The organism is Bradyrhizobium sp. SPXBL-04, assembly GCF_051853035.1.
In the GTDB taxonomy this organism is placed as follows: Bacteria; Pseudomonadota; Alphaproteobacteria; order Rhizobiales; family Xanthobacteraceae; genus Bradyrhizobium; species Bradyrhizobium zhanjiangense.
In genome coordinates this window covers 848,610-903,902 of the sequence record NZ_CP182472.1, presented here as the reverse complement: position 1 = coordinate 903,902, position 55,293 = coordinate 848,610, and the positions used below count along the sequence as shown (strand labels likewise).

General features: G+C 64.9%; 56 protein-coding genes, 1 tRNA gene and 2 pseudogenes (2 of these 59 running past the window's edge). 24 read left to right on the top strand and 35 right to left on the bottom strand.

The features are described from left to right. The 5 genes from ACNJX8_RS04210 to ACNJX8_RS04190 all read right to left on the bottom strand — a co-directional run. Positions 1-82, bottom strand: partial view of an ABC transporter ATP-binding protein gene (locus ACNJX8_RS04210; RefSeq protein WP_439359709.1) — the start only. The gene continues 914 nt to the left of window position 1, outside the view; the window shows 82 of its 996 coding nt (coding positions 1-82); its start codon is at positions 80-82; its stop codon lies off the left edge, out of view. Further along, positions 82-999 carry an ABC transporter permease gene (locus ACNJX8_RS04205; RefSeq protein WP_128931188.1) on the bottom strand — a complete coding sequence of 306 codons (918 nt, stop codon included), beginning with the start codon at positions 997-999 and terminating at the stop codon, positions 82-84. The genes ACNJX8_RS04210 and ACNJX8_RS04205 overlap by 1 nt, the downstream gene beginning before the upstream one ends. After that, on the bottom strand, positions 965-1,924 hold the full coding sequence (locus ACNJX8_RS04200; protein ID WP_091891317.1) for an ABC transporter permease: 960 nt from the start codon (positions 1,922-1,924) through the stop codon (positions 965-967). The genes ACNJX8_RS04205 and ACNJX8_RS04200 overlap by 35 nt, the downstream gene beginning before the upstream one ends. Positions 1,925-1,954: 30 nt before the next feature. Then, complete coding sequence (locus ACNJX8_RS04195) at positions 1,955-3,745, bottom strand: peptide ABC transporter substrate-binding protein (protein WP_439359708.1); 1,791 nt, start codon at positions 3,743-3,745, stop codon at positions 1,955-1,957. A 261-nt stretch (positions 3,746-4,006) separates the two neighbouring features. Next, the gene (locus tag ACNJX8_RS04190; RefSeq protein WP_128947172.1) at positions 4,007-5,425 is read right to left on the bottom strand and encodes a M20 family metallopeptidase; all 1,419 of its coding nucleotides are present in this window, start codon (positions 5,423-5,425) and stop codon (positions 4,007-4,009) included. A 287-nt stretch (positions 5,426-5,712) separates the two neighbouring features. Here ACNJX8_RS04190 and ACNJX8_RS04185 point away from each other — a divergent pair, with 287 nt between their 5' ends. The 3 genes from ACNJX8_RS04185 to ACNJX8_RS04175 all read left to right on the top strand — a co-directional run bounded on the left by ACNJX8_RS04185 (position 5,713) and on the right by ACNJX8_RS04175 (position 8,067). Next, entirely contained in the window at positions 5,713-6,684 is a 972-nt protein-coding gene (locus tag ACNJX8_RS04185) for a S1C family serine protease (RefSeq protein WP_128931185.1), read from the top strand. 23 nt (positions 6,685-6,707) lie between these two features. Next, a complete protein-coding gene (locus ACNJX8_RS04180) occupies positions 6,708-7,778 on the top strand; it encodes a phospholipase (protein WP_439359707.1) in 1,071 nt (356 codons plus the stop codon). An 82-nt stretch (positions 7,779-7,860) separates the two neighbouring features. Beyond that, the gene (locus ACNJX8_RS04175; protein WP_018316294.1) at positions 7,861-8,067 is read left to right on the top strand and encodes a hypothetical protein; all 207 of its coding nucleotides are present in this window, start codon (positions 7,861-7,863) and stop codon (positions 8,065-8,067) included. A gap of 179 nt (positions 8,068-8,246) precedes the next feature. Here ACNJX8_RS04175 and ACNJX8_RS04170 read toward each other — a convergent pair whose 3' ends face one another. The 3 genes from ACNJX8_RS04170 to ACNJX8_RS04160 all read right to left on the bottom strand — a co-directional run bounded on the left by ACNJX8_RS04170 (position 8,247) and on the right by ACNJX8_RS04160 (position 9,910). Then, entirely contained in the window at positions 8,247-8,906 is a 660-nt protein-coding gene (locus ACNJX8_RS04170) for a DsbA family protein (protein WP_439359706.1), read from the bottom strand. A 98-nt stretch (positions 8,907-9,004) separates the two neighbouring features. Further along, complete coding sequence (locus ACNJX8_RS04165) at positions 9,005-9,481, bottom strand: PaaI family thioesterase (protein WP_439359705.1); 477 nt, start codon at positions 9,479-9,481, stop codon at positions 9,005-9,007. Positions 9,482-9,484: 3 nt separating this feature from the next. Beyond that, the gene (locus tag ACNJX8_RS04160) at positions 9,485-9,910 is read right to left on the bottom strand and encodes an acyl-CoA thioesterase (RefSeq protein WP_439359704.1); all 426 of its coding nucleotides are present in this window, start codon (positions 9,908-9,910) and stop codon (positions 9,485-9,487) included. 115 nt (positions 9,911-10,025) lie between these two features. Here ACNJX8_RS04160 and ACNJX8_RS04155 point away from each other — a divergent pair, with 115 nt between their 5' ends. Continuing rightward, entirely contained in the window at positions 10,026-10,574 is a 549-nt protein-coding gene (locus ACNJX8_RS04155) for a TetR/AcrR family transcriptional regulator (protein ID WP_439359703.1), read from the top strand. A 45-nt stretch (positions 10,575-10,619) separates the two neighbouring features. Here ACNJX8_RS04155 and ACNJX8_RS04150 read toward each other — a convergent pair whose 3' ends face one another. Beyond that, positions 10,620-11,111, bottom strand: coding sequence for a hypothetical protein (locus ACNJX8_RS04150; protein ID WP_439359702.1), 492 nt, complete (start codon positions 11,109-11,111; stop codon positions 10,620-10,622). A gap of 201 nt (positions 11,112-11,312) precedes the next feature. Between ACNJX8_RS04150 and ACNJX8_RS04145 the strand changes: the two genes are divergently transcribed. Further along, positions 11,313-11,594: a PsiF family protein gene (locus ACNJX8_RS04145; RefSeq protein WP_128942322.1), complete on the top strand. Its 282-nt coding sequence runs from the start codon at positions 11,313-11,315 to the stop codon at positions 11,592-11,594. A 98-nt stretch (positions 11,595-11,692) separates the two neighbouring features. Further along, positions 11,693-12,778 (top strand): AbrB family transcriptional regulator, encoded by a 1,086-nt coding sequence (locus ACNJX8_RS04140; RefSeq protein WP_128942323.1) that lies wholly within the window; start codon positions 11,693-11,695, stop codon positions 12,776-12,778. A gap of 112 nt (positions 12,779-12,890) precedes the next feature. On the opposite strand, the gene ACNJX8_RS04135 is transcribed toward ACNJX8_RS04140, so the two are convergent. Continuing rightward, a complete protein-coding gene (locus ACNJX8_RS04135) occupies positions 12,891-13,430 on the bottom strand; it encodes a disulfide bond formation protein B (protein WP_128931176.1) in 540 nt (179 codons plus the stop codon). A 153-nt stretch (positions 13,431-13,583) separates the two neighbouring features. Between ACNJX8_RS04135 and ACNJX8_RS04130 the strand changes: the two genes are divergently transcribed. The 4 genes from ACNJX8_RS04130 to ACNJX8_RS04115 all read left to right on the top strand — a co-directional run bounded on the left by ACNJX8_RS04130 (position 13,584) and on the right by ACNJX8_RS04115 (position 15,880). Beyond that, a tRNA-Leu gene (locus ACNJX8_RS04130) sits at positions 13,584-13,668 on the top strand. 187 nt (positions 13,669-13,855) lie between these two features. Further along, complete coding sequence (locus tag ACNJX8_RS04125; RefSeq protein ID WP_128947178.1) at positions 13,856-14,158, top strand: hypothetical protein; 303 nt, start codon at positions 13,856-13,858, stop codon at positions 14,156-14,158. Positions 14,159-15,035: 877 nt separating this feature from the next. After that, positions 15,036-15,269, top strand: a complete 234-nt coding sequence (locus tag ACNJX8_RS04120) for a hypothetical protein (protein WP_128931174.1) — start codon at positions 15,036-15,038, stop codon at positions 15,267-15,269. 206 nt (positions 15,270-15,475) lie between these two features. Further along, a complete protein-coding gene (locus ACNJX8_RS04115) occupies positions 15,476-15,880 on the top strand; it encodes an EF-hand domain-containing protein (protein ID WP_128942326.1) in 405 nt (134 codons plus the stop codon). A 59-nt stretch (positions 15,881-15,939) separates the two neighbouring features. Here ACNJX8_RS04115 and ACNJX8_RS04110 read toward each other — a convergent pair whose 3' ends face one another. Continuing rightward, positions 15,940-16,347 carry a hypothetical protein gene (locus tag ACNJX8_RS04110; protein WP_091892274.1) on the bottom strand — a complete coding sequence of 136 codons (408 nt, stop codon included), beginning with the start codon at positions 16,345-16,347 and terminating at the stop codon, positions 15,940-15,942. 506 nt (positions 16,348-16,853) lie between these two features. Here ACNJX8_RS04110 and ACNJX8_RS04105 point away from each other — a divergent pair. After that, positions 16,854-17,525 carry a response regulator gene (locus ACNJX8_RS04105; protein ID WP_439359701.1) on the top strand — a complete coding sequence of 224 codons (672 nt, stop codon included), beginning with the start codon at positions 16,854-16,856 and terminating at the stop codon, positions 17,523-17,525. Next, positions 17,522-19,438: a sensor histidine kinase gene (locus ACNJX8_RS04100; protein ID WP_439359700.1), complete on the top strand. Its 1,917-nt coding sequence runs from the start codon at positions 17,522-17,524 to the stop codon at positions 19,436-19,438. The genes ACNJX8_RS04105 and ACNJX8_RS04100 overlap by 4 nt, the downstream gene beginning before the upstream one ends. Positions 19,439-19,572: 134 nt before the next feature. Here ACNJX8_RS04100 and ACNJX8_RS04095 read toward each other — a convergent pair whose 3' ends face one another. Then, entirely contained in the window at positions 19,573-19,863 is a 291-nt protein-coding gene (locus ACNJX8_RS04095; protein WP_060737488.1) for a hypothetical protein, read from the bottom strand. A gap of 236 nt (positions 19,864-20,099) precedes the next feature. Between ACNJX8_RS04095 and ACNJX8_RS04090 the strand changes: the two genes are divergently transcribed. Beyond that, positions 20,100-20,324 carry a hypothetical protein gene (locus tag ACNJX8_RS04090; RefSeq protein WP_128931169.1) on the top strand — a complete coding sequence of 75 codons (225 nt, stop codon included), beginning with the start codon at positions 20,100-20,102 and terminating at the stop codon, positions 20,322-20,324. 65 nt (positions 20,325-20,389) lie between these two features. On the opposite strand, the gene ACNJX8_RS04085 is transcribed toward ACNJX8_RS04090, so the two are convergent. The 4 genes and pseudogenes from ACNJX8_RS04085 to ACNJX8_RS04070 form a co-directional block, all read right to left on the bottom strand. Then, positions 20,390-21,070 (bottom strand): hypothetical protein, encoded by a 681-nt coding sequence (locus ACNJX8_RS04085; protein ID WP_439359699.1) that lies wholly within the window; start codon positions 21,068-21,070, stop codon positions 20,390-20,392. A gap of 81 nt (positions 21,071-21,151) precedes the next feature. Then, positions 21,152-21,862, bottom strand: coding sequence for a hypothetical protein (locus tag ACNJX8_RS04080; RefSeq protein WP_164935137.1), 711 nt, complete (start codon positions 21,860-21,862; stop codon positions 21,152-21,154). Between the two features lie 133 nt (positions 21,863-21,995). Beyond that, positions 21,996-22,244, bottom strand: a complete 249-nt coding sequence (locus ACNJX8_RS04075) for a hypothetical protein (protein WP_128931167.1) — start codon at positions 22,242-22,244, stop codon at positions 21,996-21,998. 138 nt (positions 22,245-22,382) lie between these two features. Continuing rightward, a pseudogene (locus ACNJX8_RS04070) lies at positions 22,383-23,347 on the bottom strand (NAD(P)H-dependent flavin oxidoreductase). Positions 23,348-23,471: 124 nt separating this feature from the next. On the opposite strand from ACNJX8_RS04070, the gene ACNJX8_RS04065 reads away from it, so the two are divergent. Next, positions 23,472-25,034: an AMP-binding protein gene (locus tag ACNJX8_RS04065; protein ID WP_439359697.1), complete on the top strand. Its 1,563-nt coding sequence runs from the start codon at positions 23,472-23,474 to the stop codon at positions 25,032-25,034. 150 nt (positions 25,035-25,184) lie between these two features. Here the strand turns inward: ACNJX8_RS04065 and ACNJX8_RS04060 are convergent, their stop codons facing one another. The 7 genes from ACNJX8_RS04060 to ACNJX8_RS04030 form a co-directional block, all read right to left on the bottom strand. After that, entirely contained in the window at positions 25,185-25,958 is a 774-nt protein-coding gene (locus ACNJX8_RS04060) for a thioesterase family protein (RefSeq protein ID WP_439359696.1), read from the bottom strand. Positions 25,959-26,105: 147 nt separating this feature from the next. Beyond that, entirely contained in the window at positions 26,106-27,074 is a 969-nt protein-coding gene (locus ACNJX8_RS04055) for an NAD(P)H-dependent flavin oxidoreductase (RefSeq protein WP_128931163.1), read from the bottom strand. A gap of 295 nt (positions 27,075-27,369) precedes the next feature. Beyond that, complete coding sequence (locus ACNJX8_RS04050; RefSeq protein ID WP_128931162.1) at positions 27,370-28,770, bottom strand: aspartate ammonia-lyase; 1,401 nt, start codon at positions 28,768-28,770, stop codon at positions 27,370-27,372. Between the two features lie 35 nt (positions 28,771-28,805). Next, positions 28,806-29,342, bottom strand: coding sequence for a hypothetical protein (locus ACNJX8_RS04045; RefSeq protein ID WP_128942334.1), 537 nt, complete (start codon positions 29,340-29,342; stop codon positions 28,806-28,808). A 78-nt stretch (positions 29,343-29,420) separates the two neighbouring features. Then, on the bottom strand, positions 29,421-30,023 hold the full coding sequence (locus tag ACNJX8_RS04040) for a YqaA family protein (RefSeq protein WP_176945964.1): 603 nt from the start codon (positions 30,021-30,023) through the stop codon (positions 29,421-29,423). 45 nt (positions 30,024-30,068) lie between these two features. Then, complete coding sequence (hisE, locus tag ACNJX8_RS04035; RefSeq protein WP_091895100.1) at positions 30,069-30,473, bottom strand: phosphoribosyl-ATP diphosphatase; 405 nt, start codon at positions 30,471-30,473, stop codon at positions 30,069-30,071. A 118-nt stretch (positions 30,474-30,591) separates the two neighbouring features. Further along, the gene (locus ACNJX8_RS04030) at positions 30,592-30,960 is read right to left on the bottom strand and encodes a hypothetical protein (RefSeq protein WP_128931160.1); all 369 of its coding nucleotides are present in this window, start codon (positions 30,958-30,960) and stop codon (positions 30,592-30,594) included. Between the two features lie 224 nt (positions 30,961-31,184). Between ACNJX8_RS04030 and ACNJX8_RS04025 the strand changes: the two genes are divergently transcribed. The 6 genes from ACNJX8_RS04025 to ACNJX8_RS04000 all read left to right on the top strand — a co-directional run bounded on the left by ACNJX8_RS04025 (position 31,185) and on the right by ACNJX8_RS04000 (position 38,836). Then, complete coding sequence (locus tag ACNJX8_RS04025) at positions 31,185-32,234, top strand: ABC transporter substrate-binding protein (RefSeq protein ID WP_439359695.1); 1,050 nt, start codon at positions 31,185-31,187, stop codon at positions 32,232-32,234. An 83-nt stretch (positions 32,235-32,317) separates the two neighbouring features. Beyond that, complete coding sequence (locus ACNJX8_RS04020) at positions 32,318-34,114, top strand: glucan ABC transporter ATP-binding protein/ permease (protein WP_439359694.1); 1,797 nt, start codon at positions 32,318-32,320, stop codon at positions 34,112-34,114. A gap of 189 nt (positions 34,115-34,303) precedes the next feature. Beyond that, positions 34,304-35,797, top strand: a complete 1,494-nt coding sequence (locus ACNJX8_RS04015; RefSeq protein ID WP_439359693.1) for a D-alanyl-D-alanine carboxypeptidase family protein — start codon at positions 34,304-34,306, stop codon at positions 35,795-35,797. A 189-nt stretch (positions 35,798-35,986) separates the two neighbouring features. After that, positions 35,987-37,672: a long-chain fatty acid--CoA ligase gene (locus tag ACNJX8_RS04010; protein WP_439359692.1), complete on the top strand. Its 1,686-nt coding sequence runs from the start codon at positions 35,987-35,989 to the stop codon at positions 37,670-37,672. 15 nt (positions 37,673-37,687) lie between these two features. After that, positions 37,688-38,242, top strand: a complete 555-nt coding sequence (locus ACNJX8_RS04005; RefSeq protein WP_128947187.1) for a DUF924 family protein — start codon at positions 37,688-37,690, stop codon at positions 38,240-38,242. 108 nt (positions 38,243-38,350) lie between these two features. After that, on the top strand, positions 38,351-38,836 hold the full coding sequence (locus tag ACNJX8_RS04000; RefSeq protein WP_091895200.1) for a peroxiredoxin: 486 nt from the start codon (positions 38,351-38,353) through the stop codon (positions 38,834-38,836). Positions 38,837-39,007: 171 nt separating this feature from the next. On the opposite strand, the gene rnhA is transcribed toward ACNJX8_RS04000, so the two are convergent. From rnhA to ispH, 3 genes are read right to left on the bottom strand one after another with little or no spacing between them, the layout of a single operon-like run. Further along, positions 39,008-39,472: a ribonuclease HI gene (rnhA, locus tag ACNJX8_RS03995; protein ID WP_091895107.1), complete on the bottom strand. Its 465-nt coding sequence runs from the start codon at positions 39,470-39,472 to the stop codon at positions 39,008-39,010. Continuing rightward, positions 39,469-40,452: a homoserine kinase gene (locus tag ACNJX8_RS03990; RefSeq protein ID WP_439359691.1), complete on the bottom strand. Its 984-nt coding sequence runs from the start codon at positions 40,450-40,452 to the stop codon at positions 39,469-39,471. The genes rnhA and ACNJX8_RS03990 overlap by 4 nt, the downstream gene beginning before the upstream one ends. Positions 40,453-40,458: 6 nt before the next feature. Continuing rightward, a complete protein-coding gene (gene ispH, locus ACNJX8_RS03985; RefSeq protein WP_091895109.1) occupies positions 40,459-41,427 on the bottom strand; it encodes a 4-hydroxy-3-methylbut-2-enyl diphosphate reductase in 969 nt (322 codons plus the stop codon). Between the two features lie 263 nt (positions 41,428-41,690). Here ispH and ACNJX8_RS03980 point away from each other — a divergent pair, with 263 nt between their 5' ends. Further along, a complete protein-coding gene (locus tag ACNJX8_RS03980) occupies positions 41,691-42,386 on the top strand; it encodes a DUF1013 domain-containing protein (RefSeq protein ID WP_164935139.1) in 696 nt (231 codons plus the stop codon). A 140-nt stretch (positions 42,387-42,526) separates the two neighbouring features. After that, on the top strand, positions 42,527-42,709 hold the full coding sequence (locus tag ACNJX8_RS03975; RefSeq protein WP_091895111.1) for a hypothetical protein: 183 nt from the start codon (positions 42,527-42,529) through the stop codon (positions 42,707-42,709). 145 nt (positions 42,710-42,854) lie between these two features. Here the strand turns inward: ACNJX8_RS03975 and ACNJX8_RS03970 are convergent. The 5 genes and pseudogenes from ACNJX8_RS03970 to ACNJX8_RS03950 form a co-directional block, all read right to left on the bottom strand. Further along, positions 42,855-43,588, bottom strand: a pseudogene (locus ACNJX8_RS03970) (OmpW/AlkL family protein). 191 nt (positions 43,589-43,779) lie between these two features. Next, positions 43,780-44,049: a hypothetical protein gene (locus tag ACNJX8_RS03965; RefSeq protein ID WP_128931151.1), complete on the bottom strand. Its 270-nt coding sequence runs from the start codon at positions 44,047-44,049 to the stop codon at positions 43,780-43,782. Positions 44,050-44,337: 288 nt separating this feature from the next. Then, positions 44,338-46,248 carry a propionyl-CoA synthetase gene (locus tag ACNJX8_RS03960; RefSeq protein WP_439359690.1) on the bottom strand — a complete coding sequence of 637 codons (1,911 nt, stop codon included), beginning with the start codon at positions 46,246-46,248 and terminating at the stop codon, positions 44,338-44,340. Between the two features lie 290 nt (positions 46,249-46,538). Further along, the gene (locus tag ACNJX8_RS03955; protein ID WP_439359689.1) at positions 46,539-47,921 is read right to left on the bottom strand and encodes a tetratricopeptide repeat protein; all 1,383 of its coding nucleotides are present in this window, start codon (positions 47,919-47,921) and stop codon (positions 46,539-46,541) included. Between the two features lie 127 nt (positions 47,922-48,048). After that, positions 48,049-48,810, bottom strand: coding sequence for a tetratricopeptide repeat protein (locus ACNJX8_RS03950; RefSeq protein ID WP_439359688.1), 762 nt, complete (start codon positions 48,808-48,810; stop codon positions 48,049-48,051). A gap of 111 nt (positions 48,811-48,921) precedes the next feature. On the opposite strand from ACNJX8_RS03950, the gene ACNJX8_RS03945 reads away from it, so the two are divergent. Both ACNJX8_RS03945 and ACNJX8_RS03940 read left to right on the top strand, forming a co-directional pair. Next, complete coding sequence (locus tag ACNJX8_RS03945; protein WP_439359687.1) at positions 48,922-50,499, top strand: cation:proton antiporter; 1,578 nt, start codon at positions 48,922-48,924, stop codon at positions 50,497-50,499. 259 nt (positions 50,500-50,758) lie between these two features. Further along, positions 50,759-51,529, top strand: a complete 771-nt coding sequence (locus tag ACNJX8_RS03940; protein WP_439359686.1) for a hypothetical protein — start codon at positions 50,759-50,761, stop codon at positions 51,527-51,529. A gap of 79 nt (positions 51,530-51,608) precedes the next feature. On the opposite strand, the gene ACNJX8_RS03935 is transcribed toward ACNJX8_RS03940, so the two are convergent. From ACNJX8_RS03935 to ACNJX8_RS03920, 4 genes are all read right to left on the bottom strand, one after another. Then, positions 51,609-52,415, bottom strand: coding sequence for an SDR family NAD(P)-dependent oxidoreductase (locus ACNJX8_RS03935; protein ID WP_128931145.1), 807 nt, complete (start codon positions 52,413-52,415; stop codon positions 51,609-51,611). Positions 52,416-52,426: 11 nt separating this feature from the next. Continuing rightward, positions 52,427-52,810: a DUF1850 domain-containing protein gene (locus ACNJX8_RS03930; RefSeq protein WP_439359685.1), complete on the bottom strand. Its 384-nt coding sequence runs from the start codon at positions 52,808-52,810 to the stop codon at positions 52,427-52,429. After that, positions 52,807-54,921 carry a TRAP transporter permease gene (locus tag ACNJX8_RS03925; protein WP_439359684.1) on the bottom strand — a complete coding sequence of 705 codons (2,115 nt, stop codon included), beginning with the start codon at positions 54,919-54,921 and terminating at the stop codon, positions 52,807-52,809. The genes ACNJX8_RS03930 and ACNJX8_RS03925 overlap by 4 nt, the downstream gene beginning before the upstream one ends. Positions 54,922-55,124: 203 nt before the next feature. Further along, on the bottom strand, positions 55,125-55,293 hold the 3' portion of the coding sequence (locus ACNJX8_RS03920; protein WP_091895128.1) for a TAXI family TRAP transporter solute-binding subunit. The gene runs 779 nt beyond the window's last position; 169 of the gene's 948 nt are visible here — the last part of the coding sequence; its start codon lies off the right edge, out of view — the gene reads right to left on this strand; it ends in the stop codon at positions 55,125-55,127.

Below are 55,293 nucleotides of genomic sequence, written 5' to 3'. Positions count from 1 at the left end.
CGACGCCGTCGACGGCCTGGAGGATGCCGTCGTCGGTGGAGAAGTGGGTTTTCAGGCCCTTGATTTCGAGCAGCGGAGCCATCAGATCACCCGTCGCGCATCGAGCGCGTCACGCAGGCCGTCACCGATGAAGTTGATGGCGACCACCGCGATGAAGATCGCGCCGCCCGGAAACAGCGCCCAGTGCGGACCGATGTCGAGAAAGTCCTTGGCATCGAACAGCAGCCGGCCCCAGGTCGGGGTATCCGGCGGGAAGCCGAGGCCGAGGAAGGACAGCGTCGATTCCGCGATGATCGCAGCGGCGACGTCGATGGTACCGGCGATGATCACCGGGCCGACCGCATTGGGCAGGATGTGGCGCACCACCTGTCGCACCGGACTGGCGCCGAGCGCGCGCGCGGCTTCGACGAACTCCTTCTCACGGATCGACAGGAACTGCGCACGCACCAGGCGCGCCACCGGCATCCAGCGAAGGCCTCCGATCACGAGCACGATCAGGATGAAGATGCCGCCCTCGGGTCCGAACAACTGCTTCAGCCCGTCGCGGAAGAGATAGATGAGCAGCAGCAGCAGCGGCAGTTGCGGCAGCGACAGGAAGAGGTCGGTGAGCCACATCAGGCCGTGTCCGAGCGCGCCGCGCGACATGCCGGCGAGCGCGCCGATCAGCGTGCCGATGAACACCGAAACCAGCATGGCGGCGAGCCCGACCGCGAGCGAGATCCGCCCGCCATAGATCATGCGCGCCAGGATGTCCTGGCCGAGATCGTCGGTGCCGAAGGGATGGGCGAGCGATGGGCCCTGCATGCCTGCGATGATGTCGATGTCGTTGATCTTGATGCGCCAGATGAACGGGCCGATCACCACCGCCAGCACCAGGATCAGGAGCAGGAAGGCGCTGATCACCGCGAGCCGGTGGCGGCTGTAACGCCGCCACGTCTCGCGCCAGGGCGAGTAGACGCCCCGCTCAGCGGAGGGAGATGCGAGGGTCAAGCCAGCCATAGAGCACGTCCGCGATGAGATTGAACAGCACGACGAGGCACGCGAAGACGAAGGTGACGGCCATCACCACCGGCGTGTCGTTGGAAAGGATGGAGGAGATCAGCAGCGAGCCGATGCCGGGGATGCGGAAGATCTGCTCGGTGACGATGGCGCCGCCGAACACCGCGGGCATCTGCAATGCAATCAGCGTCACGACCGGGATCATGGCGTTGCGCATCACGTGCTTGATGATGACCTTGGCTTGGCCAAGGCCCTTGGCACGCGCCGTGGTGACGTAGTCGAGCCGGATCACGTCGAGCATCGCCGAGCGCACGAAACGCGTCATCGACGCCGCCTGGAACAGGCCGAGCACCGCCACCGGCATGATCGCCTGCCTGATCATCTCCAGCACCCAGCGGATGCCGGTCGCCTTGATGTCGGTCGTATAGACGAAAGGCAACCAGTCCAGCGTGACCGAAAAGATCAGGATGAACAGGATGCCGGTGAAGAAGGTCGGCAGCGAGAAGCCGACGAAGGCGAGCGTATTCGCGATCTGGTCGAACAACGAATACGGCTTGGTCGCGGCATAGACCCCGACGGGGATTGCGATCAGGAGCGCCAGGATCTGCGCCGAGCCTATCACGTAGAGGGTGGCCGGCAGGCGCTGGAGGATCAGCGTGTCGACGTTCATCCGGCTGACGAAGGAGAAGCCCCAGTCGCCGTGCAGCATGGCGTTGAGCCAGTGCAGGTAGCGGAGGTGAATCGGATCATCGAGGCCGAACTTGGCCCGAAGCGCCGCCTGAACTTCGGGCGGCACGTTCGGATTGGTCGCCAGCTCGGAGAACGGATCGCCGGGCGCGAGCGCGAGCACGACGAACAGCACGACCGAGATTCCGAGCAGGCTCGGAATCGCGATCAGCAGGCGACGCAGGACGTATTGGCTCATGAGGGAAAGGCCCCGTCTAGAGTTGGGGGATCATTCCTCGCGGTACCAGTCGAACAGATTGTCGGTTTCGTTGGCCCAGCCGGAGATCACCGGGCGCAGCGTGTTCGAGGCCGCCTCCACTTTGAGCCGGTGCTGCGCCGGAATGAACACGGTGTCCTGGAACAGGAGGTCGTTGGCCTTGATGTAGAGCGCCGCGCGCTTGACCGGATCCATCTCGCCGTCGGCGGCGTCGATGGTGGTGTCGTACTCCTTGTTGACATAGCGCGGGAAGTTGGTGCCCTGCCACTTATTCTCCTTCGTCGCCACGTTGGTCGAATGATAGCGGCGCATGTGCTGGGCCGGATCGGGCTGGCTCATCGGGATCTGGAACATCTCGATGTCGGCATAGAACTTCGCATAGGTGTCGGGATTGGCGACGTCCGACGAGAAGAACACCGAGGCCACGACCGACTTCAGCTCGACGTCGATGCCGGCCTTCTGACAGGCCTGTTTGACGATCGCCTGGGTCTTCTGGCGCGGGCCGTTGATCGAGGTCTGGTAGAGCAGCTTCAGCTTCTTGCCATCCTTCTCGCGGATGCCGTCGGCGCCCGGCTTCCAGCCGGCATCGTCCAGGATCTTCGAGGCTTTCTCGATGCTGAACTCCCATGAGGTGTTCTTGGAGACGAACTTTTCGGGGCCGTTGAGGAAGTTCGCGGTGGTGCGGCCAGCGCGGCCATAGATGGCCTTCTTGATGGACTCGCGATCGACCAGCAGCGACAGCGCCTTGCGCACGGCGGGGTCGGAGAACAACGGATGCTTGGTCTTCATCGAGGAGCGTTCGCCGTCGACCTCGGTGTTGGGATCGGTGAAATTGAGCGCGATGAACTCGGTGTCGCCACCCACGGCATAGATGGTCTTGCCCTTGCCGCCCTTCTCCAGGCGCAGGAGGACGTCGTCCTCGACCTGGATGTTCCAACCGAAATCATACTCGCCGGTCTGGATCACCGCGCGTGCGGCCGACACAGCGTCGCCACCGCCCTTCATCTCGAGCGTGTCGAAATAGGGCCGGTTCGGCATGTGATAGTCTTTGTTGATCTCGCCGCGGATCAGGTCGCCGGGCTTGAACTCGAGGAACTTGTAGGGGCCGGTACCGACGGGCGCGAGGTTGTTCGGCGCTTCGCGAGACTTGGAGCCCTTGTACTCGGCGAACAGGTGCTTGGGCAGAATCTGTCCGGTTGCACCGACAAAGGCGTCCGCCCAGAACGGCGTCGGCTTCTTGAAGGTGAGGCGGACCGTGAGGTCATCCACCTTCTCGACCGTGATGTCGCGGTAGGTCGCCACGGTGACGGCGGCGGTCGCCGGATCGATGATGTATTCCCAAGTGAAGACGACGTCGTCGGCCGAGAACGGCTTGCCGTCGTGCCATTTCACGCCGGGCTTCAGCTTCCACGTTACCGATTTGCCGTCGGCGGCCAGCAGGCCGTTCTGGGTCGAGGGAATTTCGGACGCCAGAACCAGCTTCATGTTGCCGTCCGGATCCCAGCAGGCGAGCGGCTCGTAGAACAGGCGCGAACCGTCCTGGTCCTTGGTGCCGGTGGCGAAATGCGGATTGAGCAAGGTCGGACCCTGCCACCACAACAGCTTCAATGCGCCGCCACCGCCGCGCTTGGTCGGCTTGTAGGTCGAGGCGCCCTCGGCCATGGCGACACCGCCGAGCGCGAGGATCTGGTTGGCCAGCGGTGCGGTCAGGCCCACGGCAGCCAGGCGCTGGATGAAGGCGCGGCGATCCATCCGCCCGTCCTTCACCTGCCCGATCATCGAACGCAGTTCTTTATCCAGCATGGTTGTCCCCCGTCTGGTTTCCATAGTGATGAGGCGGCCGTGAAGTGCGGCCGCCTATTTGGCTGGCAGTAGATGGCACACCGAATGGGGTGGACGTCAACTGGGACCGTGTGTGTGCAAACGGTCTTCTGGCTGCCTGTTGGGCAAAACGACGTTCCGTGAGCCCATCCGTTCGGCAATCCAGCATCAAAACATGCTGGATTGCGCGCTGCACTGCGGAAAATTTGTTCGCCGGATCAGACGAAGTATCGAGGCGAAATTCTACGCCACGGACATATCGAGCGGCGGCGCGACGTGGTCCGGCAACGGACAAACGTAAGGCGTCTTGGCCGTCCGCTTCTGAAGATCCGCCTTGGCAGACTTGATCAGCTCCGGTTCCGTCAGCGCCTTGATGCCGAGCCCGGCCATCGCCTTGGCCGCCTGCACCATGGCCTTGTGTGCATGCGGGCTCTTGCCTTGCGCGACCACCTGCCAGGTGTGGAAGGGCGTGCCAATTGCAACCGTCGGTGCGTGGACCTGCACGGTCGGGACCACCCAGCTCACGTCGCCCACATCGGTCGAGCCGACCAGCGGGTTGCGCTTGGCATCCAGCGGCACCAGGAAGTCGGCCAGCGGCCGATCGGTCGGCTCCATGCCGATCGCGTAGTAGACCGACGAGATGTCCTTGTCGCTCAGCGTTGCACGGATCTGGCCGGCAAAGCTCTTGTCCGCGTCGTCGAAATGCGGCGGTCCGAGCTCTTCCATCACCCGGTGCAGCGCCTGTTCCAGCGGCGTGTTCGGCAGGATGTTGGAGACCGCGGAGATGATCTTCATTTCCACCTTGGTCTCGGTCATCAGCGCCGCGCCTTGCGCGATCTTGGACACGCGCTCGACCAGCTCGTTCATGCCGGGAAGATCGCGGGCACGGATCGAATAGCGCACGCGCGCATGGGCCTGCACCACGTTGGGCGCGATGCCGCCGGTGTCGAGCAAGGCATAGTGCACGCGCGCGTCGCTCGGCATGTGCTCACGCATGTAGTTGACGCCGACGTTCATCAATTCCACCGCGTCGAGCGCAGAGCGGCCGAGATGCGGCGAGGCCGCCGCATGCGATGTGCGGCCGGTGAAGATGAAATCCGCGCGCGTGTTGGCGAGCGACGGCGTCACCGCCACCTCCCAGAAGCTGTGCGGATGCCAGGTGATGGCGATATCGGCATCTTCGAACGCACCGGAGCGCACCATGAAGGCCTTTGCCGCGCCACCCTCTTCCGCAGGGCACCCGTAATAACGCACGCGGCCCGGCACCTTGTTCTCGGCAAGCCAGTCCTTCACCGCGGTCGCGGCGAGCAGCGCGGCGGAACCGAGCAGATTGTGACCGCAGCCATGGCCATGGCCACCGGTCTCGATCGGACGGTGCTCGGCGACACCCGCCTCCTGACTCAATCCCGGCAGCGCGTCATATTCACCCATGAAGGCGATGACCGGACCGCCCTCGCCCCACTCGCCCATCAGCGCAGTCGGGATGCCGGCGACGTTCTCGGTGATGCGGAAACCCTGATGGCGCAGCTCGGCGAGATGCTCGGCGGCTGATCGCGCCTCGGTGTAGCACACCTCGGGCGTGCCCCAGACCTTGTCGCTGAGGTCGATGAAACGCGCCTTGATCGTGTCGACGCCACGCCAGATGTCGCTGCGGTTATCCATGCTTCGATCCGTGATCCCTGGTCAAACGAAGCGGCAATGGTTAGCAGCTTCGTTGCACGCCGCCTAGCATCTCGCCGGACACCAGCCATGCGGCGGCGGCCGGATCGAAGTGACGCCCGCCGTCTGTGCACGAACCGTCGCTAAGCCTTTTGAAGATTTCACGCGGCGTTCTCTGGAATAGTTGGGAACGAGGCTTTCAAGACGGCGTCCTCCGGCCTAAATTATGCGTGCTTCGCGCCTCGTTCCGCCGGCCACGGCGGAGCGATGCTCTCAGCCAGGAGAACTCCATGCCCACCCTGACCGAATGGAGAGTGCCGCCGGCCAATCAGCCGCGTGCGAGCGATTATGGTTTCGATCTCGACCGCGCGCTCGGCTCCGTCGTCGGCCTGCACGCCATCATCCCGCCGGACGCCTTCAGCGCCGAGACACTGGGCACCGAACGCGCCGGCAACGGCGTCGTGATCGACGACGGGCTGGTGCTCACCATCGGCTACCTCATCACCGAGGCGGAATCCGTATGGCTGCACCTCGCCGACGGGCGTGTGGTCGAAGGGCATGCGCTCGGCTTCGATTCCGTCACCGGCTTCGGCCTGGTACAGGCGCTCGGCCAGCTCGACGTCGAACCTCTGCCGCTCGGCACCTCGGCGGAAACGCGGATCGGCGACCGCGTCGTGGTCGGCGGCGCCGGCGGCCGCACGCGCTCGGTTGCGAGCCAGATCGTGGCCAAGCAGGAATTCGCCGGCTATTGGGAATATCTGCTGGATGAGGCCATCTTTACCTATCCCGCACATCCGAATTGGGGCGGCACCGCGCTTCTCAACGAACGCGGCGAGTTGATCGGCATCGGCTCGCTCCAACTCGAGCGCGAACGCGACGGCAAGGCCGAGCATGTCAACATGATCGTGCCGATCGACCTCTTGAAGCCGATCCTCGACGACCTGCGCAAGTTCGGCCGCGTCAACAAGCCGGCACGGCCCTGGCTCGGGCTCTACTCGACCGAGATCGACAACCGCGTGGTGGTGATCGGGATCTCCGCCAACGGTCCGGCCGCGCGCGCCGAGCTCAAGACCGGCGATGTCATCCTCGCCGTGGACGGCGACAAGGTCACGAGCCAGACCGGTTTCTACAAGAAGATGTGGGCGCTCGGCGCCGCCGGCGTCGACGTGCCGCTGACCGTGCATCACGAAGGCGTCACCTTCGACGTCACGGTGACCTCGACCGATCGCTTCAAGCTTTTGAAGGCGCCGAAGCTGCACTGACCCAAAAGCTTGAGGAAGCCGCGATGACCGAGGCCGTGGTGGACGACATCGTGGCCGTGCTGCCGCCGCTGCTCAACGCGCTGGAGGCGCTCGGCTTCTTCCAGCGGCATCTGCACCCGCCGGCCTTCGCGTCGGTGATGAACGCGATCGGCGCGCCTGACGTGGCGCTGCAAGCGGCGCAGGCAGCGATCGGCGACTGGCCGGAGCAGTTCGCCGGCCTACGCGATCGGCTCGATCGCGCCTGCGACGAGACGCTCGCCGCCTTTGCCGGCATTCGCGAGATCGAGCGCGGTAATGGCGACCTCGTCGCGGTGTTCCGCGCGCTGCGCCACCTGCCGCGCGCACAGGAGGCGCTCTATCCGCTGGCGCTGCAGTTTCCCCCGGTGAGCAGCTTCTTTCTCAACGCTGCCAATCGCGAAAATGCCGACCTGTTGTCGCGGCTCGAAGTCGGCGCGAGCGAAAATACCGGCATCTTCCATGATCACAACGAGCCCGGCAGCCGCGGCGGCTTCTCGGTCTATGTGCCCGAATATTACACGCCCGATCGCGCCATGCCGCTGGTGATGGCGCTGCATGGCGGCAGCGGCAACGGGCGCGGTTTCCTGTGGAGCTGGTTGCGCGATGCGCGCAGCCTTGGCTCAATCCTGGTGGCGCCGACGGCAACCGGCCCGACCTGGGCGCTGATGGGCGACGATGGCGACACGCCCAATCTCATGCGCATCCTCGAGACCGTGCGCGGCCGATGGACGGTCGATGCCTCGCGGATGCTGCTGACCGGCATGAGCGACGGCGGCACCTTCTGCTACGTCACCGGCCTCGACGGCGCCTCACCATTCACGCATCTTGCGCCGGTGTCAGCGACTTTCAATCCGCTGATGGCGGAGATGGCGGACGCCACGCGCCTCCAGCGCCTGCCGGTCTTCATCACCCACGGCAAGCTCGACTGGATGTTTCCGGTGCAGACCGCGCGGCAGACGCAGGCGGCGCTCTCTGCCGCTGGCGCCGACGTCACCTATCGGGAGATCGACGACCTCAGTCACACCTATCCGCGCGAAATCAACGCGGAGCTGCTGGAATGGCTGAATGGGACATGAACGATCCGTCCTTATCTGTGCCGTACTGCCGCGGGAACCATTGCTCCGGGCCGACGTTATCGCCGGTCACCGGAGGTTCGCTATGCAGACTTTTTTTGGAATGATCCTGGGCGCACTGCTGCTCGCGGGCGGCGTTTACGTCTATGATTCCATGCAGACGTCGTCGGTCGCCAATGGCGAGGTCGCGACCACCAATCGCACCATCGTGAACTGGGATGTCGCCAAGGCCGATTGGGACGCGCTGCGCGACCGAGCGCACAAGGACTGGGTCCGGATCTCGTCGAAGTAGCGACGCCGCATCATGAGCAAGGCGCCGTCGCGAACTCCGCGGCGGCGCCTTTGTGTTGCGTGATGACTAAAGCGCGATGAGATTAGGATGAATTGTCATCGCGCTCTAGGTTATTGTTTGAGCATGATCTTTTCGGAAAACCGCTGCGCACTTTTCCGGATCATGCTTTAGCGCTCGGCTCAGTTCATCTTGGCCTTGCGTGCGTCGGCAATGACCTGCTCGAACTGGTTCATGCTCAGCACGCCCGGTACGCGGTACTTGCCGACAATGAAGGACGGCGTGCCGCGGAAGCCAAAGGCTTCAGCTTGCTCATTGTTGCGCTTGAGAATCGCGTCGATGTCCTTGGCATGGCCGGCGAGATCGCGCTTCAGGCGGTCCATGTCGACGCCTGCGCCAGCGAGAAGCTCGTTGATGCGCGGCTCGGTCAGGCGCGAGCTGACGCCCATCATGGCGTCGTGGGCCTGATGGTACTTGCCCTGGAATTTCGCCGCGAGCGCGGTCCGCGCCGCCGTGACCGAGACCGGCCCGAGGATCGGCCAATCCTTCATCACCAGCCGCACCTTGCCGTCGTCCTGGACGACTTGGCGCAGCTCGGGCTCGAGCTTGCGGCAATAGGGACAATTGTAGTCGGACCATTCGACGATGGTGATGTTGCCGTCGGGATTGCCGGCAACCGGCGTGTCGGGATCGCGCAGCACCTTGGTTTCGGTCAGCACCTCGTCGTCATCGGCGGCGGCGCGCGCGAAAGTGATCCCGCCCGCCGCCAAGGCACCCGCCCCGATCAGCGTCAACGCCGCGCGCCGCGTCGCCACAAGGCGCTTATTCCCAGATCCAGCCATATCTCGTCCCGTTTCGGTCCCATCGCCGCAAATACGATTCGGGACCGGGAATTGTTACGGCTGATATAGAGCGTCGCGGGCGCGATGTCATCGCCATGCTATGCGCGGATCGCGGCCGGCGCTGGCGGAGCCGCAGCGCGCGGCAGCATCGCCATCAGCGTGCCGGTCATGGAAGCGATCAGCGTCGTCCTGCCCTCGTGCTCGGCAAAGGCCCTGGCCTCGCAGAAGGTCAGCATGCGGCCGGGTTTGACTACCTCGGCCCTGAAGACAAAGCGCGCACCGCGAGCAGGTGCGAGCAGCGTGGTCTTGAACTCGACGGTGAGGATGTCCGCTTCACGCGGCATCAGGGTGAAAGCGGCGACGCCGCAGGCATTGTCCAGGCCTGCGGTGATGATACCGGCATGGACAAACCCGTTCTGCTGCGTGAAGGCAGCCGAATGCAGCATCGCCAGCTCCACCTCGCCCGGGGCGAGATGGACAATCGAGATGCCGAGCGTGTGCATTGCCGGCTGGGCCGCGAACATCGCCATGGCCGCCGCGCGGTAATCGGGGTTTTTCGGCTCGAATGCGACCATGGTTCACGCCTCCGCCGGCACGGAACGGTGCTTCATGGCGATCTCTCGGATGGTATCGGTGAACGGTACGGACTTCCGTAATTGGCGATCCATGTGCACGCCGGTGATCTCGCAGGTCGCCGCGAATTCGCCGGTCTCCGCATTCATCATGTCATGCCGGAAGCGGATCGACTTGTCGCGAACTTCAAGCAGATGGCTGCGGATCTCAACGATGTCGCCGGCGAGCAGCTCTCGCTTGTAGGCTATGTTCTGCTGCACCGCGGCCATGCCGCGGCCCGAGCTGCGCAGATAGCTCGGCGTCAGTCCGAGCCGGGCGAACAGATTCCAGTTGGCCTCATCGAACTTGCCGACATACCACATGATGTTCATGTGGCCGACATGATCGCATTGCCACGGATAGACCGTGCCGCGATAGGTCGCCTCCTCCATCGCAATTCGCTCCCTGTCCTTTTCTTCCGCCTTTGCGGATTGATACGGTAGCGTATCAGAGCTTCGTCGCGCTAGCAATACGGTACCGTATCAAGAAACCGGCGAGGCTTCCTTCATGAGCGACGGCAAGGGCGATGTCTGGGTCGAGGCAGGGTTTACCGAACTCGCCCGCTCGGGGGTCGAGGGGGTGCGGGTGGAGGTGCTCGCCAAGAATCTCGGCGTCACCAAGGGCGGTTTCTATCGCCGTTTCGCCGACCGGGCCGCACTGCTCGAAGCCATTCTGGAACGCTGGCGCGAGGGACGTATCGCGGCGATCGCGCAGCAGACGAGTCTCGACGGACAACAGCCCCGCGAGCGGCTGAAGGCGGTGATCCAGCTCTATTCCGAGCGGCTCAATCCGGCAGCCATGGCGATCGAGCTCGCGATCCGGCAATGGGCCCGCTCCGATGAGGGCGCAGCGGCGGCGGTGGCGAGCGTGGATGCCGCGCGGCTCAAGCACGTCGCCGAGCTCTATCGCGCGACCGGCCTTGCGGCCGAGGAGGCCGAGGCGCAGGCCTTCCTATTCTATTGCTTCATCTTCGGCCAGAGCCTGTTGTTCGTCGAACGCGGCCCGCGTAAGCGGTCGCAGCTCGTGGCGAAATCGGCCGAGAAGCTGTTGGGCTAGACAAAACGGCCGGAGCGTTGCTCCGGCCGGTGCATGGTTCGAAGCTCAGGCGGCGCCCTTCAGCTTCTTGGTGCATTCGCTGTAATAGCCGCCGCCCTTCTGGATCCACTTCAAGCCGCCATTGCCGTTGGTGGCCTTGTTGGCATTGTATTGATCAACGCAGGTGTGGAGTCGCGCCTTGCCGGGGGTCTCCTTGGCGTATTTCGGATCGACCGCGTTCGGATAGATCGCAGGTCCAGTCGGCAGCGTCGGCGCGGCGGCGGGCGCGGCCTCCTTCTTCGCCTGCTTCGGCTCGGCAGGGGCGGCGGGCGCAGCCGGAGCAGCCGCCGTGGGCGCAGCGGCAGGCGTTGCATCTGCACCGCACTGGGCCTTGCGGAAGTCATTCCATTTCATGGTGCCGAGCGAGCCGTCCTTCTTGGCCGCCTGATATTTTGCGCTGCACTCCTGCGCGGTCAGTGCCTGCGCCGGCGCGCTCGCCACCAATGCCGCGACACCTGACGCTGCAATCGCACACAACAATTTTGTCTGAATGGTCATCCCTGGGTCTCCTCCTTGATCTTCCTCGAGGGAAGCGAAACGAGGATTGCTATCCTAGCGTGTCGATCGCTTGCGACAAGGATGCGATGAGTTGCGCCGGCAAAATATAGTGATCCCGTCGCTCAACTCATTCATGTCGCGTTCAGCATGGCGAGCCGACGTTCCCAAGCCTTCGCAATTCTCCCAAGAAGAGTGCAACACATGACCTTCACCTCCCGCCTCGCCGCCCTCGCTCTCGTCTCCCTGCTCGCCACCGGCACTGCCTTCGCACAGACCGCCGCGCCGGCCGCCAAAACCGACGCTGCTGCCACCGCCGACAAGAAGGCGCCGAAGGAGCGCTCGGCCGAATCGCTCGAATGCTCCAAGCAGGCGGACGCCAAGGGATTGAAGGGCAAGGAGCGCAAGAAATTTCGCCGCGAGTGCATGAAGGAAGCAAAGGCCGGCACCGCAGCGCCCGCCGCCCCTGCCGCCGACAAGAAGTAAGTCCGTCGCGACCTCCGCGAACATCAGTGAGAGGCATGCGCATTGCGGCATGACGAACCCGCAATTGTGCGCCTCTCGCTGATTTGCGATAAGGCGGCGTGAAACAAATCGTCGCCTCCCTGCCGTTCGAATGGCCGAGCCGTGCCAATGTCTTGAGCACGATGGAGACGCTTGTCATCGGCACCGCCGGTGGCCTCGTGTTTCTCGTCGCGGGCCTTCCCGGCGGGCTGATCTCGGGCGCGATGATCGCGGTCGGGATCGCCGCAATCGCCGGCCGCCAGCTGGCGCTGCCGCCGATCCTGACCCAGACCGTGCTGGTGCTGCTCGGCATTTCGCTGGGCTCGGTGGTCTCGCGCCATCTGATCCAGCAGGTCAGCGCCTATCCCGTCACCATCGGCCTGCTTGCGCTCGCGACCTTCTGCTCGACCTTCGGATCGAGCTATTACCTGCAGCGCGTCCATGGCTGGGACCGCACCTCGGCCTTCCTTGCCGGTAGTCCCGGCGCGCTGTCGCAGATCACGATCCTGGCGGTCGAGCGCGGCGCCGACCTGCCGGGCATCGCGGTGGTGCAGACCATGCGCGTCATCATCCTCACCGCGGCGCTGCCGATGGTGCTGGCGATCGCGGGCGTGGCGCCCTCAGCCGCACCGTCGCTGACGACGACGATCGCCTCGCCGCTCGGCCTCGTGGTGCTGGCCGCAGCTTCGCTGGCGGTGGCGCTCTTCTTGCGGCTGATCAAATTTCCGGCGAGCTGGATGTTCGGCGCGATGATCGCCTCCAGCGTGCTGCATGGCGCCGGTTGGGTCGAGGGCGGCCTGCCAAACTGGGTACGCGGCGTGGCCCTGGTCGGAATCGGCGCCCTGATCGGCAGCCGCTTCGCGCGGATGCGGATCAAGACGCTCGCGGGTCATATCAACGCGGCGCTGGGCTCGTTTACAGTGGCCATCGCCGTCTCCGCCCTCTTCGTCGGCATCGTCGCGCTCACCACGCCGGTGAAATTCTCCGATGTCGTCGTCGCCTTCGCACCGGGCGCGATGGACGCGATGCTGGCGCTGGCCCTGACGCTGCACATCGACCCGATCTTCGTCGGCGCCCATCACCTGTCGCGCTTCGTCTTCGTGACGATCGCGACACCCGGCATCGTGCACTTGTTCGGGCGCACGCAAGATGATGTGGATGATTGACGGGCTCTCGTAGGGTGGGCAAAGCGCAGCGTGCCCACCAGCGACTGGTGAGCGTCGATGAATGGTGGCACGGCGCGCGAAGAAGCGCCTTTGCTCACCCTACGGCAGCTACCTAACGCTTCGCCGTCCGCATAAATCCCCATGCGGCGATTGCGGCCATCAGCAGCGAGATCAGCACGTTGTAGCCGGCCAGCGAGAGGCCGAGGAAGCGCCACTGCACCTCGTCGCAGCGGACCACCTTCACGGTGTCGAGCCGCGAGAAAAGGTCGCCGGCGTTGCCGAGATTGACCACGGGACCGGAGCAGTCAGTCGGCCCCTGCCAAAACCCCCATTCGACGCCGGAGTGATAGGTGCCGAGACCGGCATTGGCGAGCGTCGCCAGCGCGAGGATCGCCAACGCAGCGAGCAGCAGCGGCCGCGGCGCGCCGCTCCTGGCCGCAAGCGCCGTGAGGGCACCGAGCGGGATCGCGAGATAATAGGCGTAGCGCTGCTCCAGGCAGAGCGGACAGGGCACAATCTCAAGCACGAGCTGGAAGAACCAGGCCCCCGCGATCGTGGCGGCGGCGATCAGCGTGACGAGCAGTGAGGCGGTCAGCGCGGGACCGGCGCTGGCCGGCTTGAACGCTGGTATGGCAGCACTCCGGGTCGTCACGGCAGCCTCTCTCCGATGGGTCGCGCGTCTAAGCCTCTAACTCCGGCCCATGCGGCTGTCGAGAACGGCGGGGATCACTTTGGCGCGGGTTGACCCCGTCCTGTCCATGGCTATAGTCCGCCGGCTTCGCGACGTCCCTTGGGCCGACCGAAGGCCCCTGTGGCGGAACTGGTAGACGCGCTCGACTCAAAATCGAGTTCCGCAAGGAGTGCTGGTTCGATTCCGGCCAGGGGCACCAGCCTTCGCTGCTTCGCAGCTACGGCTGGGCGAGCCAGGCGCAAGTCTGTCCAATGCGAAGGAGCGAAGGCTGTCCCGCCGGAGCCTTGGCGAAGGCGGACTGGCTCAACGTTGCTCCACCCCCCTAGCCATTCTCCCATCCCCACTGTATAAGCCCTCAGCTTCTTCACTGAACCGAAGGAGCTCACATGAACGATCTGCACGCGTGGCTTTCGCAGCAGCACCACGGTTTGCGGACCTTCCAAATCTTCCAGCAAAAGCTCGAGACGCTCGGCCGGGACGATCCCGCCCAGCGTGGCCTGTGCCGTCTGCTCAGCGGTGTCGTCGGCAGCTATGTCGAGGCCTTTGACGAAGCCCCGCTGCCGGTCGAGGTCGCCGACACCGCCTATCGTCGCCTGCTGACGCTGCTCGCCAGCCTCGATCTCCACGGAGACGCCACGAGGCGGCTCGCCGACATCAACCGCGTGGCGACCTGCGAATTGTGGCGGTGATCGGCAGCATGAGCGTGCACACTTCAATTTTCAAACAGCGAGACGCGCCTGTACAGCCTCGCGACGCATGACGCCCGAGTCTTGTGCTTCGCTTGACGCCCCTTCGTTGGAAAGGGCGCAGGGAAGACCGGGTGCTGGCTGGCACCCGCGGTCCGCTGTGCGCAAATTGCGCGAAGACAAATGCACAGCGGCATACAGGGCAGCCTGGACATCCCGGCCTTTCCCTGCGCAGTGGTTTGACGGCTTATGGCGCGCTCTCCCCGGGGAGCGATGCACTATTGCCCCCGTCGCCTTGCGGATGGCTGATGCGCGCGCCCGGTCGGGCAGCACGTACCACCGCAAGCCTTGACGCACAGACCCCGGGCGCCAGGACCACACGCTTTTGCCGTACGCGAACCGCACCTGTCGTTTGCGCGCCGCTCAACCGCTCACGGGCCAAACCCGCCCTGCGATTGCCCGGCGCACCGATGCGCTCCACGCCCACCGCCACCCGGCCCGCGTATCGTGACGATCGCGAAACGCCCCTTATCCATGGGCCGGGATGAACAACACATACGATATTTCCGAATTTCGGTCAATCGGAATCTTTCGGCTTCCGAAGGGGCGAGAGTTCTGACAGACCTTGTTCCGATAGGGAATCATCTTCTGCAGATCGATGGCCTCATTCTTGCCCCGGCTCTATCCACATCGTCATTGCGGGCGCAGCGAAGCAATCCAGGAATGCATCCGCGGAGATAGTCTGGATTGCTTCGTCGCAAGCGCTCCTCGCAATGACGAGGAGGAGAGATTACGCGTCCGGTACTGCCGGAGGCATTCGACTTCGCCGCGCAATTCCCTATATCCTGTGGCAACCGATCTGATGCAGCGGACAGCTCTGATGGCGAGAAGACGTGCGACGGAAGCGGACGCCGACGACCTCCCCCGCTTCTTCGTCTGGGTCCGGGGCCTCGAAGGGCCCGAACCTCAGAAATGGATGACGATGGATTTCGGCGTCGGAGACTGGAAGCGGCCGCTCGTGCTGGCCTATCTGGAGCTGCCCGAAGACGAACGGCATCTGTCCTTGTCGGTGCTGGCCCGGCGCTATCCACCGCCGCGGGATGATCTTTCGTGAGCCGGGCTAGGGTGTGTAACGTCGGCTCCGCAAGGCGAAGCGGAGGTCACCCCGCTTGAGCGGTGATCGGCGGCTTGTGACCCAAGGCTGCTCTTGCACGCGGTCGTATTGTGTGCGGGTTGCGTAGGCGAAGGCTGGGACCAGAGGATCAATATTACTCGTGCCGAATTAATGAGACAGGCTACACGTTTCGGAGGAGGTTCGAAATGTACACGCGCGTTCTGGGACTCACGATATCTGCTCTCATGCTGACGTACGGCCCGGTCGGTGCGATCGCACAAGACCGAATGATACCCCAGCCAGATCAGCAACAAATGCAATCCCATCCCACGGGCCAGGAAGGCGCGAGCACGATGGGGCAAGGCGGCATGATGGGGCACGGAATGATGGGAGGACGTATGATGGGGCGCGGCATGATGGGTGGGAGCGCGATGGGATCACCCTTTATGATGCGCATGATGTTCGCTCTGATGGACGCCGACGGCGATGGGACCATCTCACTGCAGGAGTTTCAGGCAGCTCACGAACGGATTTTCAAGGCAATGGACAGCAATAAAGATGGCAAGCTGACCCTGGAGGAGATGCAAGTGTTCATACACGGCACGAGGTGATCGTCTCCGGCGCGGATGGCGCGCGTCGCGTGCGCCATCCGCCCCTGAAGAAATGAGCCTTAAGCCTTCAGGTCCGTGATCCGCATAATCGCGACCACACTCCCATCGTTGTACGCCTGTTCTTTCGTGTCCTTGTTGCAGGTCCAGACAAAATTCTTCTTGCCCGTAAAGGTCTTTCCCTCCTGGTCAAGTCGAAGCTCCCCTTCGGTGATATGGCAGACCATGGCATTCATCATCGGGGGCCCCATGGTCTTCGACCCCGGCTGCATAATGATATCGCGCATTGAGACGGTCTTAAAACCTGGGATCAGGGATGGTGTCTCGCCTTCATATTCACGCACCACGACACCTGGCCAAGGCGTCGTATCCTTGTAGCCTGTGGTTTGCGCGGCGGCTGGCTTGATCATGGCAGCTGAAGCCGCTGCCAACCCGAATCCCAGTGCAGACCTTCGATCGACCTTGCTCATCGCTTTTCTCCCGACATTACCGAACGAGCCGTTGCATAAGCAGCGCGCAAAGTTCGTGGTGAACGGTGGAGCGAAACCGAAAAAAGGACGGTCTCTAAGAGAGCGTGCCTGCCGATAGCACCAGTGCTGCTCATTTACCCGGACGGAGATTTCGGCACGTCCCGCCTCAAGGGCCGTAATATTCTACGTCACCTGAGGCATCCGGGGAACAGGTGGCGACGCACGAAGACACTGCGGCCGAATGTCCGGAATTGGCCCAACTCGAACGTCTAGTGTGCTGCCGTAACGGGCCGGTATCGGAAGGCGGAGCGGACCTCATCCGCGCCCTGAGTGCAGCGCCGATCATGAGCACGCGCTCCAGCCTAGGCGCAAGCCACGATCGTCTGTCCGCGCCTGGCGCGGGACCGAGTTATCGTCGCCCCCATGATTATGGGTGTCACGGCATCCGTGCTGCGGTTAGACTTGCCTCGCGCCGCGGGGGACACGCGGGTCGCGGGACGATGAACATGAGCGAACAGGGCGAGACGGGTGAGGCCATCACCATCCTCCTCGTCGAGGACGATGCGCCGACCTGCTGGCGGCTCCAGGACGCGCTGGTCAAGGCCGGCTACGAGGTGCGTAGCGCCGGCACGCTCGGAGAAGCCCGGTCTGCGCTCGGCGAGGACACGCCTCGCGTGCTGCTCACCGATCTCAGGCTGCCCGACGGCCACGGCATCGAGCTGATTCGCGAAACCCGGCAGCGCTTTCCCGATACCGAGATCATGGTGATCTCGGCGCTCGGCGACGAGGAAAGCGTGATCTCGGCGATCACCGTGGGTGCGACCGGCTATCTCCTGAAGGATGCCTTCCCGACCGACATCGCCACCACCGTGCGCGATCTGGTCGCCGGTCATTCGCCGATCTCGGCCTCGATCGCCCGTTTCATCGTGCGGCGAACGCAGAGTTCGGCGGAGCCCTCGCCCGGCCCCGCGCTCAACACGGCCAAGCTGACCCCGCGGGAGATCGACATCCTCTGGGGCATCGCCAAAGGCTTCAGCTATGCCGAGATCGCGAGCCATCTCGGCCTGTCCAGGCAGACCGTGCCCGGCCACATCAAGAACATCTATCGCAAGCTCGAAGTGCACACCCGCAGCGAGGCCGTGTTCGAAGCCGTGCAGCAGGGCCTGATCAAGCTGTGAGCGAGATCGCAGCGAAGACAACAACGCGCCCGCGGCGCCGGCTGATTGTGTCGCGCCTCGTGCCTTATCTACTGCTCCAGGCCCTGATCGTCATCGTCACCGTGCTTGGGCTCCGGCTGCTGCAACCCGGCGATCCCGAAGACTTCGCGGTGAGCGATTTTTCGGCGCGCGAGGACGGCACGATGCGCGCGGTGAGGCTGCCGCACTTCACCGCATCGCGCTATTCGCTGGCCGACCCGCCGCTCTACACCGCCGCCTTCACATTCCGGCCGGGCGATGCGGGATCGGGATGGTCGGTGTATCTGCCGCGCTTCAGCAACGCGGTAGAGGTCGCCGTCAACGGCGTCGTGGTGCTGGATTCCCGGCGTGACGCCAATGCCAACCGGCCGGACCGCAACACGCCGCAGATCGCGGCGATTCCGTCCTCGCTGCTGCGCGACGGCGCCAACGATCTCACGGTGCGGCTGTTCGTCTGGGGGCCGCTGAAGGGCTTTCTCGACACCGTCTATGTCGGGCCGGACGCCGCCTTGCGTCCCGCCTATGAGACGCGCACGCTGCTGTTCGTCACGCTGCCCGTCGTGTTCTCCGCCTGGCAATCGATCCTCGCGGTCATCCTTGCGATCATGTGGCTGATGCGGCGTCACGAGCCGGTTTACGGCGTGCTGGCGGTGGCGATGGTGCTCGGCGTGGTGCAGGCGTTCGTGCCGCCGCCGGTGCCGCCGGCCACGACGTCGCGGCTCGCCGCCGTGCTGCTGGCATCCGCACCGATCGAGAGCGCGCTGATCGTCGTGTTCGGCATGCTGTTCTTCGGTTGGCGCTGGCCGCGGTATGGCACGCTGCTGTTCGTGCCAGGCCTCGTCGTGTTCGTGGTCGGGCTGATCGGGGGCCCGCCGCTGCCACGCATTCTCTTTCTGGTGCTCGGCATTCCCACGGTCGGGCTTTGCCTGTTCCTGATGGCGTGCGTGACCGCAGCCGCAGTGGTCCGGCGGCAGGACGCGGCAAGCTTCACGATCGGCTGCGCCGTGACCATCGTGTTGGTCTGCTGGGTCCAGGACATGCTCACGGTGTTGGAGATCGCGACCAACGATCGCATCTTCGTCTCGCGCCTGTCCTATTCGGCGATGCTGGTCGCGATCGGCGCCGGGCTGACCTGGCGCTTCGCGCGCGCGCTGAACCAGGTCGACAGCTTTGCCGGACAGCTCGTTGCACGGGTCGGCGAGGCCGAGGAACGGCTGAAGGCAAGCTTTGCCCGCGAGGAGGCGCGCGCCCGCGCCGCTGCGCTCGCCAATGAGCGCACGCGGCTGATGCGGGACCTGCATGACGGCCTCGGCGGCCAGCTCGTCAGCATCGTCGCGCTCTCCGAGCGCGGCCATGAGGGCGCGACCATCACGGAGGCCGCTCGCGCAGCACTGAAGGATCTGCGCCTCGTCATCGATTCCATGGACGACATCGGCGGCGACCTGATGCTCGCGCTCGGCTCCTGGCGCGAGCGCGCGACGGCGCAATTGCGGCCGCACGACATCGTGCTCGACTGGCGCGTGGCGACGCCGCAGGGCCTGCCGCTGCATCCCGAATTGCGGCCATGGCACGTCATCCAGATCGTGCGCATCCTCGACGAGGCCGTGACCAACGCCGTCAAGCACGCTGAGGCGCGCCACATCGCGGTCAGCATCGAGACGCTCGACGACGATCACGGGCCGTATGGCGTGATCAGCGTGGCGGACGACGGCAAGGGCTTTGCGCTCGCCGGCAATGGCGCGAGCGCCGGCCAGACCGCGCGGGGCTTGCGCAACATGAGGAGCCGCGCCGCCCGCTGCGGCGCGGTGCTCGATCTGAGCTCGGATGCCTCAGGCACGCGCGTGCGGCTGCAATTGCCGCAGCGTTTTCCCGACAGCGATGCGGCTGCGGGCTGAAAAGCCCCCTCCCCGAACGTGTGGGGCGCACGGAGAGAGGGGACGGGCCGGGTCCTCTGCGGAGGACGGGGGGTGTTCGTCCGCAGGGGCTCTGTTGGCCCGAAGCAATGCAATCAAATCAATCGAATGGAATATCAGCGCACGCCGACGCGATTGACCGGGCCGCCGCGATTCATCGGCGTACCTGCGCGCACGCCGACACCGGGCGCGCCGACGCCGGGTGTCGCGACCGCGGCCCGCGCAACCGGAGCTCCCGGCGCGACCACCACGGCCGCAGTCGGCCGCACCACGCAGCCCTTGGGCACGCCGACCGTCTTGCAATAGACCACGGCCTGCGCCGGGCTCGTGCCCAGCGACACCATCGCCGCACCCGCCAGCGCCATGATCGTCAGCCCGGCGCTCAGCGCTCCCGCTCTTTTCGACATCTTGCTCTCCTGCTTCCCGTCCGGCGTCCCGGTGCAATCACCGGGTTTCGCAGCCGAGGTGCAGCCTGAATGGCAAAAGACCGGGCGCGGATACATGCCATGAAGATGGGGGTGCCAAGCCTGAGAGGGCGCACCCGGTGCCATGAACATGGCATGGACCGGCGCCTGGACTTCGCGAGATCGTCCGCCCCGCTTGATCCCAGGCGGGACCAACGACAATCCCAAAGAGGTGCTTTATGAAGATTTCGGTTCTTGCCGCGCTGCTGCTCGCCGCCACCGCCGTGTCCGCCGCTGCGCAATCCGGTCCGACGCCGCAGGAGCAGATGGCCTGCCGCGGCGATGCCAGCAAATTCTGCGCCGAACATATCGGCAAGCCGCCGGAGATGAATGCCTGCCTGCGCCAGAACAAGACCAAGCTCTCCGACTCCTGCCGCAAGGTCGTGGAATCGCACGGCGGCTGAGCCGGCCCTCAAGTCTGGGAGCGCTTCAGCGGAGCGAACCCGGACTCTGTTTTGCCGATCATGCTTTAGTCGTCGTCGGGCCCGAACAGCCTGATCTGCGGGAAGCCGCTGCGTGGGCGGCTTGCGATATCGCGGGCATCGGAATCTTCGCGGATGTTGCGCGCGACGTCGTCCCAATCAGTGCGCTCGCGCGGGCCGCGCATCTCGCGGGACTCGTAATAGTGGCGGCGCTCGGCCCAGCGTTCGCGGCGCTCCATCCGGCGCCGTTCGGACGCGGCGCGCTTCACGTCGGAATCCCGCGCCTTGGCATAGGCGTTGTCCGGCGAAGCGGCCGGCTCTGTCGCTGCCTGCTGCTCCGCAGGCCTGGGCGCGGCTGATGCCGGCTTGGACTGTTCCTTGGACGGCTCGACCGCGGCTGCTTGCGACGGCCGCGGTACCGGCGGTTCAGCGGTCGCTTGAGTGGTCTGCGTATCGGTCTTGGCGGGTTCAGACTTTGCCTCGGCCTGCGCCGGTGCGGCAATGATCGCGCCAAAAGCCTGCGAACCGGTGAGATAATTCACGCGCTCGGACGGTGCGTTCATCGCCGCCGCTGTGGCAACGGCATCGGCGCGCTTGCTGGCGTCCGGTCCCTGCTTGGGCGCGATCGGATTCATGATGTTGCCGGCGACGATGCCGCCGCCGAGACCAATGGCGATGGCCGCGACAATGGTTCCGGCACCGACGAAATAGGCGGTCGAGGCGCGCATTGATCCACTCCCTCTTTGGGGCGAGCAACGCACGTTGATTGCCGGATGTTCCTGATGCCGCAGCAGTTCCCAAAGGAACTGTCAGATCTGCTGCGCGACCTTCTCCAGCCCGATGATGCGGGCGAGCTTGCGCACTTCCTCTTTCTGGTCGTCACGCAGCTGGAACAGCAGCGGCATCGCGGCCGACTTCAACTGCTGAACCTCGTCGCAATTCGGATCGATCGGCACGCCCGGCGCGTTCGGATTGGAGAGCTTGTTTGCCGAGATCTTGCGGACGACGTTGCGGAGCGCCGTCTCGACCGAGGGCCAATAATATTCCTGCGACGACGACAGTTTCAGGCGATCCCTGATACCCGCGATCTGTGCGTCGGACAGCAGCGCATAGGATTTCTGCGGCTGCGGCTTGGCCACGACCTTCGGCTTGGCCGGGACTTCGACGGCGGGGACCTCCGCTGCGGCGGGCGCCTCGTGCGAACTTGCCTTCGGCATCGGGAAATCGGAAGGCGTGGCGGCGGCAAAGGCCTGGCGCAGCGGCTCGGTCAGCACCGGCGTCTGGGCGAGCTTGTCGGCGGCGACCTGCACCGGCTCGATTGCGGCCGAGGCCAGCGCCAGCGTCGGAACCAGACGGTCGGCCTTGGCGGCGCGATTGGTGGCGAGCGGCTTGGCCGGAGGCGCCTGCGTGATCATCTCCGCGCTGACACTGGGCACGCTGTCACGGCCGAGAATGGCGGTCGTCGCAGCGCCGAGGACGAGGAAACAGGTCAGCGCGACGATGGTGATGGCTTTGGACAAACGTCTCTCCGCGCCCAACTTTCAAGTCCACGTGATCACTGCCCGGAAACTGGGCGATAATTAAGGCTTAACCGTGCAATTGCGGCGGCAATCGCGCGGACTGCGACGACATCGCCTGAAATGTTCAACGAAATCAGGCAGCTGCCGCAAGTTCGTAGGCATCCTGGATGTCGGCCACGATCTCGGAGGCCTCCCAGACCGCGCGCGGCTCGACCGATTGCAGCGTCACCGTCCAGTTGCCGCCGCGGCGGGTGCGGGCGACGCTGACGATGTCGAAGCGCACGTTGCGGCACAGCGGGTGTCGGGCCAGCGCGTGGGCCACGCGAACGCGGATTTCGTCCAACGTCGCGGCTGTCTTGCCGTTGAGATAGTTGAAGTCCATCGCCTGTCCCTCTCGGTCCTGATTGGCGGCCTTGAAGGGATTCTTGGCGGGCGATGGTTAATCTGCCGTTAAGTGAGCGGGGCGGAAGAGCGCGGGATTAACCGTGAGCGGGGCGTCTCCCAGCGTCATGGCCGGGCTCTACTGTCCGCCCGCCTCGCGATATTCGGTAACCGTCCGCGCAACGAGATCGTCGACAGTGAGCACGTCCGTCACCCCCGATGTCGAGTGCCCACCGCTCCAGATGTCGCGCCAGCGTTTCGGCCGGCTCTCGCGCGCGGCGACGTCGATGTCCTTGGCGATGTCGATCGCCCCGCGCGCCGGCAGGTCGTCGGGATCGAGACCCGCGGCCACGATCGACGGCCTCAGCATGCTGGTCTGCAGTCCCGTGAAGGCGGTGGTGAGCAGGACGTCGTCGGCGCTGCTCTCGACCAGCATCCGCTTGTAACGATCATCCGCCATGCTCTCGCGCGTCGCAATGAACTTCGTGCCCATGTAGGCGAGATCGCAGCCGAGCACTTCGGCGGCATGCAGCGCGCGGCCGTCGCTGATGCCGCCGGCGAGCACGATGATGCCGTCGTAGAATGCGCGCACCGCGCGGACGAAGGCGAACGGATTGAGCCAGCCGGTCTGGCCGCCGGCGCCCGCGGTCAGCAGCACCAGCCATCCGCACCGGCTTCCGCCGCGCGTTCGGCATGGCGGATCGAGGCGACATCCGCCAGCACCAACGCGCCGGCGTCATGCAGCGGCTTCGCTACAGGCGCGGGCGAGCCGACCGAGGTGATGACGATCTCCGGCCTGTGCCGCAGCAGCACGGCGAGATCCTGCTCCAGCCGCGCGTTGGAGTGGTGCACGATCAGGTTCGGACAAAGCGGCGCCGCCTTGCGTCCGGTTTGCTCTTCGTGCTGCCGCAACCGGGTTTCGGTCGCGGTGAGCCATTCGTCGAGCTGTTCGGCGCTACGGCAATTCGCGGTTGGGAAGCTGCCGATCACGCCATTGCGGCAGGCCGCGACCACGAGCTCGACGCCCGACACCAGAAACATCGGCGCCGCGATCAGCGGCAGATCAAGACGATCGCGGAAGCGCTGCAGTCGGTCTGATGGCACGCCAATCTCCTTGTCATTCCTGCCGCCCTGCGCGGGCTTTGTCGTTCCATCCCGCATTCGCTGTGCTAGCGTCGTCAGCAACATTGGCACGCCAGAAGCCGATGACAAAGCAACGAGGAGACATATGTCCGATCCGCTCCACGCATCGTCCCCGGCTTGTGCGCAGACGCTACGGGCGCTGTCGCGCTATCCCGGCCGCACCGCTTTCGCCTGGCCTGAGGGATCGCTGAGCTATCATGGCACCATCGACCTGATCGGACGCATCCAGGGCGTGTTCATGCGGCTTGGATTACAGCCCGGCGCGCGCGTCGCCTTCCTCACCGCCAACCGCGCCGACACCTGGTGCGCCGGCGTCGCGGCGCAGTTGTCGCGGCTCTGCATCACCTGGCTGCATCCTTTGGGATCGCTGGAGGACCAGCTGTTTCAACTCGAGGATTCCGACGCAGAGATGCTGGTGGTCGACGTGGCCGCCTTCCACGATCGTGGCGGCGAACTCGCCGCGAAGGCCGGCCGGCTCAAGGCGGTCTTCACCATGGGACCAGCCAGCTATGGCGTCGATCTGCTGGCGGCGATCGAGACTGCGGGACACGCCAGCGCGCAGTGCCTCGCCGGCCCCGACGATCTCGCCACGCTGAACTACACCGGCGGCACGACCGGCAAATCCAAGGGCGCGCTGCGCTATCACCGCGAGAATGCCGGGGCCGCCGCCGCGATCCTCGCCGACTTCGAGATCCCCGAGGCCGCGCGCTATCTCACGGTCGCGCCGATCAGCCATGTCGCCGGCACGAAGGTGCTGCCGACCTTGATGCGCGGCGGCACCGTGCACATGCTCAAGAGTTTCGACCCCGAGGCGATGCTGGCGACGATCGCGCGCGAGCGCATCAATTTCACGCTGCTCGTGCCGACCATGATCTATGTGCTGCTCGATCATCCCGCGCTCGGCAAGACCGACCTGTCCTCGCTCGAGCTGGTGCTCTATGGCGCCTCCGCGATGTCGCCGAGCCGGCTGGTCGAGGGCATCGAGCGCATCGGGCCGGTTTTCTCGCAGCTTTACGGACAGACCGAATGCTATCCCGTCTCGGTGCTGCGCAAGGCGGATCACGATCCCAAGACACCGGAGCTATTCCTGTCCTGCGGCTTCCCGATCGCGGCCTGCGAGGTCAAGATCCTCGACGACGACGACCAGGAGGTGAAGACGGGGGAGCCCGGCGAGATCTGCGTGCGCGCGCCGCACGTGATGGCGGAGTACTGGAAGCGGCCCGACATCACCGCCGAGACGCTGAAGAACGGCTGGGTCCACACCGGCGACATCGCGCGCAAGGACGAGCGCGGCTACATGTTCATCCTCGACCGCAAGAAGGACATGATCGTCTCCGGCGGCTTCAACATCTTCCCGCGCGAGGTCGAGGACGTGCTGTCGCAGCATGCCGACGTCGCCATGGTGGCTGTCGTCGGCGTTCCCGACGAGAAATGGGGCGAGGCCGTCACCGCCATCGTCGTGCCGCGCGAGGGCGCAAGGCCCGATCCGGACGAGCTGATCAACCTGGTGAAGATGCGAAAGGGCTCGGCGCACGCGCCCAAGCAGATCCAGTTCGTCAAGCAGCTGCCGATGACCGGCGTCGGCAAGGTCGACAAGAAGGTGCTGCGCGCGGGCTTCTGGAGCGGGCGCGACCGGATGGTGGGGTGAGCGCAGCTCTCGTGTCCCGGACGCGGCGCAGCACGCAAGTGATGCGGCGCAGAGCCGGGACCCACTGCTGCATGCCCCGGCCGAGACATGGGCCCCGGCTCGGCCGCGCAATGCTTCGCGTTGCACGGCGTCCGGGGCACGAAGGCCGCCCTACCTTTTCTCGATCACCAGGCTCTGCACCGCCCGGCCGAAATAGCCTTGCCGATCAGCCAGCCGCGACATTGCCAGCCCCGCGCCGTCGGGGCCGATCCAGGAGTCGCCGTCGAGCAGGATCCACTCGCCCACCGGCTGCCGCGCAAAGCTCACGGTGAGATCGGCGTTGATGTAGGTCCAGGCGCGGAAGTCGAGCGTCGAGGCGGTGCCGTTGGAGAAGTCGGCGGCGACCACGGCGCGCATCGCCTGCGAGATCGCCTCGCCTGCAATCAAGGGATGATCGACGCGAAACCAGATCGCGCCGGCACCGGCCTGGCCGAAGCGACCGCGCGCGGCACGCATCGAGACCGAGCGCACGAACGGACTGGTGGCGGCGTGACCATCTTCGACCAGCGAGTCCTCGGGCGAAGGCAGCGTAACCGGCAGCTCCTTGACGTCGTCGGGCAGGCTCAGCGCCTGGCGTCTGATCTTGAGCACGGTGGCACCGACCACCTGCACGCCGTCGGCGAGCAGCTTGATTTCGCAGAGCTGGATCTTGCGGCCCTCACGCAAGACCTCGGTCGCGATCGTCAGTTGCGCCACCGGCACCGGACGCATCAGATCGATCGTGACCCGCGCGATCTCCATCGGAACAGGCGTCGGAATGCGTTCGGCTGCCCACGTCACCAGCGACGCCGGCGCCGAGCCGTGCTGCATGCGGCGGTCCCACGGCCCCGCGGCGTCCGGGCTGGTGACGACGCTGTTGCCGTCGACGCGGTAGATGGGGGGCATCGTTTCAATCAGTCTCAGTTGACGTTCCCCGGACGCTGCGCAGCGCGTAGCGGTGCGCTGCTGATCCGGGGTCCATGCGGTGTGCGGCAATGGGTCCTGGCTCTGCGGAGCAATGCTACGCATTGCACCGCGTCCGGAACACGAGAACTACAACGGCGGATCGATCGCTTCGTCGTATTCCTTCTTGAAGCGCGCGATCAGGTCGGCGGCGGGCAGGATGCCCTCGACGCTGCCGATGCCCTGGCCCGAGCCCCAGATCTCCTTCCAGGCCTTCGGCTTGGCGCGCTCGCCGGAGGCGTCGGTGCCGAAGTTCATCTTGGAGGGATCGGAGGTCGGCAGGTTTTCCGGATCCATGCCGGCGGCGAGGATCGAGGGCTTCAGATAATTGCCGTGCACGCCGGTGAAGAGGTTGGAATAGACGATGTCGTCGGCGCTCGAGCCGGCGATCATCTCCTTGTACTTCTCGACCGCGTTAGCCTCCTTGGTCGCGATGAAGGCCGAGCCGATATAGGCGAAGTCGGCGCCGAGAATGCGCGCGGCGCGGATCGCCTTGCCGTTGCCGATCGCACCCGACAGCGCGATCGGGCCGTCGAACCACTTCCGCGTCTCGGCGACGAAGGCGAGCGGCGAGATGGTGCCGGCATGGCCGCCGGCGCCGGCGGCGACCAGGATCAGGCCGTCGGCGCCCTTCTCGATCGCCTTGTGGGCGAACTTCTGGTTGATCACGTCATGGAAGACGATGCCCCCCCAGCCGTGCACGGCCTGGTTCAGCTCCTCGCGTGCCCCGAGGGAGGAGATGATCATCGGCACCTTGTACTTGGCGCAAAGCTGCATGTCGTGATCGAGCCGGTTGTTCGACTTGTGCACGATCTGGTTGACCGCGAACGGCGCCGACGGCTTATCGGGATGCGCGCGGTCATGGGCCGCGAGCTCCTCGGTGATCCGCGCCAGCCATTCGTCGAGCAATTCCGGCGGCCGCGCGTTCAGCGCCGGAAACGAGCCGACCACACCCGCCTTGCACTGCGCGATCACGAGATCGGGCACCGAGATGATGAAGAGCGGCGAACCGATCACGGGGATCGAAAGGCGCCCCTTGAATAAGGCAGGCATGGACATTGCGGAACGGTCCTCTCTTGGCGGTCAAACGAAGGCTGGGATCATACCAACAAGGCAATCTTTCCACTGTCAAGTATTGCGTTGTGACGCCGCGGCGGATGCGGCTACCGCAATTCCAACGCGCGGAATTCTTACCCGTACAATCTAACCGTCTTCTTCGTCATTGCGAGCGCAGCGAAGCAATCCAGACTCTCTCCGCGGAAGGATTCTGGATTGCTTCGTCGCAAGGCTCCTCGCAATGACGTGCAAAAAAAGCATCGATCTCCCATGCGCACCGGAAGTCGACGCGATGACTTCACCCGATCAAATCCGGGTTGATCAGCCGCTCGAACGAGAACATCTCGTCCCACTTCTCCTGCGTCAGCAGCTTGCGCTCGACCACCACGATCTGGTGCAGCGACTTGCCGCTCTTGTAGCCCTCGCGCGCGATCTCGGCGCATTGCTTGTAGCCGAGCAGCGGCTTCAGCACCGTGACGATCCCGAGCGAGTTCAGCACCATGTTGCGGGTGTGCTCCTCGTTGGCGGTGATGCCGACGACGCAATGCTCGCGCAGGCTGTTGACCGCGCGCTCCATGGTGCGGATCGAGAAGAACAGCGCGAACGAGATCACCGGCTCCATCACGTTGAGCTGGAGCTGGCCGGCGCTGGCGGCCAGCGTCACCGTGGTGTCGAGACCGATGACGAGGAAACTGGTCTGGTTCACCACCTCAGGAATGACGGGATTCACCTTGCCGGGCATGATCGATGAGCCCGGCTGAAGCTGCGGCAAGTTGATCTCGTTGAAGCCGGCACGCGGGCCGGAGGCGAGCAGGCGGATGTCGTTGCAGATCTTGGTCAGCTTGCTGGCGGTGCGCTTGAGGATGCCCGAGAGCTGCACATAGGCACCGGTGTCGGAGGTCGCCTCGACGAGATCGCCGGCGAGAACGAACTCGACGCCGGTCAGCGCGCTCAGATGCCGGACCGCGAGCTTGGGATAGCCGACGGCCGCGGTCACGGAGGTGCCGATCGCGGTAGCGCCGAGATTGATCTCGCGCAGCAGCGCACGGGCCTCCGAGATGCGATCCACCTCCTCGCCGATCGTGGTGCCCCATCCCCGGAATTCCGCGCCGAGCGACATCGGCACCGCGTCCTGAAGATGCGTGCGGCCCATTTTCAGCACACGGTCGAACTCGCGGCCCTTGGCGAAGAAAGCTTCCTGGAGCTGGCGCAGCGCCGTCATGTAGCTCTCGAGCCTCAGGATCAGCGCCAGGCGAAAGGCGGTCGGATAGGTGTCGTTGGTGGACTGGCCGTAATTGACGTGATCGTTGGGGCTGACGTGCTGGTAATCGCCCTTCGCAAAGCCGAGCGATTCCAGCGCGAGGTTGGCGATCACCTCGTTGGCGTTCATGTTGGTCGATGTGCCGGCACCGCCCTGAATGAAGTCGGTGACGAACTGATCCATCATGTCGCCGGCAATGACGCGGTCACAGCCCAGAATGATCGCGTCCGCGACCTTGGCGTCGATCGCGCCGAGATCGCGGTTGGCCATGGCGGCCGCTTTCTTCACGTAACCAAGCGCCTTCACGAAGTAAGGCTCCTGGCTCATCGGAATGCCGGTGATGTGGAAGTTCTCCTTCCCGCGGATGGTCTGGACGCCGTAATAGATGTCGTCGGCGATCTCACGCTGTCCGAGGAAGTCCTGCTCCGTACGACTCATGGGCGCTCCTTGTTGCATGCGCGCAGGCCATCACGTCAGTTCTGGCACAGCGCGCTGGTCACGAAAGTGTCGGTGCGGCAATCGTCCGGCTTGCGTTGCCGGCCCGGTATCAGGACCTTGGCCGAACATTTCTCGGCGGAGTCGGCGTTCAGGCTCTTGCCTTCGCGATAGCCCTTGGTCTGGCAGAGCTGGTCGGCGGCCTGCTTGCAGTCGGGCGCGCCGTTCGCGGAGGCCGGACAGGCCACGCGCCCCGAGACCATGGTGGACGGCTTCGCCAGCCGCGACAAGTCGTTCATGGTCTCGCTCGGGCTTTTGATCGCCGGCAGGATCGAGGGCAACTTGTCGAACAGCTTGCCCATTTCGTTGATCAGCCCGGGATTTTCCTCGCGCGCCGGCGGCGCGGAAGGAGCGGGTGTCGGCGGCGGCGGCGCGGCCTGCGTCCCCTGCTCCTGGAGGCCGAGCACGGGCGGCGCGGCTTGCGGCCATGCCGTCCTGCCGGCGAAAACCAGGAGCAGCACTGCTGACATCAGCGTCCCGAACCGCATGGCCGGTTTGCCGGATCGAACCATCATGACGGCAAGCGTAGCCGATGCCGGCGCGGCGGCAAAGCGCCGCGAGGTTATTGAGCGAGCATGGTCCTCGCGCAAACGCTAGATCAGCTTGATCGCCACCACGAAGCCGAGCACCAGCACGGCGGCGCCGATCGCCACCCAGAGGCCGAGATGCTTCTCGATCCTGACCCGGATCCAGTCGCCATAGCGGTTGAGCAGGATCGCGACGACGAAGAAGCGTCCGCCCCGCGCAACGATCGAGCACAGGATGAACAGAAGAATATTGTAGCCGGCAAAGCCCGAGGTGATGGTGACGAGCTTGTAGGGGATCGGCGTCAGCCCCTTCAGCAGGATGATGATCGCACCCCATTCCGCATAGGAGGCGCGGAAGGCATCGACCTTGTCGCCGAGGCCGTAGACCTGGATCAGCCACTGGCCGACCGAATCGAACAGCAGCGCTCCGATGGCGTAGCCAACCATGCCGCCGACCACCGAGGTCACGGTGCAGATCGCCGCATAGACCCAGGCGCGCTGCGGGCGCGCCAGCGACATCGGGATCAGCATCACGTCCGGCGGCACCGGAAAGAACGAGCTTTCTGCGAAGGCCACGGCTCCCATGATCCAGAGCGCGTAGGGCTTGTGGGCGGCGTCGATGCACCAGTCGTAGATACGTTTCAGCATGGCGCCGCGATGAAGCACCATGGGACGGATTTGTCCATGCCGAGATTGAGGCGAATTATGACGTTTCTAGTGGCGCTTGCGCGCGGCACGGCCCTCGAGCGCGACAATTGGCCGCCTTGAGGCAATGCGCGGTGACGCGACCTTGGGCAGCTTCATCCGCGATTTCGGCAGCTTCTCGGCGATGCCGAGCATATCTTCACGCCGCGTCATCTCCCGCCAGACGTCCTCGGGACGGACCCCGGCCGAGGCCCACAGCACGGTGAGATTGTAGAGCAGGTCGGCGCTCTCCCGGATCACGGCCTCGCTATCGCCGTTGACCGCGTCGATCACGACTTCGATGGCCTCTTCGGCCAGTTTCTTCGCCATTTTGGAAGGCCCGCGCTGAAACAGCCGGGCTGTGCGCGATGTTGCCGGATCAAGATCTCTGGCCGCGAGCACAGCCAGATATAGCCGCTCAAGCGAATCACTCATGGTACCCAAAACTACTCTAAACCCATGGCGAGCGCGTTAACGCGCGACAATAAAAGCGAAAAACAGGCCGGCGCGGCAAGCGCGACGGCCCGTTGTAGTCAACCTTTGGTAGCCGGAGCTAGTAGCAGTTGGTGTAGTAGCCCTGGCCGCAGTACTCGGACGGAGCCGTACCGCCATAGCGCTGATACTGGTAATTCGGGCCCGGACCATAATAGGGCCCGTAAGCAGGACCGCTGTAATAGGCAGGTCCGCCATAATAGCCGTAGCCCGGACCGTAGTCATAGGCGTAGGCGTCACGGCTTGCGGCGATGGCGAGGCCGGTGCCGATGGCTGCGAAAGCCGCAGCTGCGGCCGCGCCGCCTCCACCGCCATGCCAGTGGCGGCCGCCGGCGTATGACGCGGTCGGGGCAATTGCGGTCAGTGCCAGCACCGCGGCGGTGGCAAGAACGGCCTTGCGGCCGGCAAATTTCGAAAAACTGTCAAACATGTGGACCCTCCTTGGGACCTCGAATGGTGTCTATAGACAGGCTCGTGTCTCTCAAACACCCGCATCCCATGTTGGGTTCCCCAACCCCAACACAAGCTGAACGGGGTTGCGTAATCGTGACGCAACCTCCGCTCATGCGCCGTTCATGTTGGCGCGGACAGACTGACCGCCAGCCGGCGCTGCGAGCGTCACGAAACCATAACAATGCGGGACCGGCGCACCCGATGTCGGAATTCAAGACGATCGTCCTTCGTTGTCTGCTGGCTCTTGTGATCTCGCTTGCGACACTGATTGCACGCGATGTCAGCATGGCCGAGACCGCCGCCCCATCCGTTGCGATTCACTTCACCTTCGACCGGCCGTTGGATGCGAGCATGGCGCCGTTCTTCCTGGCCGCAAAGGACGGCAGGTTCGGCGCCGAGCATCTCAGCGTGTCCTTCAACACCGCAGCCGGATCGTCGGAAGCGCTCGCGCGTGTCGCCAAGGGCGACAGCGAGCTCGCGCTGGTCGACATCAACGAATTGATCCGCTTTCGCGATAAGGAGCAGGCCGCGCCGGTCAAGGCAGTGTTCGTGCTGTTCAACCGCGCACCCTACGCGATCGTCGCGCGCAGGAGCCGCGGCATCCACCTTCTGTCCGATCTCGACGGCAAGACCGTCGGCGTTGCCGACAGCGATCTGTCGATGCGGCTGTGGCCGGCACTGGCACAGCAGAACGGCATCAATGCAGCGCACGTCAAATTTCACAAGATCAGCGCGGCGGTGCGCGAGCCGATCCTCTCCGCGGGCCAGGTCGATGCAGTCGCCGGCTTCAGCTATCTGTCGGCGGTGAACCTGCGCGACCGCGGCGTGCCCGAAGCCGATCTCGTCGTCCTGCGCTATGCGGATTACGGCTGCGAAGCCTACGGCTTTGCCGTGGTGGTCAATCCCGCTTTCGCCGCAGCAAAGCCAGACGCCGTCAAGGGCTTCGTCCGCGCCTTGATCGCGGGCATCAACGCGACCGTCATGGAGCCGGGGCGCGCGGCGGAGGAGGCCGCGAGCCGCATCGAGGACGGCGACCGCAACCTGGAGCTGGAGCGCCTGCGCACCGCCCTCGCCGACAACATCCTGACCGACGAGGTCAGGCGCAACGGCCTCGGCGGCATCGACCCGGCGCGGCTCGATCGCTCGATCGGCCAGGTCGCGCAGGACTTCAAATTCCGCAAACGACCGACAGCGATCGAGATCTTCGACGACCAATTCCTGCCGCCGCTGGCGGGGCGGCTGATCAACTGAACAAAACCGAAAGCTTCCGCTGTATCTCGCGTACGATCCCTGCTTAGAATACGGGCTCCGTTGTCGCCGAGTTCCTCGCCCGCATGTCCATCCTCCGTCTCTACACCCGTGTTCTCGAGCTGCTCGGCAAGGAGGCGCGGCTGGGCTGGCTGCTCGCGGTCGCCAATCTGCTGCTGGCGGGCTCGCAATTCGCCGAGCCCGTGCTGTTCGGCCGGATCGTCGACGTGCTCTCGGGCAAGACAGTAGCCGGCTCGAACTCGGCCTGGCCATTCCTGGCCGCCTGGGTCGCCTTCGGGCTGTTCACCATCGCATGCAGCGCGCTTGTGGCCTTGCAGGCCGATCGGCTCTCGCACCGCCAGCGCCAGGCGGTGCTGACCGACTATTTCGAGCACATCCTGCAACTGCCGCTGACCTTCCACTCCGGCACCCATTCGGGCCGGCTGATGAAGGTGATGCTCAACGGCACCGACGCGCTGTGGCGGCTATGGCTCGGCTTCTTCCGCGAGCATTTTGCCGCGATCCTCTCGGTCGTGGTGCTGCTGCCGCTGTCGCTCTACCTCAACTGGCGGCTCGCGATCCTGCTGTTCGTGCTCTGCATCGTCTTCACCGCGCTGACGACCTTCGTGGTGCGCAAGACCTTCGGCATGCAGATGGAGGTCGAGGAGCACTACAGCGAGCTCTCTGCGCGCGCCTCCGATGCGCTCGGCAACGTCGCGCTGGTGCAGAGCTTCGTCCGCGTCGAATCCGAGGTCAAGGGGCTGCGCTCAGTCGCCGACGAATTGCTGGCCGCGCAGATGCCGGTGCTGTCGTGGTGGGCGCTCGTCACCGTCATCACGCGCGCCTCGACCACCATCACCGTGCTCACGATCTTCACCGTCGGCATTGCGCTGCACGACCAGGGGCTGACATCCGTCGGCGAGATCGTGATGTTCGTGAGCTTCGCGACGATGCTGATCCAGAGGCTCGAGCAGGTCGTGAGCTTCATCAACAACGTGTTCATGGAAGCGCCGCGGCTGCGCGAATTCTTCAACGTGCTCGACGCCGTGCCCGCAGTGCACGACAGGCCCGACGCGATCGATGCCGGCAGGTTGTCCGGCCTCGTCGAGTTCCACGACGTCACCTTCTCCTATGACGGCAAGCGCCCTGCGGTCGAGGACCTCTCGTTCACGGCGCTGCCCGGCCAGACCATCGCGCTGGTCGGTCCGACCGGCGCCGGCAAGTCGACCGCGATCGCGCTTTTGCACCGCGCCTTCGACCCGCAGTCCGGCTTCATCAAGATCGACGGCATGGACGTGCGCGGAATCACGCTGACGTCGCTGCGGCGGAACATCGGCGTGGTGTTCCAGGAGGCGCTGCTGTTCAACCGCTCGATCGCGGAGAATCTGCAGGTCGGCAAGCCAGATGCGACCGAGGACGAGATGCGCAAGGCGGCCGCGCGCGCGCAGGCGCTCGAGTTCATCGAGCGCAGCGGGGGCTTCGAGACCAACGCCGGCGAACGCGGCCGCATGCTCTCCGGCGGCGAGCGGCAGCGGCTGTCGATCGCCCGCGCGCTGCTGAAGGATCCGCCGATCCTGATCTTGGACGAGGCGACCAGCGCGCTCGACGCCGTCACCGAGGCCAAGGTGAATGCCGCTCTCGACGAAGTGATGAAGGGCAGGACCACGTTCGTGATCGCCCACCGCCTCTCCACCATCCGCAACGCCACGCGGATCCTGGTGTTCGAGAACGGCCGAGTGACCGAAAGCGGAACTTTCGATGAACTCGTGGCCAAAGGCGGCCATTTCGCCGAGCTCGCCAGGGCCCAGTTCATGGTCCAGGAAAACGCACGGGCCAGCGTGACGGCGGCCGAGACTGCCGCGACTCCAGTGAAATCTCCGTAGCAAGTCCCCATAGGCCCGTCGAAATTCGGCCTATTTCATTGCGGAATACCGCACCGATCCCCCTATTCTCGACGCATCAGCCGGTATAGGTTTGCGACGCCGCAAGCGGCGGCGCTGGATTTCAAAACCGACCATCAGATCACGAGAACCGCAGGGAATCGGCGGGTCTCCAAGGACCGGAATCGGATAGTGCACGCCCTTCGCCCGCTGCTTCGCAAATCGCTGTTCAACCTGTTCGCTGCGGGCCTCGCATGCGCCGCATTGCTCGCGCCGGGCGCAGCGCGCGCCGAAGCGCTGCTGCTGATCGAAGCCGACAGCGGCAAGGTGTTGCAGGCCGATAACGCGACCATTCCCTGGTACCCCGCCTCCGTCACCAAGATCATGACCGCCTATGTGACGCTGAAGGCGGTCAAGGACGGCAGGCTCACGCTCGACACGCTGCTCACGGTGTCGCCGACGGCAGCCTCGCAGTCGCCATCGAAGATGGGCTTCCGTCCGGGAACGCAGCTCACCGTCGACAACGCGCTGAAGATGATGATGGTCAAGTCGGCGAACGACATGGCCGTGGTGCTTGCCGAAGGCGTCGGCGGCTCGATCGACGGCTTCTCCGCGATGATGAACGACACCGCGAAGAAGCTCGGCATGACGCAGACGAGCTACGTCAATCCGAACGGCCTGCCCGCCGACGGCCAGATCACGTCCGCGCGTGATCTCGGAATCCTGGCGCGCGCGTTCCTGCGCGACCTGCCGGAATACGAGTACTTCGTGCACATCCCGGCGATCCGCTTCGGCAAGCGCATCACCGGCAATTTCAACAAGCTGATCGGCCGCTATCCCGGCGCCGACGGCTTCAAGACCGGCTTCATCTGCGCCTCCGGCTACAATCTCGTGGCATCGGCCACGCGCAACGGCCGCCGGCTGATCGCGGTGGTGCTGGGCGCCAATTCCGGCACCGCGCGCGCGGTGAAGGCGGCGCAGCTGCTCGAGCGCGGCTTCGGCCAGGACAATCTGACATGGCTGCGACCCTCGCTCGGCACCGTCGACAATCTCGTGCCGGTCGACGCCTCACCGCCGAACTTGCGCGACGAGATGTGCGGACCCAACCGCAAGCGTCCGGCCAGCGACGATGACGATGCGCTGATCGCGGCCAATGGCAGCACGACCGGATCGGCCTCGGCCACCGGCGGCGAAGCCCAGGTCACCTTCTTCACAGCCGGCCTGCAGCCGCCGCTGATGAAGGCCTCCGAGCTGATGGCCTCTGCTCCGGCCGCTGCCGAGCCCGTGCTGGTCTATACCGGCCCGACCCGCACCGGCCCGGCCCTGATCGCGGCGGTCGCGGCCGATGCGGACCAACAGACGGTGGCAAAGCCGCGTGGCAAGAAGTCGCGCGTCGCCAAGAAGCCTGACGCCGCCGACAAGCCGAAGGACGGGAATAAGGACGCGGGCAAGGAATCCAAGACGGCGGCAGCGAAGCCGGCTGCCAAGCCTGACGCCAAGACCGACACCAAGAGCGATACCAAGACCGCAGCCAAGCCGGCCGGGACCAAGCATGCCGCGGCCAAGCACGATGCGGCGGCAAAACCCGCCGAGAAACCGGCGGCAACCGGCGATCAGGCTCCCAAGCCCGCCAAGCCCAAGGCCGCGACCAAGCCCGCCGCCACCAAGCCGGCCAACAACAGTTAACGGCCCCTCAGGCTGGACCGCGCCCGCACTTCGCACCTGCGGCAGCGCGGTCTGTGATGATTCCAGTAGCTACTCCCGGACCTTTGCCCTAAGCCTCGACGGCTTGCCACCCGTTCCGGCAGGCTCGATACTGGCGGCAATGAGGCAAGCCCGAGACACAACGGGCTCAGTTAGATGAGGGGAGTTTCCATGGAGCGCATCTGGCTCAAGCAATATCCGCCCGGCGTGCCCGCCGATATCGAGCCGACGCAATACGCCTCGCTGGTCGACCTGCTGGAGGAGAGCTTCACCAAGTTCGCCGACCGCAAGGCGTTCATTTGCATGGACAAGTCGATCAGCTATCGCGACCTCGACCAGATGTCGGTCGCGCTCGCCGCCTATTTGCAGGGCCGCGGGCTGCAGCGCGGCGCTCGTGTCGCCATCATGATGCCGAACGTGCTGCAATATCCGGTCGCGACCGCTGCCGTGCTGCGCGCCGGTTTCGCGGTGGTCAACGTCAATCCGCTCTATACCCCGCGCGAGCTCGAACACCAGCTCAAGGATTCCGGCGCCGAGGCCATCATCGTGCTGGAGAATTTCGCCCACACGGTCGAGCAGGTGATCGCGAAGACGCCGGTGAAGCACGTCATCGTCGCCAGCATGGGCGACCTGCTCGGCTTCAAGGGCGTGATCGTCAATCTCGTCGTCCGTCGCGTCAAGAAGATGGTACCGGCATGGTCGCTGCCGGGCGCGGTGCCGTTCAACGACGCGCTCTCCGCCGGCCGCGGCATGACCTTCAACAAGCCAAAGCTCTCGCCGGGCGACGTCGCCTTCCTGCAATATACCGGCGGCACCACCGGCGTCTCCAAGGGCGCCACCCTGCTCCACCGCAACATCGTCGCTAACGTCTTGCAGAACGACGCCTGGCTCCAGCCGGCGCTCGCCGCGCCGCCGCATGTCGATCAGCTCATGATCGTCTGTGCGCTGCCGCTCTATCACATCTTCGCACTGACGGCCTGCTACCTGCTCGCGGTGCGCGCCGGCGGCTGCAATCTCTTGATCCCCAATCCGCGCGACATCGCTGGCTTCGTCAAGGAGCTGGCGAAATACCAGGTCAACAGCTTCCCCGCCGTGAACACGCTCTACAACGGCCTGATGCATCATCCCGACTTCAAGAAGCTCGACTTCTCCAAGCTGAAGATCTCGAACGGCGGCGGCATGGCGGTGCAGCGCTCCGTGGCCGATCAATGGAAAGCGATCACCGGCTGCTTCATCGCCGAAGGTTACGGCCTGTCGGAGACCTCGCCGACGCTGACCTGCAATCCCGCGACGGCAACGGAGTTCACGGGTACGATCGGCATCCCCGTGCCTTCGACCTGGATCTCGATCCGCGACGACGACGGCAACGAGGTGCCGCTCGGCCAGGCGGGCGAGATCTGCGCCAAGGGCCCGCAGATCATGTCCGGCTACTGGAACAGGCCGGAGGAGACCGCGAAGGTGATGACCGCTGACGGATATTTCCGCACCGGCGACATCGGCGTGATGGACGAGAAGGGCTACACCAAGATCGTCGACCGCAAGAAGGACATGATCCTGGTCTCGGGCTTCAACGTTTATCCCAACGAGATCGAGGAAGTGATCGCGAGCCATCCGGGCGTGCTCGAATGCGCCGTGATCGGCATCCCCGATTCCAAATCGGGCGAGGCGGTGAAGGCCTTCGTGGTCAAGAAGGACCCCAACCTCACGGCGGAAGCCGTGATCAAGTTCTGCCAGGAGCAGCTCACCGGCTACAAGGTGCCCAAGCACATCGAATTCCGCAACGACCTGCCGAAGACCAATGTCGGCAAGATCCTGCGCCGGCAGCTTCGCGACGAGAAGAAGGCGGCGGCGGCGTAAGGCCGCTTTCCATTCATGCTGGAAGTCGGCGACATCACGCCATCGGACATTCTCGCCTTCTGGCGCGAGGCCGGCCGCGAGTGCTGGTACAAGCGCGACGACGCTTTCGACGCAGAGGTCAGGCGCCGCTTTCTCGCCCTGTGGCAGAAGGCGGCCGCCGGCGAGCTTGCATCATGGGAGACGAGCGACGACGGCGCGCTCGCGCTCGTCATCGTGCTCGATCAGTTCCCCCGCAACATGTTCCGCGACACGCCGGAGGCTTTTGCCAGCGACGCGCAGGCGCGCGATGTTGCCCGCCGCGCCATCGAAAGCGGCACAGATCGCAGGGTCGATCCCATCCTGCTCGAATTCCTCTATCTGCCCTTCATGCATTCCGAGCACCTGGCTGACCAGCTGCATTGCGTTGCGCTGTTTCAAAACACCGACAATGCCGTGAACCTGAAATATGCTCGCGAGCACGCCGACATCATCCAGCGGTTCGGCCGCTTTCCCCACCGCAATCGCCTGCTCGGCCGTGACACGACTGAGGAAGAGCAGGCCTTCCTCGACGGCGGCGGTTTTACGGGCTGATGACATCACGGTGAACGGCCGCTGCCTTCGCCGCTTCCGCCGCCGGCAATATTGTGCAGGCCGGCGCCACGGTCTAAAAAGCGGGACCGATATTCAGGGAGACTGATGATGGCGATCCAGACTGGCGACAAGCTGCCCGAGGCGAAATTCCGCGTGATGACGGCGGAAGGTCCGCAGGTGAAGACCACCGACGATATCTTCAAGGGCAAGAAGGTGGCGCTGTTCGCGGTGCCCGGCGCCTATACCGGCACCTGCCACAAGATGCATCTGCCGAGCATCTTCCTCAACGCCTACGCCATGAAGGACAAGGGCGTCGACACCATCGCCATCGTCTCTGTCAACGACGCCTTCGTCATGAACGCCTGGAAGCGCGACACCGACCAGCGCGACGAGGCCATCTTCCTCGCCGACGGCAATGCCGATTTCACCAAGGCGATCGGCATGGAGCTGGACGCCTCCGCCAACGGCCTCGGCATCCGCTCCAAGCGCTATTCGATGCTGGTCGAGGACGGCGTGGTCAAGAAGCTGAACCTCGAGGCGATGCCCGGCAAGGTCGAGGTCTCCGGCGGCGATACGCTGCTGGGGCAGCTGTAAGGCACGACACTCTCGCGCCACTTGCACAACTATCATCGCCCGCGAAGGCAGGCGATCCAGTACGCCGAGGCTTCTCGGCTCGATCACAGCCGTCTCTGGAATACTGGATCGCCCGGTCAAGCCGGGCGATGACACCGGAGAGCTTGGCGACGTCCGAGACGACGGCGTCGTCTACTCCCTCACCCTCTGCTGCAGCCGCGCCATCGCGATCCCGTCTCGCGCGAGCTGATCGGCGCGCTCGTTCTCCGGGTGCCCAGCATGGCCCTTGACCCAGTGCCAGCGGACTTCGTGCTGCTTCAGCGCGGCATCCAGGCGCTGCCATAGCTCGACATTCTTCACCGGCTTCTTGTCGGCGGTGCGCCAGCCGTTGCGCTTCCAACCGAAGATCCACCCCGTGATGCCCTGACGGACATATTGGCTGTCGGTGTAGAGATCGACCGTGCACGGCTTCTTCAGCGCTTCGAGCGCGGAGATCGCCGCCATCAACTCCATCTGGTTGTTGGTGGTGTGGCGCTCGCCGCCGTTCAGCTCCTTCTCCTTGTCGCCGAACTTCAGGATCGCGCCCCAGCCGCCCGGCCCGGGATTTCCCGAGCAGGCGCCGTCGGTATAGATCGTGACATTGGGAAGCTCGCTCACGCCACCAGTCCTGAGGGCATCAGCCCATAGTCGCGAACGCTCGTCACGCTCTGATGGAAGCGCAGCTTGCGGACATATTCCAGCGGATCCTTAGGCTTCACCAGTGCGCCCGGTGGCACGTCGAGCCAGTCGACCAGCCGCGTCAGCAGGAAACGGATCGCAGCGCCGCGCGCCAGCAGCGGCAGCGCAGCCTCTTCCGCCTCGGAGAGCTTTCGTACCCGGCCATAGGCATTGAGGAAGGCGCGCGCCTTGGTGACGTTGAAGGAATGATCCGGCTCGAAGCACCAGGCGTTGAGGCAGATCGCGATGTCATAGGCCAGCATGTCGTTGCAGGCGAAGGTGAAGTCGATGATCCCCGAGAGCCGGTCGCCGAGAAAGAAGACGTTGTCGTTGAAGAGGTCGGCGTGGATCACGCCCTCCGGCAGGTCGGTCGGCCAGACCCCGCTCGAGAGATGATCGAGCTCGGCGGCGAGAAAGGCGCGCAGGCCCGGCTGCACCTCGTCGGCACGGCTTGCGGCCGCATCGAACAGCGGCCGCCAGCCCGCGACCGAGAGCGCATTGGCGCGCTTGATCGCAAAATTGGCACCAGCCAGGTGCATTTTCGCCAGCCCCTCGCCGACGCCGGCGCAATGGGCCACATTCGGCTTGCGCGGCCACACGCCTTCGAGAAAGGTGATGATTGCGGCGGGGCGGCCCGACAGCTCGCGCAGCGCCTCGCCGTCCCTTCCCTTCACCGGCAACGGGCAGTTGATGCCGTGCTCGGCGAGATGCGTCATCAGCGCGAGGAAGTAGGGCAGGTCGTTCTTCGCCACGCGTTTCTCATAGAGCGTGAGGATGAACGATCCGGTCGTCGTATGCAGCAGGAAATTGGAGTTTTCGACGCCCTCGGCGATGCCCTTGTAGGAGAGCAATTCGCCGAGATCGTATTGCTTCAGGAAATCCGCAAGCTCGTCGGCGGCAACGTCGGTGTAGACCGCCATGCAGATTTACTCTGCGGCGGCTTCGGGGCGCACCGAGCGCGGCAGCGGGAAGAACTCGTTCTCTTCCGCGGCCGAGACCGTTTCCACATGCAGCGTGTAGCGCTCGGCGAACGCGTCCATGATCTCCTCGACGATCACTTCCGGCGCCGACGCGCCCGCAGTGATGCCGAGACTCGTGATGTTGCCGAACTTGTCCCAATCGAGGTCGGTGGCGCGCTGCGCCAGCACCGCGATTCTGCAGCCCTCGCGCTCGGCGACCTCGCGCAGGCGCTGCGAGTTCGACGAATTCGGCGCGCCGACCACGATCAGGGCGTCCACCACCGGCGCCACCTTCTTCACCGCGAGCTGGCGGTTGGTGGTGGCGTAGCAGATGTCTTCCTTGTGCGGCCCGTTGATGTTCGGGAAGCGCTCCTTGAGCAGCGCCACGATCTCGGCGGTGTCGTCGATCGACAGTGTGGTCTGGGTCACGAAGGCGAGGTTGTCAGGGTCCTTCGGCGTGATGGTCTTGGCGTCCTCTGCGGTCTCGATCAAGGTCACGGCGCCGACCGGAAGCTGGCCGAGGGTGCCGACCACTTCGGGATGATGCGAATGGCCGATCAGGAAGATCTCGCGACCGCGCTTGAAGTGGATCGCGGCCTCGCGGTGCACCTTGGTCACCAGCGGGCAGGTCGCATCCAGCGAGAACAAATTGCGCGACTGGGCATCGGCCGGAACCGACTTCGGCACGCCATGGGCCGAGAACACCACCGGCGCGGTGGTGTTGTCAGGGATCTCGGCGAGCTCCTCGACGAAGATGGCGCCCTTCTTCTTCAACCCATCGACGACATACTTGTTGTGCACAATCTCGTGGCGAACATAGACGGGGGCGCCGTATTTATCGAGCGCCCGTTCCACGGTGTCGATCGCCCGGACCACCCCGGCGCAGAAGCCGCGGGGAGAACAAAGCACGATCTTGAGGTCTGGTTTGGCTGACATTGAGCGATCTCGGGACCGAATCACCCGTTTCGCCTTCCGGCGGGGGCGGTCGATGGATGGAATTGGGCTTAAACAGCTGCTTGGACCTTACAGCGACTTTAAAAGGAATTGGGCCCCCTTTCGGGCGCTGTCAAGGCACTATCTATAGCAGAACCATTGCGTGGCTACCCCCTCCGGGCTTATATAGCGCGAATTCCCTGTCATCGCTGATGACCACCGGTTTCGCCTCCAGAGGGGTGGGCGAAGCACAAAGGAGATTTGCCATGAGCAACGCACCTCTGATGCCCAAGGCGACCGCCGTCTGGCTGCTCGACAACACTGCGCTGACCTTCGACCAGGTCGCCGATTTCACCAAAATGCATCCCCTCGAAGTGCGCGCGATCGCCGACGGCGACGCTGCCCAGGGCATTAAGGGTATGGATCCCCTCTCCAACGGTCAGTTGACCCGCGAGGAGATCGAGAAAGGCGAGAAGAACCCGGACTACCGGCTTCGCCTCCAGGAGAGCAAGGTGGTGCTGCCGCCCCAGCCCAAGCGCAAAGGCCCGCGCTACACCCCGGTCTCACGCCGCCACGAGCGCCCGAGCGCCATCCTCTGGCTGCTGCGCAACCATCCGGAGCTGAAGGACGCCCAGATCATGCGCCTGGTCGGCACCACCAAGAGCACGATCGCGAGCGTGCGCGACCGCACCCATTGGAACACGTCGTCCCTGACCCCGATCGACCCCGTCACCCTCGGCCTCTGCTCGCAGATCGAACTCGATTTCGAGGTGCAGCGCGCCGCCAAGGAAAAGCCGATCGACGCAGCCTATGGCGGCGCCACCCTGCTGCCGGCCTCCGAGACCACCAAAAAGGACGAGTACGAGCCCGCGGAGAAGTCCAGCGACGACCTCAACGTCGACGCCGTATTCGCCAAGCTGAAGACGCTCGGCGGCAAGAAGCAGGAGGACGAGGAGGAGTAGGCTTGCTTCCCTGCATCGCATCCGGTTCGAACGCGGCGGAGCAATCCGCCGCGTTTTTGTTTGCGGCCGGGAACTTTCGCGACACCGCTCCCGGAACGATGCGGCTGACGTCGCATTGTTTCCAGCGCGGAGGATGAGCGATGCGGGACGAAAACCATTTTGCGTTGATGCTGGGGCGCGCTGTCCTGGCAGCGTGGGGCGACATGCCCCGGGATATCCAGGAAGCCCTGTTCGAGATTGCCCTGACGGACCGCCCTGGCGATCGCGACGATTTGGCGAAGCTGCTGCATGAGCGGCATCCGCGGACGGCGCACGCGGGATAGCCGCTTCTCACCCCTCATCTTATCGCATTCGCTGGTGAGACGATGCCAAGCACCGTCAATGTCAGGCCCCGGCGATGACGATCCCATAACAATCAAACGGAAACTACACCGCGGCGCCGGGGCCACCCGGCGCCGCGAAACGCCGTCAGAACTTGTAGGTGACGCCCGCGCCGACCAGCCACGGGTCGATATGCGCAGTGCCGGTGACGGGCAGGCCAGAGACGGTCGCCGAGTAGTCCGGCCGCAGCCAGAGCTTCTTCACGTCGACGTTGAGACCCCAGTGCCGGTCGAGCATGTAGTCGAAGCCGAACTGCACCGCCCCACCCCAGGCATTGCTGACGTGCAGGCTCGTGGTGATGGCGACGATCGCGGGCGGCCCGACGATCGCGGCCGGCGTGTTGGCGGCCGAATTGTTGAAGAACACGGTGTAGTTCACACCGGCGCCGATATAAGGCTTGAACGCGCCGAAATTGTCGAAGTGATATTGCAGCGTCAGCGTCGGCGGCAGCAGCGTGGTCTTGCCGATCGGCAGGTTCGCGAGCGAGCCGGTGCCGCTGATCGAATGCCTGGTCACACCGAGAATCAGCTCGGCCGCGATGTTCCTGGTGAAGAAATAGCTGGCACGACCTGGTCGCTGATCGAGAGGCCCGAATTCGGCGACGACAGCGACGGCACGCCCGCAACATTGACAGTGCTGCCGCCGGCGTCCGGCAACACGCCAAGCACGCGCAGGCGCACCATCCAGGGATTGAAGCTTTCTACCTGTGGCGGCGCCTTCTTGTAGACCGGCAGATCGGCGGCCTGCACTGAGGCAGAAGTCACCGCGAGCATCGCGCCAATCGCTGCGAGCCGTGCCAAGTTTCTTATCGTTCCGTCCATCTTCATTCCCCTTCAGTATCTCTCGCGCGTCGTTGCGCGATACGAGCGTCAGAGCAGAAAGGAGATGATGAAGGATTTGACGCCGATCAAATCAGGACAGGCCGCCTGCGATTTGGTCGCGGCGTGGCAGATGTGTCACGAGAAACGTGAATGCGGGCAAACGGCGCGGCATGATAATTCCGCGCCAGCGTTCACGGCCGTTCCGGATGGTTCAGCATGTATTCGCCGAGATCGCGCTGACGGCGGTCGGCGCGCGCGGTGGCCGCATTGCGCTGGACGTCGCGGTCCTTGCGGCAGGCCACGTATTCCGGCGAGCCCTGCGCATAGCCGCGGCTCTGACAGACCGCGTCGTCGTCGTCGCCGCCCACCGCCACCGGCGTCTGGTAACGCGCAGAGCACGCGGAGAGAGCGATGGCGAGAGCTAAGGCTGCAAGCAGACGCGACGTGGCGGCGAGTGGCATACGAGGTCCCCTATTGGCCGGCACTGTTTAACGCGGAATGCGGAGAATGTAAGTCCTTGGATACCGTCCCATCTCGCTGTCATTCCCCGCGACCCGGCTACGCCAAGGCTTCGCCGGGGTTGAGGGGGCGCCGAAGCTTTAGCGTAGGCGGCAGGCGGGGAATCCAGTACGCCGCGGCATCTCGGCTCTGGCATCGCCGCCTCTGGAATACTGGATCACCCGCTTTCGCGGGTGATGACAGCGGAAGTTTGGTGAAGCGGTACGCACCCACTGGCAGGATAGCGCGCCTCACACCCTCCCCTTCAGCGCCGCGCCGATCTCGTCGAGCACCTTGGGATCCTCGATCGTCGCCGGCATGGTCCAAGCTTCGCCGTCGGCGATCTTCTTGATGGTGCCGCGCAGGATCTTTCCGGAGCGCGTCTTGGGCAGGCGGCCGACGGTGACCGCGAGCTTGAAGGCGGCGACCGGGCCGAGCTTGTCGCGCACCAGCGCGATGATCTCCTTCTCGATCTCGGCGGGCGCACGCGTCACGCCCGCTTTCAGCACCAGGAAGCCGCAGGGCACCTCGCCCTTGATCGCGTCCTTGACGCCGAGCACCGCGCATTCGGCCACATCCGGATGCGAGGCCAGGATCTCCTCCATGCCGCCGGTGGAGAGGCGATGGCCGGCGACGTTGATGATGTCGTCGGTGCGCCCCATGACGAAGACATAGCCGTCCTCGTCCTTGTAGCCGGCGTCCGAGGTTTTGTAATAGCCGGGAAATTCGCTCAAGTAGGATTCCTTGAAGCGCTCGTCCTGATTCCACAGCGTCGGCAGGCAGCCCGGTGGCATCGGCAGCTTGATGACGATCGAGCCCATGGTGTTGGGGCCGACTGGCTTTGCCGCTTCGTCGACGATGTCGACTTGGTAGCCTGGCATCGGCACCGTCGGCGAGCCGTGCTTCACCGGCAGCATGCCGAGGCCGACCGGATTGCCGGCGATGCACCAGCCGGTCTCGGTCTGCCACCAATGATCGATCACCGGCACCTTCAGCTGCTGCTCCGCCCATTCCACCGTCGGCGGATCGGCGCGCTCGCCGGCGAGGAACAGCGTGCGGAATTTCGAAAGGTCATATTGCCGGATGAATTTTCCTTCGGGATCCTCCTTGCGGATCGCCCGGAACGCGGTTGGCGCCGTGAAGAAGGCGACCGCCTTGTGCTCAGAGATCACGCGCCAGAATGCGCCGGCATCGGGCGTGCCGACCGGCTTGCCCTCATACATGATCGAGGTCGCGCCGTGGATCAGCGGCCCGTAGACGATGTAGCTGTGGCCGACCACCCAGCCGATGTCCGAGCCGCACCACCAGACCTCGCCCGGCTTGACCCCATAGAGATTGAACATCGACCAATTCACCGCGACGAGGTGACCGCCATTGTCGCGCACCACGCCCTTGGGGATGCCTGTGGTGCCTGACGTATAAAGGATGTACAGCGGATCGGTGGCCGCGACCGGCACACAAGGGGCTTTCTTGCCGTCGTTCATCGCCTTGCGACGCAGGCTCGCCCAATCATAGTCACGGCCGGGCGTGAGGTCGCAGGTGTGCTGCGGACGTTGCAGCACGATACAGGCCTTCGGCTTCGTGCTCGCGAGCTTGATTGCCTCGTCGAGCAGCGGCTTGTACTGCACGATGCGGCCGGGCTCGATGCCGCAGCTCGCGGAGAGAATGAGTTTCGGCTGGGCGTCGTCGATGCGGGTGGCGAGCTCCTTGGCGGCAAAGCCGCCGAACACCACGGAATGCACCGCGCCGATGCGCGCGCAGGCGAGCATTGCGACCACCGCCTCCGGCACCATCGGCATATAGAGGATGACGCGTTCGCCCTTGGCGACACCAAAATCCCGCATGATCGCGGCAAGCGCCTGCACCTCGCTCAAGAGCTCGGCGTAGGTGAATTTGGTGACGCTGCCCGTCAGCGGCGAATCATGGATCAGCGCGACCTGGTCGGCGCGGCCGCGTTCGACATGGCGGTCGAGCGCATTGTAGCAGGTGTTGACCACGCCGCCGGCGAACCAGCGGCCGTAGGTTCCTTGCGTGGAATCGAAGATGGCCTTCGGCGGCTCGATCCAGTCGATCTCCTTGGCCGCCTCGGCCCAGAAGCCCTCGGGGTCCGCCAGCGAGCGCGCGTGGACCTCATGATAGAGACTCTTGCCCTGGGTATTCATTCCCGCGCTCCCGCTCCCTTTATGGCCTGGCCCTGACCCTTGTGGCAGGACAGGCGTCCCGCCATGACCAGGATCAAGTACCGGCCTTGTTTGAGGGCTATTTTCCCGGGAACGGGCCGCGGTTCAAGCCGAAAAGGATGACGTCCTTCCCCCTCTCCCCGCTTGCGGGGAGAGGGTCGGGGTGGGGACGGCGGCAGTTGGACTCGCGGAGAGTCCCCCCTCACCCGGAATCCGCGCTTTCAGCGCGCATTCCGGCCTCTCCCCGCAGGAGGGGGGAGGCGAGAACCCGACTACCCCTCCATCGCATTCAGCTTCTGCAATCTCTCCTGCATGACCTTTTTCAGATCATAGCCGGGGCGACGGAAGCTCGCATCGCGCGTGGCAAGGAAATCGCGCTGGGACTTGCGCAGGCCATCCGCCGAGCGCTTGCTCGCGGATTTCAGCACCCGCTCGTAGGCCTCGGCGATCTGGCGGTCGAGCACGCCGAGCTGCGGATCGGCGCAGATCACCTTCTCGACCTCGCGCTTGGCGGAGGCGCAGTCGAACGACGGTTCGCTGGGAGCGGCGTTCAGCACACTGCGCGGCTCGCCGCCGAATTTTGCGATCTCGGCGATCATCGCGCGGCGGCCGTTGAGCGCGTTCTCATTGGCGGGATCGAGCCGCAACGCCGCCTCGTAGTCGGCCAGCGCCTTCTTGCGCTCGCCCATCTTCTTGTAGAGCACGGCGCGGTTGTTGTAGGTCTTGGCAAAATTCGGATCGAGTTTCAGCGCGTCGTTGTAGTCCGACAGCGCAGCACCGAGCTCGCCCTTGAACTGGTAGGAGTCACCGCGGTTGGTCAGGAAGTTCACCCGCTGCTCGAGACGGATCGCCTGATCGTAATCGGCGATCGCCTTGTCGTACTCCTTCATCGCGGCATAGGTGAGACCGCGGTTGTCGAAATACTCCGGCACCTTTGGATCGAGCCGGATCGCCTCGCTGTCGTCTGCGATCGCCTTGTCGAGCTCGCCGAGCTTCTTGTAGGCGGCGCCGCGGTTGGTGTAACTGCGCGCCCGGCTCGGATCGAGGCGCAGCGCCTCGCTGAGGTCAGCGACGGCCTTGTCGTAGTCGCCGCGCAGATAGAAGGTCGCGCCGCGGTCGGACCAGGCCTGGGCGAAATCCGTCTTCAGCTTGATGGCCTGATCGTAGTCTGCAATGGCGCGGTCGAGGCGATGCTGGTTGGTGTAGACGACGCCGCGCGACTCGTAAGCCTCCGCATCCTGCGGATCGAGCTCGATCGCCTTGGTGAGATCCGTCCCGGCCCGATTGAGGTCGCCGCCGGCCTCGCGCAAGAGGTTGCCGCGCACGCGCCAGGCCTTTGCGTTCTTGCCGTCGAGCGCGATGGCGCGGTCCAGATCGCGCAGCGCCTGCGACTGGCCTCCGGAGGTTCGCACATTCGCTTCCGCGCGAGCGACGAGCGCCATGGAGCGTTCAGACGCCGGATTTGCGCTCTGGTCGATGATGGCGCCGCACGCGGGGATCAGGTCCGCGGGAATAGCCTTGCTGCCCGGCACGCAATCGATGCCGGCGGCGGCTGGAGCGACGAGGGCTAGGCTCATTGCCGCGCCGAGGAAGGACGCGCGCAGCGAAATTCTGGCAAACGAGGGCGTTTGCGCGGGATAAGGCGTGCCGCACATGGCATAGGGCTCCGTGACGTCGGGTTCTCACCGTTGTCGCGGCTGGCGAGGGATGGGTTCAAGGAGGGCCGTCAGGGGAGCACTGGCGCTTCTCTCCCTCGCCTCGCACGCGGGAGAGGCGAAGGGCTCAATATCCGTCCACCCCGTTCAGCCGCTGCAACCGCTCCTGCATCGCCTTCTTCAGGTCGTACCCAGGCCAGCCGTACCCGGCATTTCGGCGGGCAATGAAGTCGTCCTGCTCGCGCTGGAGCGCCTTGGCCTCGCCTGCATTGCGCGCCTCGCGGATCGCGCGGGCACTTGATGCAAAGATCTCCCGGTCGAGATCGGCGAGCTCGCGATTGCCGCAGATCGCCCTTTCCACGGCACGACGCGCCCGCGCGCAGTTGAAGCTGGGCTTGCCGGCGACCGCCATCTGCGCCCCGATCCGCTCGAGCTCGCGCGCCATCGCCTTGTGATTGGCCTTGGCCTTCTCGTGGTTGGGATCGATTCTGAGCGCCGCGCCGAAATCCTGCACCGCCTTGGGCTTGTCGCCCTTCTTCAGCCAGAGCTCGCCGCGCGCGTTGAAGATGTCCGCGAGGGTGGGATCGAGCAGAAGTGCACGGCTGTCGTCGGCGATCGCGCGGTCGACCTGGTCGTGCCGCGCATAGATCGCGCCGCGCGCGATCAGCGCCTTGATCAGATCTTCCTTCGCGGTCTTCTCATTGTCGATCACGGCCGCGCAGGCCGTGACGGCCTTGTCCATGTCGTCGGCGGCGGTCGCCGCGAGGCATGGCGCGACGTCGATCTGCGGCACCGCGACCGGCTCGCTGCCCGTCGCGGCATGCGCCGCGGCGAGCGAGAGCGCGCAGAGCAGCCCGGCAGCTGACAGTTGAATGAGAAAAGAACGCATGCTCGTTACAGTCGGAAAGTCTTGCTTGTCGTCAGCCTTGTAGTCGGCCTCGCCTTCAATCTTGCCTTGTCGCCCCACTATCCATCATTACGGCCGGATTGGTGCTAGCTTGTGGCGTCGCTCAAATCGGTTTCGGGGATCATCGTGTCGACATTCGAATGGATTATCGTGCTTCTGCTCGGCGCCGTTGGCTTATCGGCGCTGGCGCGGCGGATCAAGGTCCCCTACCCGACCTTCCTCGCCATCGGCGGCGCGCTGATCGCCTTCGTGCCGTCGAGCCCGTCCTGGACGCTGGAGCCGGACCTGGCTTTGGCGCTTTTTGTCGCACCGGTCCTGCTCGATGCCGCGTTCGACACCTCGCTGCGCGATCTGCGCAACAATTGGGTTCCGGTCTCGACCCTGGTCGTCGCCGCGGTCGGCCTCACCACGGTTGGCGTGGCCTATGTCGCGCACCGGCTGATGCCCGACATGCCCTGGGCCGCTGCGGTCGCGCTCGGTGCCATCGTGGCACCGCCGGACGCCGCGGCCGCGGTCGCGATCCTGAGCCAGGTGAAGCTGCCCCACCGCATGGTGAAGGTCCTGGAGGGCGAGAGCCTGCTCAACGACGCGACCGCGCTGCTGATCTATCGCATCGCGGTCGGCGCGATCGCCACCGAGCACCTGACGTGGAGCCAGGTCGCGCCGACCATGGCACTGGCGCTGGTCGGCAGCGTCATTGCCGGCCTGCTCGCAGGACGCATCATTCCGCTGTTCATGGAGCGCGTGACAGAGGCGCCGAGCGCCATCATCGTGCAGTTCGCCACCACCTTCTTGGTGTGGATCGCCGCCGAGCATCTCGGCCTCTCCGGCATCCTTACCATCGTGGTTTACGCCATCACCGTCGCGCGCACGGCGCCGGCGCGCATCCCGGCGCGGCTGCGGGTGCCGTCCTATGCGGTCTGGGAGACGACAGTGTTCGTGCTCAACGTGCTCGCCTTCATGCTGATCGGCATGCAGATGCGGCCGATCTGGACGCGGCTCGATGCCGACGTGCGTTGGGAATATTGCGTCGCCGCCGCCTGGATCCTGCTCACCGTGGTGCTGGTCCGGCTGTGCTGGGTGACGTTCTACCGCACGACGCTGCGCGTGCTGGTCGCCCGCGGCATCTATCATCCGAAGGATCCAAAACAGGTCGCCTCGGCCAAGGGCGGTCTCATCATCTCCTGGTGCGGCATGCGCGGCCTCGTCACGCTCGCCACCGCTTTTGCCCTGCCGGAGAACTTTCCCTATCGCGACTTCATCGTCTTCATCGCTTTTGCAGTGGTGCTGGGTTCGCTGGTGATCCAGGGCTTGACGCTGCGGCCGCTGATCCTCGCCTTCGGCCTCAAGGACGATGATCCGGTCGGCACCGAGGTCGCGCGCGGACGTGCCATCGCCTATCGCGCCGCGCTCGACGCCATCGAGAGCGATCCATCGGAGGAAGCGGAAATCCTCAGGCTCGAATATCGCGCCATCCTGATGCAGGCCGAGACCGATCCGAACGGCGGCATCGCCAATGGCGAATTGCCCGCCGATCCCCTGCGCCGCCGCGCCATCGAGGCCGCGCGCAAATCGATCTTCGATCTGCGCGCCACCGAGGTGATCGGCGACGACGCCTTCCACAAACTCGAGGAAGAGCTCGATCGCGCCGAATTGAGCGCGGGGGGATAGGCCAAATCGGCCGTCGTCCCGGACAAGCGAAGCTCCAGACAACGCGCAGCGTTGACGGGAGCGGAGCGCCGATCCGGGACCCATAACCACAGGATGTGGTTTGACGAAGACTCGGAGTTGCCAGCTCGTGCTGGTAACTCAACCCTGTGGTTATGGGTCCCGGATCTGCGCGCGCTTGAGGGCGCGCTTGTCCGGGACGACAGCGGAGGGTGAACGGCAGGCGTTTGAACCAAACCGCTCCTTCCCAGACTCATTCCAGATGACAACCCTGATCGACGACCGTCGTGTCCGCGCGCGAGATGCGTCGCCTGCACGATATTTTTATCTCCACATGGCGCTGGCTTGCGCCGCCACCGCGTTTCTGGGCTTTGCACCGACCTATTGGGTGCCACTCGCCAACCGGACGTTTTCCGCAAGCCCGGTCATCCATTTTCACGGACTCTTGTTCTTCACCTGGTCGCTCTATTTCGTGCTCCAGACCTGGCTCGCAGCGTCCGGCCGCGTGGTCAATCACCGCTCGCTCGGCATCGCCGGTGTGTCGCTGGCGACCGCGATGACGATCTTCGGCTTCCTCGCCTCCGTGCATGTGATGCAGCATTCCGCGGCGCTCGGGCAGAAGGAGGCCGGCATCGCGTTCTCGATCGTGCCGATGAGCGGGATCGCGTTCTTCGCGGTGGTGTTCGTGCTGGCGATCATGAACACGCGGAGGCCCGAGATTCACAAGCGCCTGATGCTGCTCGCGGCGGTCTCGATTCTGGATGCCGCGATCGCGCGCTGGTTCCTCACCTTCCTTGCCCCTCCCGGTCCGCCGGGCCCGCCGCCGGTGCCCGTCACCATCGCGCCGGCTGTCGTCGCCTCGCTTCTGCTCGTCGTCGCCATGGTGCGCGACTGGCGCACCGAGGGCCGCGCCCACCCGGTCTACATCTACGGCACGCTCGCGCTGCTGGTGGTGAAGGGGCTGAACTGGCCGGTCAGCGAGACGGCGGCCTGGCATGCATTTGCCGGCGGGATATTAGCGCTGGCGCAGTAGACGGCAGCCAAATATTCAGCGTCGTCCCGGCCCCCGTGCGCAATTGCGCACTAGGCCGGGACGACGGCGGAGGTTGAGGCTACGCCCCCGCCTTGCAGGTGATCCCGCCGTCCACCACGAGTTCGATCCCCGTCACGTATTTCGACTCGTCCGACGCCAGGAACAGTGCGGCGTTGGCGACGTCGAAGGCGTCGCCCATGTGGCCCATCGGCACTTGCGCGTCACGCGCGCGCCACATCGCCTCGACGTCACCCTTGGCATAGCTCGCGGCCAGGCCGGCAGAGTGCTCGACCATCGGCGTCTTCATCAGGCCCGGCAGGATCGCATTGACCCGCACATGGTGGCGCGCGAACTCGATCGCAGTGGTGCGCGTCATCTGGTTCATTGCCGCCTTCGAGGTACCGTAGGTGACGTAGGAGATGCCCATGTGGCGGATCGAGGCGATCGAGGAGATGTTGATGATCGAGCCGCCGCCCTGTTTCACCATGACGGGAATGACGTGCTTCATGGCGAAATAGGCGCTCTTGAGGTTGACGCTGAAGACGCGATCCCAGCTCTCCTCGGTCACCTCGACCACGCTGCCCATCTCGGCGATGCCGACATTGTTGTCGAGCACGTCGATGCGGCCATGGGCCTTCAGGCACGCCGCCACCATCGCCTCGATCTCGGCAGACCGCGAGACGTCGGCCGTGAACGCCGTCGCCTTGCCGCCTTCGTCATTGATGATCTTCGCAGTCTCCTCGGCGGCCGCGCCGTTGCGATCGACGCAAAACACCTGCGCGCCCTCGCGCGCAAAGGTCACTGCGGTCGCCTTGCCGTTGCCCCAGCCGGGTCCAATCGAGCCGGCCCCCACCACCATCGCAACCTTGCCCTTGAGCCGATCCATCGTGATCTCCCTTATTTCTCTTGTTGTTTGCAGATGCTCATTTTGGTGACGTTATCACCGATCGGATGCCCCACAATCTCCGACAACGTCCGGCACCGCCCGTCATCGCACAACCGCCACTCCCCCGCCGCGCCGGAATTGCCCAGCACCACCTCCGGCATCGGCGCGCGGTCCGGCCGCCACTGAAACCAGCCGCCAATCAGCCGCGCTTCGGGCGGAGGCTCCATGCCGGGGCCGGTCCCCTTGACGCGGGCCTGCACCAATTCGAGGCCGGCGGGGGTGACGCGCCAATCTTCCTGCCAATCGACCTTCGCGATCGAATGGGTCCACACCAGCGTGAAGGCGGACAGCGCCAGCGCCTTCACACCGCCTGCCGTTGCGAAGCAGAGGCTCACACCGCCTCGACCGTTACAGGCGGACGCTGCCGCCACTGCCACAGCACGAGCGCCGCGGAGAACACGAAGCCGGCAGTATCGCTGAACGGGAAGTCGCCGAGCAGGCAGAACGCGGCACCGAGCGCGACCAGCCGCTCGATCAGCGTCAGCCGCGTGAACAGGAAGCCGATCGCGACCATGCCGAACAGCGCGATCGCCACCAGCGCCTTCAGGCTCGCGAGCGCGACCGCGCCGTAAAAGCCGAGCTTGGCCGCCATGGGATCGCCGGCTTGCAGCATCAGGGCCGGCGAATAGACGAAGATGAAGGGGATGACGTAGCCGGCGAGCGCGATGCGCATCGCCTCCCAGCCGATCTTGTCCGGGTTCTCCTTCGCGATCGGCGCCGCCGCAAGCGCAGCCAGCGCCACCGGTGGTGAGAGGTCGGCCATGATGCCGTAGTAGAACGCGAACATGTGGCTCGCGATCAGAGGCACGCCGAGCTTGGCAAGCGCCGGCGCGGCGAGCGCGGCGGTGATGATGTAGGTCGGGATGGTCGGGATGCCGGTGCCGAGCAGGATCGACAGCAACATGGTCATGATCAGCGCCAAAAACAGGCTCTTTTCACCGAGACCGATCACCCAACCGCCGAAGATGGTGCCGACACCGGTCTGCGACATCATGCCGATGATGACGCCGACGATGGCGCAGGCCATGCCGACGGTGATGGCGGATTTGGCGCTCTCAGCGAGCGCACCGCGGCAGGCGCGCAACGCCGCAAAACCGCCGCGCACGAAGGCGGTGATCACGATCAGCCCGACCACGACACAAGCAACCGGCACGATCTGAAGCCCGTCCCGCGAGAGCGCGGCGACGACGAGCGCGAGGCCGATCCAGAAGATGTAGCGGATGACCGTCGCGGACACGCCAGCCGTGATGCTGGTGCCAAGGATCAGCGCCACCGTCAGCGCAAGGCCCATGCTGCCGGCATAGAGCGGCGTAAAGCCTTCGAACAGCATGTAGACGAGGGCGGCGAGCGGCAGCACGAGGTACCAGCGCGTCACCAGCGCCTTCCAGGCGCTCGGGATCTCGGAGCGCTTCATGCCGACGAGGCCATGCTTGCCGGCTTCGAGGTGCACCATCCAGAAAGCTGATGCGAAATAGAGGATCGCAGGAATCGCCGCAGCCTTGACGATCTCCGAATATTGCACGCCGAGCGTCTCGGCCATGATGAAGGCGACAGCGCCCATCACCGGCGGCATGATCTGTCCACCCATCGAGGCCGTCGCTTCGACGCCGGCGGCGAACGCGCGGCGGTAACCGAACCTGATCATCAAAGGAATGGTGAACTGGCCGACGGTGACGACGTTGGCGACGCCCGAGCCGGAAATCGTGCCCATCATGCCCGAGGCGAACACCGCGACCTTGGCAGGACCGCCACGGGTGCGGCCGAACAGGCCGAGCGAGACGTCGGTGAACAGCTGGATCATGCCGGCGCGCTCCAGGAACGAGCCGAACAGGATGAACAGGAAGATGTACGTCGCCGAGACGTAGATCGGCACGCCGTAGAAGCCCTCGGTGCCGAACGACAGATGCGTGACGATCTGATCGAAATCATAGCCGCGATGGTTGAGCGGCGACGGCAGGTATTGGCCGAAGAACCAGTAGACGAGACACGCACCGCACATCAGCGGCAGTGCCGCGCCCATCAGCCGCCGCGTGCCCTCGAAGATCAGCACCGCGAGCAGCGTGCCGACCACGAGATCAAGTCGCGTCGGATCGCCGTCGCGGGCAATCAGATCGGCATAGAAGATCCACTGATAGAGGCCGCAGAAGAAACCCGCGCCGCCGATCACCCATCCGAGCGCACGGCCGAAATTGCTCTTCGCCGTGAAATTGGCGATCAGGCCGAAGGTGAGCAGAACCAGGAAGCCGACATGGACGCCGCGCACCACCTGGCTCGGCAAATAGTTGAAGGCGGCGACATAGAGCTGGAAGGTCGCAAACGCGATGCCGATCCAGTATGCGAGATGGCCCCACCAGCCCGGACCAAAGCCTTCCGGAAAGCCGTGCTCGAAATTGTCGAACTCGACCTTGATGGGCGCAGCTTCGGTGCCCTCTGCCTTTTCCAGCATCTCATTCGTCCTCAGCCTGTCCATGCCGGATAGCATTGGCACGTGGCTCCAAAAACGTCATGCCCGGGATTGTCCCGCCTGCGGGGCCGAAGCCCCTTCGGCGCGGCGAAGGCCCGGGCATTCGCGATAATCCTCTCCGTCAATGTGACGGGACCGCGTAGCGCGGCCCGAAACATCGAACCCGGAGTGACAACGGAGGGAGGCTACTTGATCAGCCCCTTTTCCTTGTAATAGCGGATCGCGCCGGGGTGCAGCGGAACCGGGCTCCCGGCGGCCGCAGTCTCGAGCTTGATCTCCTTGCCGGCCGCATGCGCGTTGGCGAGCTCGGGGAGCGACTCGTAGACCAGTTTTGTCATCTGATAGGCGAGATCG

Bases quoted from the DNA above. Each gene is read 5' to 3' on its own strand.
- ACNJX8_RS04205 (WP_128931188.1), bottom strand. From the start codon at position 999: ATGGCTGGCTTGACCCTCGCATCTCCCTCCGCTGAGCGGGGCGTCTAC.
- ACNJX8_RS04200 (WP_091891317.1), bottom strand. From the start codon at position 1,924: ATGAGCCAATACGTCCTGCGTCGCCTGCTGATCGCGATTCCGAGCCTG.
- ACNJX8_RS04195 (WP_439359708.1), bottom strand. From the start codon at position 3,745: ATGCTGGATAAAGAACTGCGTTCGATGATCGGGCAGGTGAAGGACGGG.
- ACNJX8_RS04190 (WP_128947172.1), bottom strand. From the start codon at position 5,425: ATGGATAACCGCAGCGACATCTGGCGTGGCGTCGACACGATCAAGGCG.
- ACNJX8_RS04185 (WP_128931185.1), top strand. From the start codon at position 5,713: ATGCCCACCCTGACCGAATGGAGAGTGCCGCCGGCCAATCAGCCGCGT.
- ACNJX8_RS04180 (WP_439359707.1), top strand. From the start codon at position 6,708: ATGACCGAGGCCGTGGTGGACGACATCGTGGCCGTGCTGCCGCCGCTG.
- ACNJX8_RS04175 (WP_018316294.1), top strand. From the start codon at position 7,861: ATGCAGACTTTTTTTGGAATGATCCTGGGCGCACTGCTGCTCGCGGGC.
- ACNJX8_RS04170 (WP_439359706.1), bottom strand. From the start codon at position 8,906: ATGGCTGGATCTGGGAATAAGCGCCTTGTGGCGACGCGGCGCGCGGCG.
- ACNJX8_RS04165 (WP_439359705.1), bottom strand. From the start codon at position 9,481: ATGGTCGCATTCGAGCCGAAAAACCCCGATTACCGCGCGGCGGCCATG.
- ACNJX8_RS04160 (WP_439359704.1), bottom strand. From the start codon at position 9,910: ATGGAGGAGGCGACCTATCGCGGCACGGTCTATCCGTGGCAATGCGAT.
- ACNJX8_RS04155 (WP_439359703.1), top strand. From the start codon at position 10,026: ATGAGCGACGGCAAGGGCGATGTCTGGGTCGAGGCAGGGTTTACCGAA.
- ACNJX8_RS04150 (WP_439359702.1), bottom strand. From the start codon at position 11,111: ATGACCATTCAGACAAAATTGTTGTGTGCGATTGCAGCGTCAGGTGTC.
- ACNJX8_RS04145 (WP_128942322.1), top strand. From the start codon at position 11,313: ATGACCTTCACCTCCCGCCTCGCCGCCCTCGCTCTCGTCTCCCTGCTC.
- ACNJX8_RS04125 (WP_128947178.1), top strand. From the start codon at position 13,856: ATGAACGATCTGCACGCGTGGCTTTCGCAGCAGCACCACGGTTTGCGG.
- ACNJX8_RS04120 (WP_128931174.1), top strand. From the start codon at position 15,036: ATGGCGAGAAGACGTGCGACGGAAGCGGACGCCGACGACCTCCCCCGC.
- ACNJX8_RS04115 (WP_128942326.1), top strand. From the start codon at position 15,476: ATGTACACGCGCGTTCTGGGACTCACGATATCTGCTCTCATGCTGACG.
- ACNJX8_RS04110 (WP_091892274.1), bottom strand. From the start codon at position 16,347: ATGAGCAAGGTCGATCGAAGGTCTGCACTGGGATTCGGGTTGGCAGCG.
- ACNJX8_RS04105 (WP_439359701.1), top strand. From the start codon at position 16,854: ATGAGCGAACAGGGCGAGACGGGTGAGGCCATCACCATCCTCCTCGTC.
- ACNJX8_RS04095 (WP_060737488.1), bottom strand. From the start codon at position 19,863: ATGTCGAAAAGAGCGGGAGCGCTGAGCGCCGGGCTGACGATCATGGCG.
- ACNJX8_RS04090 (WP_128931169.1), top strand. From the start codon at position 20,100: ATGAAGATTTCGGTTCTTGCCGCGCTGCTGCTCGCCGCCACCGCCGTG.
- ACNJX8_RS04085 (WP_439359699.1), bottom strand. From the start codon at position 21,070: ATGCGCGCCTCGACCGCCTATTTCGTCGGTGCCGGAACCATTGTCGCG.
- ACNJX8_RS04075 (WP_128931167.1), bottom strand. From the start codon at position 22,244: ATGGACTTCAACTATCTCAACGGCAAGACAGCCGCGACGTTGGACGAA.
- ACNJX8_RS04065 (WP_439359697.1), top strand. From the start codon at position 23,472: ATGTCCGATCCGCTCCACGCATCGTCCCCGGCTTGTGCGCAGACGCTA.
- ACNJX8_RS04060 (WP_439359696.1), bottom strand. From the start codon at position 25,958: ATGCCCCCCATCTACCGCGTCGACGGCAACAGCGTCGTCACCAGCCCG.
- ACNJX8_RS04055 (WP_128931163.1), bottom strand. From the start codon at position 27,074: ATGTCCATGCCTGCCTTATTCAAGGGGCGCCTTTCGATCCCCGTGATC.
- ACNJX8_RS04050 (WP_128931162.1), bottom strand. From the start codon at position 28,770: ATGAGTCGTACGGAGCAGGACTTCCTCGGACAGCGTGAGATCGCCGAC.
- ACNJX8_RS04045 (WP_128942334.1), bottom strand. From the start codon at position 29,342: ATGATGGTTCGATCCGGCAAACCGGCCATGCGGTTCGGGACGCTGATG.
- ACNJX8_RS04040 (WP_176945964.1), bottom strand. From the start codon at position 30,023: ATGGTGCTTCATCGCGGCGCCATGCTGAAACGTATCTACGACTGGTGC.
- hisE (WP_091895100.1), bottom strand. From the start codon at position 30,473: ATGAGTGATTCGCTTGAGCGGCTATATCTGGCTGTGCTCGCGGCCAGA.
- ACNJX8_RS04030 (WP_128931160.1), bottom strand. From the start codon at position 30,960: ATGTTTGACAGTTTTTCGAAATTTGCCGGCCGCAAGGCCGTTCTTGCC.
- ACNJX8_RS04025 (WP_439359695.1), top strand. From the start codon at position 31,185: ATGTCGGAATTCAAGACGATCGTCCTTCGTTGTCTGCTGGCTCTTGTG.
- ACNJX8_RS04020 (WP_439359694.1), top strand. From the start codon at position 32,318: ATGTCCATCCTCCGTCTCTACACCCGTGTTCTCGAGCTGCTCGGCAAG.
- ACNJX8_RS04010 (WP_439359692.1), top strand. From the start codon at position 35,987: ATGGAGCGCATCTGGCTCAAGCAATATCCGCCCGGCGTGCCCGCCGAT.
- ACNJX8_RS04005 (WP_128947187.1), top strand. From the start codon at position 37,688: ATGCTGGAAGTCGGCGACATCACGCCATCGGACATTCTCGCCTTCTGG.
- ACNJX8_RS04000 (WP_091895200.1), top strand. From the start codon at position 38,351: ATGGCGATCCAGACTGGCGACAAGCTGCCCGAGGCGAAATTCCGCGTG.
- ACNJX8_RS03990 (WP_439359691.1), bottom strand. From the start codon at position 40,452: ATGGCGGTCTACACCGACGTTGCCGCCGACGAGCTTGCGGATTTCCTG.
- ispH (WP_091895109.1), bottom strand. From the start codon at position 41,427: ATGTCAGCCAAACCAGACCTCAAGATCGTGCTTTGTTCTCCCCGCGGC.
- ACNJX8_RS03980 (WP_164935139.1), top strand. From the start codon at position 41,691: ATGAGCAACGCACCTCTGATGCCCAAGGCGACCGCCGTCTGGCTGCTC.
- ACNJX8_RS03975 (WP_091895111.1), top strand. From the start codon at position 42,527: ATGCGGGACGAAAACCATTTTGCGTTGATGCTGGGGCGCGCTGTCCTG.
- ACNJX8_RS03965 (WP_128931151.1), bottom strand. From the start codon at position 44,049: ATGCCACTCGCCGCCACGTCGCGTCTGCTTGCAGCCTTAGCTCTCGCC.
- ACNJX8_RS03960 (WP_439359690.1), bottom strand. From the start codon at position 46,248: ATGAATACCCAGGGCAAGAGTCTCTATCATGAGGTCCACGCGCGCTCG.
- ACNJX8_RS03955 (WP_439359689.1), bottom strand. From the start codon at position 47,921: ATGTGCGGCACGCCTTATCCCGCGCAAACGCCCTCGTTTGCCAGAATT.
- ACNJX8_RS03950 (WP_439359688.1), bottom strand. From the start codon at position 48,810: ATGCGTTCTTTTCTCATTCAACTGTCAGCTGCCGGGCTGCTCTGCGCG.
- ACNJX8_RS03940 (WP_439359686.1), top strand. From the start codon at position 50,759: ATGACAACCCTGATCGACGACCGTCGTGTCCGCGCGCGAGATGCGTCG.
- ACNJX8_RS03935 (WP_128931145.1), bottom strand. From the start codon at position 52,415: ATGGATCGGCTCAAGGGCAAGGTTGCGATGGTGGTGGGGGCCGGCTCG.
- ACNJX8_RS03925 (WP_439359684.1), bottom strand. From the start codon at position 54,921: ATGCTGGAAAAGGCAGAGGGCACCGAAGCTGCGCCCATCAAGGTCGAG.